Raw genomic sequence first — 42,441 nt, 5'->3', positions numbered from 1 at the left:
TGGCTTCCCGAGTGGCCAAAGGGGACAGACTGTAAATCTGCTGCAAATTGCTTCGGTGGTTCGAATCCACCGCCATCCATTTGAGTAGAGCACTTAATGAGGTAGTTTCTAACTTAGTGCGAACCATGGGTGTCCACTTGACGAGGTAATCTCGAGTCTAGTGGAGCATCCCAAAATTGAATATCGCGGGGTGGAGCAGTCTGGAAGCTCGTCGGGCTCATAACCCGAAGGTCATAGGTTCAAATCCTGTCCCCGCTACTCAAGTTTGCCTAGATAGCTCAGTTGGTAGAGCAGAGGACTGAAAATCCTCGTGTCCTTGGTTCGATTCCGAGTCTAGGCATCTTTTTTTGCTTTAAAAGCCTATACATCACAAATTTTGTTGATGTATAGGCTTTTTTATTTATCTTTTTGTTTAAATTTTATCGTATTTTAATAATTATCTATCACTAAATATCGTATCATTTAAGGTGAGAAGATATATATAAATGAGGAGGATTTCGATTTGAGACATGAATGTTTGATAGGGGCAAGAATAGTTTGCTCGGTACTTGCGGTATCTCTCTTATTGGGAGGATGTGGTAGTGCGCCTAAGACTGAGGAAAAACCTGCTGCGGAGAGTGCCGCAGGAAATACGGATGATGCTTCGCTTAAAATTGCTTTAAATGCTGATATTGTCAGTATGGATGTGCATAGGACCACAAATGATTATCTCGTACCTATGAATGTGTTTGATACACTTTTTGAAGTTGTTCCAAAGAGTGACGGAAGTACAAGTATAGAGAAGAGTCTTGCAGAGGATTATTCGGTGTCTGATGATGGACTCGCCTATAGTATTACGCTTCGTGATGGTGTGGTTTTCTCGGATGGAACGCCGCTTACAGCTGAGGATGTTAAGTTTACTTTCGAGCGCATTCTTACGCTTCCTGATAGTCAGCAGGTGGATTATGCGATTTCAATTGATGGGGCAGAGGCTCTTATGGATGGCTCTGCGAATGAATTGACCGGTATAAAGGTTGAGGATGATACTCACCTTACGATAACGCTATCAGAGCCATTTGCGGGATTTTTGGCACAGCTGGCTACTCCTTCAACGAGTATTCTTTCGAAATCTATCGTAGAAAAAGCAGGTGATGAATTTGGTACAGTTCCTGAGAAAACGCTTGGAACGGGACCTTATGTTGTAACGGCATGGGAGCGCGGTTCAGGACTGACTTTTGACTACAATCCGCTATATTGGGGGAAGGAGCCTTCTGTAAAGCATGTAACGGCAAGGGTAATGGATGCATCCTCGATGGATATGGCTTTTCAGAAGGGTGATCTTGATATCCTCGATTGTCTTATGATTGATTCTGCCATAGTGGAGTCCACATATAAGACTAAGTATAAGGATAACATCGTTTCCACAAATCGTCTCGGACTGAATTATCTGATGTTTAATGAAAAAATCGAGCCTTTAGGGGATGTTAAGGTAAGAAAAGCAATACAGCTTGCAATTGATCGTCAGTCCATTCTTGATTCGATATACAGCGGAGATGGAAAGCTAGAAGATGGTGCATATCCTTCCGGCTGTCTTGGCTATAGCAATGATAATCAGGGATGGCTTAAGTATGATCCGGATGCGGCTAAGAAGCTTTTAGAGGAAGCGGGATATGCTGATGGTTTCGATATGGAGCTTGCTCTTGATTCAGATGCAGCTGATGCCGTAAAGAACATCATACAGATAATTTCACAGAATCTTGGAGATGTAGGAATTAACGCCAATATCAAGAATTATGACCATGCAAGCTGGCTTGATCTTAGAAACAGCGGAAATATGGAAGCTTTTCTTGCTATGTGGATACTCGATTACAATGATCCGGATAATATTATCTATACGTTCTTTGGAAGTAAGGAAAATACAGTGATCAGATCAAATAATTACGCTGATGACGCTACAATCGCGCGGATAGCTGCGGCAAGGGGCATTGTTGATCAGGGTGAGAGAATGGCAGAATATGCTGCACTTGAAAAGAAGCTGATCCAGGATGATGCTGTTTGGGTTCCTATGTTTTCACTTAAGCATCTGTTTGTGAAAAGTGATCGCGTTGAGGAGTTTATACCGCAGTGGGCAGGCTGGAGTGATATTTATTTCAAGGGAGTGACACTTAAGTAAATGAGTGGTTTTATCAGACGATGTGTCGGGGTTGTTCTGGTGCTATTTGGAGTTATGGTGATGATTTTCGTGGTTTTGAGGATCATACCGGGCAATCCTGCTGCAGTACTTCTTAATGAGCATGTAAATAGTGCAACAATCGAAAGGCTGACAGCATCGATGAATCTTGATAAGCCTTTGCCGGAGCAGTTTTTTATGTATCTGGCAGGGGTACTTAGGGGTGATTTGGGCCAGAGCTATTATATGCGGCAGTCAGTGCTGTCTCTGGTTCTCGAGGCCTTCCCATATACCTTGAAGCTTACGATTCTTTCGGCTGTGTTTGCATGGGTACTTGGTATTGGGATTGGAGTAATATCTGCGCTTCATCACGACAGGCTGCCAGATTATCTGTTCAGAGGTGTTTCTCTTCTTGGAGTCTCTGTACCTGTATTTATGGTGGCACTGTTTTTGCAGTATTTATTTTATTTCAGGTTTTCACTGTTGCCGCTTGTATACGATGGAAGCTTTGAGTCAATGATACTTCCTGCGATTGCGCTTGGCTGGAACAGTGCAGGAAGTGTTGCGAGGCTTACGAGGTCAAGTCTTATGGAGCAATTTGGGCAGCCATATCTTGATACCGCAAGGGCGAAGGGATTGACTGCGAGGCAGGCAGTGCTTACACATGGTCTGAAAAATTCAATGGTTCCGGTAATTACCATGATTGCTATGCAGTTTTCAGGGATGTTATCGGGAGCTGTAATAACGGAAAGTGTATTTGGAATTGCGGGGCTTGGTAAGCTTGCGCTAACAGCTGTGCAGACGAGGGATATGCCTCTTCTTCAGGGAACGGTTCTTTTTTCGGCACTTGTAATATCGCTTGGAAATATTATTGCGGATCTTATCAATGTGTGTCTTGATCCAAGGCTTAGAGTGTAGATATGATAAAGACTTTTATTCACAACAAGGTAGCGGTCATATCGGTGGCAATTATTGCAGTCATAATGCTGATGGCGATTTTTGCTCCGATTTTGACGCCATATGATGCTGCGAGGCAGGATCTTTTGGTAAGACTGAAAGCGCCGGGAGCAGAGCATTTGCTTGGAACTGACGAGCTGGGCAGGGATGTATTTGCGAGGATGCTTTACGGGGCGAGGATTTCACTGGTGATTGCTATTATTCCCACAGTAATCGCTGTACTTATCGGAATGATCCTTGGGATTGCGAGCGCTTATTACGGAAAGGTGGCAGATCTTTTGATAATGTGGTTTGCGGATGTGACGCTGGCTTTTCCGGGAATGCTGCTTGCAATGGCAATCATGTATACCTTTGGCGGATCCTTTGTATCGGTTGTGATTTGTATCGTGATAATGGAGTGGGGGAGCATTGCGAGAATTGTTCGCTCGGTAACGTTGTCCATAATTGAAAATGAGTATATTCAGGCCGCGAGATCAATGGGCGTGAGAAAAATAGCTATTGTAATAAAGCACATTATTCCCAATCTTGTGCCCACTTTGATAGTCCTTTTTACGCTGAATGTACCGGCTTCGATTTTATCGGAAAGTGCGCTGAGCTTCTTGGGAATAGGAATTCAGCCGCCACAGGTTTCACTGGGACTCATGGTAAACCAGTCAAAAACGCTGTTGTTTCAGATGCCGTGGCTAGCGCTTGCTCCTTCTGGGATGATAATGCTTTTGGTTTTGACATTTAACTATTTGGGTGATGCACTCCGGGATATTCTCGACCCGAAGTCTAAGTATTAAGACTATGAATGAAGATAAATTGTTAGAGATTAAAAATCTTACCGTGTCCATTAAGCAGGAAAAAGAGATGATGCCTGTGGTTAAGGGCATTAGTCTTGAAATTCCGCGAAGAGGAATCGTTGGACTGGTGGGTGAATCCGGCTGCGGCAAGAGCATGACGGCGAAATCCATCAATCATATTTTGCCGTCTTTTGCGAAGGTCACTGGGGGAAATATGCTCTGGCACGAGGATTCCGGAGAAGTGTGCGATTTTACCCTGCTAAATGAGAAGGAGATTCGCGGACGTTGCGGAACAGATGTGGCGATGATTTTTCAGGAGCCTATGACATCGTTAAATCCGATGATGTGCATCGGTGATCAGATAAAAGAAGTGCTACAGATTCACAAGCTTGAGAAAAATGCTGACAGGGCAAAGGAGAGAGTCATTGAGATGCTTGATGCGGTTGGCATTGCGGAACCTGAACTCCGATATAAGGCATGGCCTCATGAGCTTTCGGGCGGAATGAGACAGAGGGTCATGATTGCTATGGCTATGATCGGGTCACCAAAGCTTCTGATAGCGGATGAGCCTACCACGGCTTTGGATGTGACCACAGAGGCGCAGATTTTGAAGCTGATTCGAAAGATGTGCGATGAATATAAAATGAGTGCGATGGTAATCACCCATAACATGGGAGTTGTATCAACGCTTTGTGACTATGTTTATGTGATGTATCTTGGCAATATCATGGAGCAGGCTCCCACGAAGGAATTGTTCAAAAATCCGATGCATCCCTATACAAAGGGACTCCTTTCATCCATCCCAAGAATAGGGAATAATCCTGAGTATTTGGAGACAATTCCGGGAAGTATTCCTGTTATGAAGAAGCAGTTTAAGGGCTGCGAATTTTGCCTTAGATGTTCTGATGACATACAGAAATGTTTTTTTGAAAAGGCAGAGTTAAAGAAAGTTGGCCCTGATCATTATGTTCGCTGCCATGTGGCAGGAGGGGAGGAGGAATAGATGGAAAGACAGATCATTTTATCCGCTTCCCATGTTAAGAAGAGTTTCCGCGCGGGAATGAAAAACAAGGTTATGGCAGTAAACGATGTTAGTCTGGAGATCCTGAAGGGTGAGACCCTTGCGCTGGTGGGAGAATCGGGATGCGGAAAAAGCACACTGGCAAGACTTCTCATGAGAATGATAAAGGCTGACAGCGGAAGTATATTTTTTGAAGATCAAGAGATTACAGGCATGTCGGAGAGAGAGCTTCGCCCCTTTAGGCGCGAAATGCAGATGGTTTTTCAGGATCCGGCGTCATCACTTGATCCGCGTATGAAAATCCGTGACATCATAGCTGAACCGCTCCTTGCGTGGCATGTCTATGATTCTAAGGAGAAGACCGATGAGCGTATTCTCGAGCTTTTGGATATGGTGGATTTAAAGGAGGATTGCCTTGACCGCTATCCGCATCAGTTTTCGGGTGGGCAGAGGCAGAGAATCGGGATTGCAAGGGCGATTGCTGTAAAGCCAAAGCTTCTTGTCTGCGATGAGTCAGTATCTGCACTTGATGTTTGCGTTCAGGCTCAGATATTGAATCTACTAAAAACACTAAAGAATCAAATGGGACTAACCTGTCTTTTCATAAGTCATGATCTGGCGGTAGTAAGCTTTATTGCCGATAGAGTTTGTGTAATGAAAGATGGGCAGATCTGCGAGATGGCGCCTGCCGAGCAGATCTATAAAAATCCCGGGCATGAATATACCAGATATCTTTTAGCGTCGGTTCCTCAAGTTATAGACTTTTAGGAAGGGTGTTGATCGTATGTATTATTCAAGTTTTGGAATTTTATCACTTGTATTATTTATAGTGTTAAATCATGAGATTATCTTTAAGAAAAAAGGAACAGAATTAAGTACTGCAAAGAATAAGTATCGCTATTTTTTATTTAGCGTAATACTCTATCTTATATCAGATATAGCTTGGGGACTTTTGTATGAAAGGCACTTAATAGCTGCAGTTTACGTAGATACAGTGATATATTTCCTCACAATGGTGTTGTCAGTAATGCTGTGGACCGACTTTGTGGTGGAATATCTGAATAACAAAAATCTTATCAGTCTTATCTTTAAGCATTTCGGTCGCATTATGTTTCTGTCAGTTGCTGTAGGGCTTGCTATTAATCTGTTTGTTCCTGTCTGGTTTGTAATGGATTCTGATGGGAATTATGAACCATTACCATTCAGGTATCTATTTCTTGGTGCTCAGGTGCTGCTTTTTGCGTTTACAGCCATATATACTTTTATTATTGGCCTTAGATCTTCCGAAAAGGTGAGGCAGCATCATTTTACGATTGCGATATCCGGCACGACAATGACTGTTTTCATTGTTCTACAAACCATTGAGCCGCTTTTTCCATTTTATGCGATAGGATGTCTTTTGGCCGGAACTTTTATTCATACATTCCTCTCAGTGGAAATGGAGCATGATAGAAATCGCCTTCTGGAGGATGCGCTTGAGGCTGCAGAAGGCGCAAATGCCGCAAAATCAGTCTTTTTATTAGGAATGAGTCATGAGATACGCACACCCATAAATACAATGCTTGGCATGAATCAGATTATCAGGCGTGATTGCAAGGATAAGGAAATTTTAAGCTGCACAGATAGTATTGAAGATGCAGGAAACAGGTTGCTCAAGATTATTACAGATATTCTGGATTATACAAAAATCGAATCAGGTGAATTGGAAATAATTAATGAGAATTACTTTGTGCCTGATATGATGGGAGAGATTTACAGTCTGATTTATACACACGCAAAAGAAAAGGGACTTAAGCTTACCTTTGAGATCGATCCCAGGATGCCACAGAGATTATATGGGGATACGCTAAAAATCAAGCAGGTTCTCACAAATCTTTTAAATAATGCTGTTAAGTTCACAGATAAAGGAAATGTAGTTTTTCGCGTAACACTTATTGAAGAAGAAGTTGAGCATGCGCGGCTTCGGTTTGTTGTCATAGATACCGGAATAGGAATCAAGAAGGATGATCTTGATAAGCTTTTTCATGCCTTTAATCGCGTAGATACAGAGCATACCTGCTCTATCGAGGGAACAGGACTTGGACTGACCATCGCTTCAAACATTCTGCAGTTGATGGGGACAAAGCTTCTGGTGGATAGTACATATAAAAGCGGCTCCACATTTTACTTTGATATTATCCAGAAGGTTGCAGATCCCACGCCTATTGGTACAGAGTGGGAGAGGGAGTATTTGAGAGATAATTCGAATGAAAAGGGAAACTTATCATTTACTTCGCCTGAAAGCCGGATACTTATCGTTGATGATACGGAACTTAATATAAAGGTTATATGCGGCTTATTAAAGCCGTTACAGATGCAGATAGATACAGCGTCAAGTGGTGAGGAGTGTCTTGAAAAATTCTCTTCGGTTAACTACGATGTGGTATTTCTTGATTATCTGATGCCTGAAATGGATGGAATTCAGACTCTGGAAAAAATGAGAGTGCAGTGCCCTGCCAAAACAGCATCTACTCCGATTATTTCGCTTACCGCAAGTGCAGTAGCCGGTGTAAGGGAAAAAATGATGGAGGCCGGCTTTACGGATTTCATGACAAAACCGGTTATTTTGCAGGACATGTTGAAGCTGCTTCGGAAATATCTGCCTAAGAGTCATATTCATAACGTGCAGCAGGAGACTAAGCAGAGTGATGTTTTGACAGCAATACCCAAGAAGCTATTGGATATTCCATGGATAAATATTGAAGAAGCGGTAGAATATTGTGGCTCGCCGCAGCTGTTCCTGGGAGCCATCAAGATACTTACCGGTGGAATTGATGAAAAAGCAAAGCTCCTTGAGGACTGTCTTTCAAGGGATGATATCGAACTGTTTACAGTAACGATACATGCCATAAAGAGTAGTCTGATGACTATTGGAATAGATGCCCTTTCCGATAAAGCCAGGGAACTTGAGTATTACGGAAAGGAAGAGGACATTGAACATATTAATGAATATTTTTTTGATTTTCTTGCTGAGTACAGGGGCATAAAGGCGGTATTGCTTGAGGCAATTAAGTAAATTATTGTGTCTTCTGCAATAGCGTGAAGCATTGTTTGTTTCGGCAATTAAATAGTTTATTGCATGGGCGTTCTATCTGTCGATGCGATTTATGTCCTCTTTTTCAGCAAAAATCAAAAGGTGGTGTTCCGCACTAAGCGGCTCATTGGGGTCAACGACTTTCCAGTGACCACCTTTTTTTATTGCAACGACGTTCACGGCATATTTTTTTCTGAGATTAAGTTCGATAAGGTTTTTTCCTACCCATTTGCCGAGGGGATTCATCTCAACCATAGACAGGGAGCTGTCCACCTGAAAATAGTCAAGGAATGTATCGGAGGAGAGGATTCTTGCTGACTGTTTTCCTCCGAATTCCTCGGGAACGATAACCTTATCGGCGCCGATTTTCTTTAAAATCGTGCTCATTCTGTCAGTTGAGCTCTTGGCAACGATGAGCGGAACGCCTTCTTCCTTTGCAACAGCCACGGACATGATGCTTGCTGCGAGGTTTCGACCCATTGCTACCACAACGATATCAAGATTTTTGAGACCGAGGTTCTTTACTTCATCTTCGTTTGAGAGGTCTGCGCAGATTGCGGAGGTAGAGAATTCCGCACATTCCTTCACTTTTTCCTCATCAATATCTACTATGAGAACATCGGAGCCCATCTCATACATACTCTGTGCCAGACTGATTCCGTATTTTCCAAGTCCAAGGACTGCTATTGATTTTTTCATGTGTTTCTCCTTTAGTTATTATCCTACGAAAAATTTTCCTTCAATGTAGTTGCGCTGGTTTCTGGGTCTGGGCCTTCCTGCAAAGAAAATCGCCAGGGAAATGGGGCCGATTCTGCCAAGGTACATGCAGACGATTATGATAATGCGGCCTGTGGTGTTGAGGCTTGTGGTGAGATCCCTGCTGAGGCCAACAGTTGCCAGGGCACTTATGACTTCAAACAGCGCATCCTGCAGATTAACTGTATTGGTGGCATTCAGCATTAGTGTGAAGAGGATCACGCTAAAAAGGCTGACATACACGATGACGGATGCTTTTCTCATGGACTCGTCCGTGACCTTGCGCTTGAATACGATGTTGGAATCCTCGGATTTAATATAGGTGATGATTCCCATAAGTGCGAGGAAAAAGGTAACGGTCTTGATTCCGCCTGCCGTGCCGATAGGTGAGCCGCCGATGAACATGAGTATATAAGATACTACGCAGGTAACGTCGGTCATCTCTGATTGCGAAAAGGACGCGAAGCCGGCGGTTCTTAGTGTGACGGATTGGAACAGACTATTTATAAGCTTGTCCACGAGATTCATCCCCTGCAGAGTTTGCGGATTATTGTACTCAGCAAGGAAAATGATGAGCCAGCCGATAACTATTAAGGCAAATGTCATGGTGAGCACAAGCTTTGTATGCTCACTGAATCTCTTGAAAATCTGAACGGGATTGAATCTGCGCTTTGCGCCTTCTCTTATGGTTTTGGACAGGTCAAACCACACTACATAGCCAAGGCCGCCAAGCATTATCAGTGTCATTGTGACGATCAGCACCAGTGGATTTGAGTAGTAGCCTTTCAGGCTGTCCGGACCTATAATGTCGATTCCGGCGTTGCAGAATGCTGAGATGGCATTGAAAAATGAGTACCATATGCCTTTGGGGCCAAACTGCGGGACAAAAACGAAGCAGTATAGCACTGCGCCGATAAGCTCTACTGCAAAGGTGCCTCTGAATATTTTTATGAGTACCTTTAAAATCCCTGAATCAGTATCGAGATTAAGGGAGTCCTGAAGCATTTTTCTCTCGCCCAGCGAAAACTTCTTCTGTGTAAGGAGCATGATCATGGATATAACGGTGATGATACCGAAGCCGCCTATCTGAATCAGGATCAGAATGATAATGTGGCCAAAGGTGCTCCAGTAACTGAACGTGTCCACAACAACCAGTCCGGTAACACACACGGATGTCGTCGATGTGAAAAGTGCTGTGACAAAGTCCGTCCATGTGCCATCGGCGGAGGAGATAGGAAGTGTCAGTAAAAATGCGCCAATCAGAATTGCCCAAAGAAAGCTGAGAGGGATAAGTCTGATGGATGAAATTCTTGGTAGCTTCATTTAGGGTTATCCTTTTAAGTAATGATTTATATAGAAGCGGCGAAGGTTTTCTGTCGCTTACTGTAGATAGCTTAATTGCTGTTTATCATATGATTTTATCATATGCTATCATGAGGAGAGAAAATAATTTAAAAACATTCGATTTTTTAGGGTACAATACAAATAAAAAACCAAAGAGAGACGGATAATATGAAGGATTACAGAGAGCTTGCATGGCAGATGGAACGCATAATCCATAAGTATTCACAGTTTGAAAAGAAGCCTCAGGAATATTGTAAGAATTTGGTACTGACGCAACCCGAGATTCATACAGTTGCAATAATCGGTGACCAGGAAGGAATCAGCGTAACGGGGCTTTCAAAGGTGCGGGGGATTACTAAAGGCGGTGCGTCGCAGATGGTCTATAAGCTGGTGGATAAGGGCCTTGTTGAAAAAAGAGTTTCTCCAAATTCCGATTCTGAGCTGAACCTGTATCTCACAAAGCTTGGCAAAAAGGCGAGAGCGGAGCACAGGAAAAGACATGAAACCATGGGGGAAAAATTCTCGGAAATCATGGATGGTATTCCACAGGAAATGCAGGATGAACTGCTTAAGATGCTAAAAGCTTTTGAAGAAGAGCTCGATAAGCTAAATTTGGGTTGATAGAGAAAATTTGAAAATTTGTGTTGACAGAAAATAGGTAACATATTACATTTAATTAAAACATGTAATATGTTACCTATTTATTTGCAAATAATGAGGAAGAAAAATGAATTATGATGAAGCAATGAACATTAGTAAGGTTGAGTTTGGCCAGATGCCGCCCCAGGCGTTTTTGCTGGGACTTTTAAGTGCATTTGACAACAGATTTCAGGCTGTTGCGGACAATTACTTCAAGGAGATCACCTGGAAACAGTTTTTTGCGATTATCTGTATAAATCTCTGTAAGGAACCACCTACGCTTAATGATTTATCAGATGTAATGGGCAGTTCACATCAGAATGTGAAGCAGATTTTGATAAAGCTTGAGAAAAAGGGCTTTGTCACGATGATTCCGGATGAGAAGGATAAGAGGAAGCAGAGAATTCTTATAACAGACAAATGCCGCGAGTTCTGTAATGAGAATGACAGGCAGAGTCCGAACAGTGCAGATATGATCGGCAGGATGTTTGAAGGAATTGATGAAAAAAACCTTATTACAACAATTGAGACTATCATGCATATGGAAAGGAATTTGAGTAAATTATGAAGACTTTAGTAGTTTATACATCACAGACAGGCTTTACAAAGAGATATGCCAAGTGGCTATCTGAGAGGATGGAAGCAGATCTTTTTGATCTGAAGGATGTTCAGAAGAAAGAAAACAGTTTTTTTGACGGATATGAAGCAATTGTTTATGCCGGATGGTGTATGGCAGGAAAGGTCGTTAAGGCTAACTGGTTTTTTGACAGGGCAAAGAACTGGAAGGGCAAGCATCTTGCGCTTATCGCAGTAGGCGGAAGCCCTAATGATAATCCTGATGTGGAAGTTGCGATGCAGAATATTCTTACTGATGAACAGAGGGACTACATAAAGGCGTTCTATTGTCAGGGCGGATTTAACTATGAAAAGATGAGTCTCCCCTCAAAGCTTGCCATGAAGGCTTTTGTAGGCACTTTAAAAAAGAGCAAGGATGAGAAGGAAAGGGCGGTGGCATCCTTTATTGATCACTCCTATGATATCTCTGACATTAAGTTCATTGAGCCTGTAGTTGCATATCTTCAGGGAGGAAGTGTTGCATGAAAAAAGAAATTGTGCGCTATTGATTTTTATTAGTAAGGTAGTATTATGATATTAACAATTGCACACAATCAAATAGAATAAAATATATAAATATAGGAGGAATCATAGATGATATATGATTATAAGGTAACTACAGGAAACGGAGAGGAACTTAGCCTTTCAGATTTTAAGGGAAAAGTAATTCTCGTAGTTAATACTGCTACCGGTTGTGGTTTCACACCTCAGTACAAGCCTATCGAAGATCTGTATGAAAACTTTCTATGATTGACAGCTTCTATATTAAGCAAGGGATTTTCCAAGCGCATAGTAGCCTTTACTTGCATGCAGATGCAGCTAACGAATGAGATTTTTTATCATTTATAAGAATTAAAATCAGCGAAATATAATTGACTTGGATAAGATAGAATGATTGCTTCTACGAGTTTTGTTTTGCAACACTGGGAAGAATATCCTCATTTGGTTGATCTTCAGGATATATATGAGACTTTATTAAAACATATTTATGATTATGTTTTTGAGTAAAAGCTGCTCTTTGGAGCAGCTAAAATATGAAATGAGAGTTAGCGGCCGCTAACCGATGTTGAGCGCAATAGTTGGGGAAAATATGAAAACAAATAAAAGGGTGGGGATACTGATTAAAGAAAATCTGAGATCTGTAGTGGTTATAACATTAATCACAATAATGTCTTTTTTTTCAAATGCTGCATATATGTATTCTCTGGGACAATTACAGCCACGGAGCTTTTGATCCTATATGTACTAATGAAATCATGGTCAGAGGGGGCTGGCAGAATATTTGGTGCATGGCTTCGAGGAAATAAAGGCTTGTCAGCATTTTTCTTTACTGATGAAATCCTGTGCATGAATCAGGAGAAATAGTAGTTGATGGACATTCGCTTGGCAAAAATAATGTTAAAGCGTTTCAAGACCTTATAACTGTCATATGGCAGGATTGCCATATTTTTCATATGTCATGTTATGACAATATTACAAGAGGCCGAAGCATGTAACTGATATGCTTCGGCCTTTATTTTATGTTGTAATCCTCTAACAAATAGGAAATGGCTTTGGGGTAAGAATTGGCTTCAAAAAGCCTTGGCATCTTATTTTTTCTTTTTCTTCTTGCCAGCCATGAAAACCTTGATGGCATCAAAGGTCTCATCACTGATGTAGTGCTCCACACGACAAGCATCCTCGGAGGCAATCTTATCGTCAACTCCAATATACTTAAGTGCTTCAGTCAGTACTGTATGGCGCTCGTAGATGCGCTTAGCCAGAATCTTACCTGCTTCTGTCAAAACAACAAAGCCATAGTCATCAGTCTTGACCAGCCCCTCATCCTTAAGAAGATGCATGGCGCGGCTAACAGAGGGTCTTGAATAACCAAGCTCCTCGCCGATATCCACAGCACGGACATTGGCGTGGCTTTGTGAAAGAACATAAATTGTCTCCAGATACATCTCTCCAGATTCTTGAAGTGCCATAATTTGGCCGCCTTTCTTAAGCTTTTTCTTACAATTAAGAATACTATAACCCATGAGGAAAAACAAATGGAAATGAAAGTGCCGGCTAAAGAGTTGGCATTTTTGATGCACAAATTTCTGTCAATTAAATTGCGCAAAAGCAGATAAAATCTGGGTTTTTGAAAAATTCTTATTGACAATTATTCTTGATAAGCATATCCTATGAATGAAGTTAGCATAAGCTAATTGATGTAATACATTGCTAACGACACTTGAACAAATAGGAGAGTAAAATGTCAATGTCACTTAATGAAGCAGCACTCGGTACAGAATATACAATCGAAAATGTCGCAACTGGAGGCGATGAGGAGATGGAGAGCTTTCTCTTTTCACTTGGTTGCTATAGTGGAGAGAAGATCACAGTTGTAGACAAAAAGAGAAATTTGGTAGTCGCTATTAAGGATGCAAGATATAATATTGACCCCGAGTTAGCAGATGCTATCAGAATTCAGTAGGATTCGAAGACATATTTAAAATGTGTTTTGAATTATATAGCAACTTTTAGGAGGATGAAAAAATGAGAATCGCTATGGCGGGTAATCCCAACAGCGGCAAAACAACCATGTACAACGCCTTAACCGGTAGATCTGAAAAGATCGGTAACTGGGCCGGCGTTACAGTTGACAAGAAAGAGAGCACTATCAAAAAGAGCTACTATGATGGCGACAAGGAGTTGATCGCAGTAGATCTTCCCGGAGCATATTCAATGTCTCCATTTACATCAGAGGAGAGCATCACAAGCGGATATGTTAAGAACGAGCATCCTGATGCTATCATCAACATCGTAGATGCAACTAATCTTAGCAGAAGTCTTTTTTTCACAACACAGCTCCTTGAACTTGGGGTTCCTGTAGTTGTTGCTCTTAACAAGAATGATGCCAATGATAAGAAGGGCAACTCTATTGATGAAAAGCTCCTTTCAGAGAAGCTTTGTTGTCCTGTTATCAAGACTGTAGCTACTTCTGAGACAGGCCTTAAGGAAGTTGTTAAGGCAGCCGCAGAGCTTGAGGGCAAGGGCCAGAAAGAGCCATATGTTCAGGGGGATATTGATCTTACAAGCAAGGCTGAGGTTGAGGCAGCTGACAGGAAGCGATTCGAGTTTGTTAATAAGATCGTAAGCGAAGTAGAGAACCGTAAGGTGTTCACCAAGGACAAGAACTTTGGCGATACGATTGATAACGTGATTACACATCCTATTCTTGGTATTGCAATCTTTGCGGCCATCATGTGGCTGGTATTCTATATCTCACAGACAACAGTTGGAACATGGCTTGCAGATATCCTTGCAGGCTGGATCGAATCCTTCCAGGGAATGGTTGGAGATGCAATGGCAGATGCCAACCCACTCCTTTATGCTCTGCTTGTTGATGGTATTATCGGTGGTGTAGGTGCCGTTGTTGGTTTCCTTCCACTGGTTATGGTTATGTACTTCCTCATCGCTCTTTTAGAGGACTGCGGATATATGGCAAGAGCAACAGTTGTTCTTGACCCTATTTTTAAGAGGGTTGGTCTTTCAGGTAAGTCAGTTATCCCTATGATTATTGGTACCGGTTGCGGAATTCCGGCTATCATGGCCTGCAGAACCATCAGGAATGAGAGGGAGAGACGTGCAACAGCCATGCTTGCAACCTTCATGCCATGCGGAGCCAAGCTTCCTGTAATAGCTCTTTTCGCCGGAGCATTCTTCCCGGAGTCAAGATGGGTAAGCTTTATCTGCTACATGGGTGGTATCCTTCTGATCCTCCTTGGAGCACTTCTTATCAAGGCTATCACTGGTATGAAGTATAGAAAGAGCTTCTTTATCATTGAGCTTCCTGAGTACAAGGTTCCCAGCCTTTCATTTGCTCTTAAGTCAATGCTTGAAAGAGGTAAGGCTTATATCGTTAAGGCCGGAACTGTTATCCTTGTATGTAACACAGTTGTACAGATCATGCAGACCTTCAACTTTAGCTTCCAGCCGGTTGAAGAGGGAATGGAGAGCACATCAATCCTTGCAGGAGTTGCAGGACCATTTGCATACCTTCTCGTACCTGTAGTTGGTGTTGTCAGCTGGCAGCTTGCAGCGGCAGCTATTACAGGCTTCATCGCAAAAGAGAATGTTGTTGGTACTATCGCAACAGTATTTGCAATTTCTAACCTCATCGATACAGAGGAGCTTGAACTTATCGGTGAAGGAAATGCAGTAGCAGCAGTAATGGGAATTACCAAGGTTGCAGCCCTTGCATATCTTATGTTCAATCTTTACACACCGCCTTGCTTCGCGGCTCTTGGAGCTATGAATTCTGAGATGAAGTCAGCTAAGTGGCTGTGGGGTGCTATTGGACTTCAGCTTGCAACAGGTTTTACTGTTGGATTCCTTGTATATCAGATCGGAACTCTCATTACAACAGGTTCTCTGGGAGCAGGCTTTGTATACGGACTTATCGCGATTGCTGTCTTTGCAGGATTTATTGTATACCTGATTCAGAGAAATCAGAAAGAGATGGCTTTGGAGTACAAGCTCGACTGATCTGTTTCAAAATAGAAAGGGCGTAACTGTTCAGAACAGCCCGACGCACTTGCTGCGGAGGGCGTGAGAAAGTGATACAAGTGTGCAGAAATCCCATCGACGAAGTCGATTTTTATGGATTTCTGCATCGTATCTGTGAAGGTACTGAACAGATGCGAAAGTGTTAGTAAAATGACAGATTTTATTGCAATTGTAATTATCGTAATGATTCTTGGACTTGCGATCAGATATATTTATAAGGAAAAGAAGAAAGGTGTACACTGCATCGGGTGTCCATCAGCAGGAGCTTGCCACAAGGCTGCCTGTTCATGCAAAAACAAATAATGTAATAAAGCCCGTCCAAGAGCGGGCTTTATTGTTGGGGAATGGTTAGCGAAAACTAACGGAGAACAAGATTATGAGCAACGAACAGATCATCACAGCATTGAAAAGCAGTGGAATGCGCATAACAAAACAAAGAAAACTGGTAGCAGATGTAATTGCAGAAAATGATGGGGCCTCATGTAAGGATATTTGCTTCTATGTCAAAAAGAAAGATGATTCAATAGGTACTGCCACAGTCTACCGTATGATCAGGGTTCTGGAGGAAATTGGCGTGATAGACAGGATTGACATAGTCAAACTTAAATGAGATGGATTAAGATATGACAAATGTGATTGTTATTATAATTTTAATGATAGTGGTCGTAATGGCCACAAAAGGTGCAGCAAAGCACTTTATGGGACAGGGAAGCTGCTGTGGAGGAGGATCATCTACAGTTAAGGAGCCAGACAAGAAGCTTTCCGGTCCTGTAGTTAAGACCATGGTCTTTAAGATTGACGGGATGCATTGTGAGAACTGCAGTAACCGTGTGAAAAGAGCTATCAACAGAATCGACGGAGTATCAGCTAAGCTGAATTTACGGAAGAAGGAAGCTGTGGTCGAGTATGACAGGGAAGTGGATGACGCCACGATTACAAGTGCTATAGAGACTTTGGATTACAAAGTCATATCTTTGATAAAGAAATAAATAAAGAAAACCTCGTAGTTGCCAGGACAGCTGCTACGAGGTTTTTATATCATAGGAAATTGATTCCTATGATATAAAAACGCTCCGCTATGGATGCGCACTCGCGCGATATGTATATGATGCTAAAGCATCCGCGCTCGGCGCGAGAATGTCGCAAGCGACATTCTTTCTTATTTGTGTCAATCATCCAATAGATTTGTCATGCTCTTCATGCTTAGAGCAATGGTAGATGCGTTGTGAAGGAACGCTGTAGTAGTTGGAGTGAAGATACCCAACATACCCATGATTATCAGGAAGGAATTAAACCCGATAATGGTATTGTAGTTCAGGTTGATCCTTCGCATCAGCTCTGTGCTGAGTTTTCTAAGTGTTAAAAGAGCCCCAAGATCATCTGAAGATATGGTTATATCTGCAATCTCTCTTGCTATGGAAGCTCCTGTGCTGACGGCTATTCCTGCATCTGCCTCTGAAAGAGCAGGTGAGTCATTTATGCCATCACCGATCATGATAACTTTTCTTCCTGCTTCATGTTCTTTTCTTATGAATTCAGCTTTGTCTTCAGGAAGAACTTCAGAGAAATATCTGGTTACGCCGGTCTTTTCTGCAACTGACCTGGCAGTCCTGTCACTGTCTCCGGTCATCATAACTACATTTTCAAAACCAACCTCTTTCAATCTCTTTATTACTGAAGGGGCTTCATCCCTTAGAGGGTCTTCAATAAGTATTACTGCAGCGAGCTCTTCGCCGATAGCCATATACAGGTGCGAATACTCAGGTGGAAGAGAATCGAACCTGTCAGTGAATCCACTTGGAACAGTACACTTTTCGTCCTCAAAGATGTAGTGATGGCTTCCTATACATACCTTTTTACCATCAATCGTACTGGAAATGCCATGTGCAACGATATAGGCTGCTCTGGTATGCTTCTCTTCATGAGTAAGTCCTTTGACTTCTGCGGCCGTTACTACAGCATTGGCAATGGAGTGAGGGTAGTGTTCCTCAAGACACGCGGCAAGGCGAAGCATCTCATCTTCGTCGTTATCACCAAAAGTAACAATCTTGGCGACTTTAGGAGTAGCATGAGTCAGTGTTCCTGTTTTGTCGAAGACTATTGTTTTTGCTTCAGCCACAGCCTCCATGAATTTGCCGCCTTTTACGGATATCTTGTGATCGCCGGCTTCTCTCATTGCTGAGAGTACTGAAATAGGCATGGCGAGCTTTAATGCGCAGCAGAAGTCTACCATAAGGATTGATGTGGCCTTGGTGGCATTTCTGGTAAATAGCCAGGTGAGGAGAGTAGCACCAAAAGTATAGGGAACAAGTCTGTCAGCCAGGTGAGCGGCCTTTGCCTCTGATTCGGATTTGAGCTTTTCGGATTCCTCTATCATGGCTACAATCCTGTCATATCGTCCCTGACCCTGTGCTTTCTGTACTGTTATAACAAGTTCACCTTCGTCAATAACAGTACCGGCGTATACAAGAGAGCCTTCTGTTTTGTGGACAGGCTCGGATTCACCGGTCATGGCTGCCTGGTTTACGGAAGCATCACCGCTTAGGACTACACCATCAAGGGGAATCATGGTACCGGTTCTGACAACTATCCTGTCATTCTCTTTTATGTCAGAGATATTTGAAAGGACCTCCTGACCGTCAGAAGAAATCATCCAAACCTTGTCTACATTCAGGGACATAGCCCTTGCAAGGTCATCGACGGACTTTTTGTGAGTCCAGTCCTCCATCATCTCACCCATTTCAAGAAGGAACATTACATTGCTTGCTGTTGCATGATCGCCTCTGAGCAGTGATACTGCAATGCTGGTTGCATCAAGAACAGAAACCTCAAGCTTTCCGGAGAGCAGGCATTTAAGCCCCTTAATTATGTAAGGGATAGCCTTTAGATATATGATCACCCTTCTTATTTGCAATGGAATGATGAATCTGCGGACAAGCTTGCCTGCAATATGGAAGAACATTCTGTCTTCGTACTCGATACGGAGTTCCCTGCCGGTATGTTCGGGCACAGTAATCTCTGTTCTCTCACTGTATTCAGAAAACGCCTGTATCAGATCATTCCTGCAGGAAGAGTCATAGAAAACTATGGCATTTGAAGTTCGTTCATTTACATCAGCTTTTTTTACAAAAGGAAGTGAGGAAAGATAATACTGGATCTTATCAGCTTCAAAAGAAGACATATGGTGTACAGCAATGTGTACACGCATACGTCCCCCATTTTCGTGCAATATTTTACATTTCATAGTATGCCTTTCATCTGAGCTTACTTATATGTTATGCATTAGCAGTTTCTGCCTCGGCATTAGCGAGAACAGCCTTTGCATCCTCTATTTCTTTGGCTCTCTCATCAGCATATCTTTTCTCGTTGATTTCTTTTGCATCAGCACTGATGTCCTGACAGTTCTCCTTGATGTTAGTGTAGGTCTCAAGGCATGTATCCTTGCATCTGTATGCTGCAGCAGTTAAATGTGTGTAGCATTTCTTGGCATCCTTGCTGGAGAGGAGCTTAACTCCTGCTGTACCAAGCGCGAAACCGCATGCTACTTTTCCTATTGTGCTCCAATTAATCATAAATAGTCCTTTCTGTACTTGGAAATGTACGTCAATAGATTTGCTAACTAATTATAGAACAGCAAAGGGAGTGTAGTGGCAGCTAACATATGAGAATTTTTATCAACAAGGTAGTGGAATGTATATGCATATAAACTGCAATTATGTCTTTGTTTTAGGGTTAGCAGGTGCTAACATATCGATGTATGGTGATTCTTCATCATTGATTAGTGTTGATAAAATGTCTCAAAAATAAAGGAGGTCTTTATGAAATATCATAAGTTTTTTGCATGGGCGGCAGTAATATGCATGATTTTAGCAATTATTACCGGCTATAAAAAGGAATAACCTATGACCTACCATGAATACGGAAAAGAAAATGAAAAAGTAATAATGTTAATCCACCCTGAAGTGGTGATGTGGGATTGGTTTTCTATAAGATCCTTAAGTCGGAATAGACTCCCCAATGGGTGGCAATTTATACATGATAAAACTTATCATATGTGGAGCTTATACATTATTGAAACAACAACATTGATATGTTAAGCTTTTCTATGTTAGCGATTGCTAACTTGAGTAAATCATGTGAAAGCCCCGGAGCAGATCAAATAATGTTCCGGGGCATATCTCTCAGAAGTATCACACTAAAAGCGAATCAGCAGAAAGGCGTAAAAATGAATTATCTAGAGATTGGGAAAGTTATAGGAAGAGAAATCCTTGATTCAAGAGGAAATCCAACAGTAGAAGCAGAGATTACTCTTGTCGATGGGACAGTTGCAAGAGGTACTGCTCCATCAGGAGCATCCACAGGTGAGTTCGAAGCACTTGAACTCAGGGATGGGGACAAGTCCAGATACCTTGGAAAGGGTGTTTCAAAGGCAGTAGATAATATAAATGGTCCTATTGCGGAAGCAATTGTTGGAATGGATGCATCAGATATTTATGCGATAGATGCAGCGATGATAAAGGCAGATGGTACAAAGGATAAGTCCAAGCTTGGCGCAAATGCTATTCTTGCTGTTTCAATTGCAGCAGCAAGGGCTGCATCTGTCTCACTTGATATTCCTCTTTATAGATTCCTTGGAGGCATTCAGGCAACAGATCTTCCTGTTCCAATGATGAACATCTTAAATGGTGGAGCCCATGCAACCAACACAGTAGATACTCAGGAGTTTATGATCATGCCTGTCGGGGCACCTTCTTTCAAAGAAGCACTCAGATGGTGTGCTGAGGTTTTCCATGAACTTGCAAAGATCCTTAAGAGTAAAGGCCTTGCCACATCTGTTGGTGACGAGGGTGGTTTTGCGCCCAACCTCACAAGTGATGAGGAGACAATTGAGACAATCCTTGCTGCAGTCAAGGATGCAGGATATGAGCCCGGAAAAGATTTCATGATAGCCATGGATGCTGCGTCATCAGAATGGAAGAGTGAAAAAGGAAAAGGCTTCTACAAGCAGCCCAAGTCAGGAAAAGAGTTTACATCAGATGAACTTATTGCTCACTGGGAGTCTCTTGTTGACAAGTATCCTATCATTTCCATCGAGGATGGCCTTGATGAAGAGGACTGGGATGGATGGAAGCGCATGACAGAGAAGATCGGTCATAAGGTTCAGCTTGTTGGCGATGACCTTTTTGTTACAAACACTGAGCGTCTTGCAAAGGGAATCGAGAATGGGGCAGCCAATTCGATCCTAATTAAGCTTAATCAAATAGGTTCTGTATCAGAGACCCTTGAAGCTATAAAGCTTGCAAATAAAAATGGGTATACTGCAATTTCATCTCACAGATCCGGTGAGACAGCAGATACAACGATTGCAGATCTTGCAGTGGCACTTAATACAAGGCAGATAAAGACAGGAGCACCATCACGTTCAGAGCGTGTGGCTAAATACAATCAGCTTCTTCGTATCGAAGAAGAGCTTGGGGAAGCAGCAAGATATCCCGGTATGAAGGCATTTAATGTTTAGTAACGTGTAAGACCGGCATACCTCAGATACTGTGAGGTATGTCGGTTTTTGCAATATGTAAAAATACAATCATGTAGTGGTGTTAGCATGAGCTAACTTGAATACAGAAGCCCGACGGGCGAAAGGAGAAAGTGGGTGGAGAAGAAAAAAAGTGTTATAGCACAGCTGTTTGATTACGCAGGTAATCACAAGTATTTTACTATCAGTTCATGGATATTGGCCGCCATAAGTGCTCTGGTGGCATTGGTGCCATTTTATTACATCTGGCGCATTATCAAAGAGGTGGTGGAGGTCAGACCTGATTTTTCCAAGGCTACTCATATTGTGAGCTATGGATGGTGTGCTGTGGGGATGAGCCTTCTTGCAATGTTCATCTATATTGCGGCTCTTATGTGTTCTCATGTTGCGGCCTTCAGGGTTCAGGTAAATATGAGAAAAGCCATGATGGAGCATGTTATGAAGCTCCCTATGGGATACATTGAATCTGAGGGAAGCGGCAAGATCAGAAAGATTGTGGCTGAGTCCAGCGCGGCTACAGAGACTTTCCTTGCTCACAGTCTACCGGACAAGTCGGTAAGCTATGCCACACCGGTGGGACTTATAGCAATGCTGCTTCTATTTGACTGGAAAATCGGCCTTATCTGTCTTGTGCCTGCGGTTTTAGCCTTCCTTATGATGGGAGGCATGATGGGGGAAAAGATGCAGAATGACATGAAGGAGTATCAGAACGCCCTTGATGAGATGTCTGCAGAAGCGGTTGAATATGTCAGGGGAATTCCCGTTGTAAAGACCTTTGGTCAGTCAGTTTTTTCATTTAAAAGATTCAAGGAAGCCATAGATAAATATGAAAAGTGGACAATTACCTACACCATCGGCATGAGAATGCCAATGATTGGTTTTACTACAGCGGCAAATGCAGTGTTTGCGGCGCTGGTGGCATGTAGCTTTATTTTTGCGAGAAACGTTGTGACAGATACATTCCTGTACAACATTCTCTTTTACATAATCATCACACCAATACTGACGGTTACGCTCATGAAGGTGGCTTATGCAGGTGAGAGCCAGATGATTGTAAAGGATGCCCTGAACAGAATGTATTCGCTTCTTGATGTGGAGCCGCTAAAGGAAGCATCAAATCCGCAAAATCCTAAGGATAGCAGTATAAAAATTGAAAATATCATATTTACCTACGATGAGAAAAAGGCCAACGCCATAGATGGCATAAGTCTTGATATTAAGCCCGGCGAACATGTTGCATTTGTAGGACCTTCCGGCGGCGGCAAGACAACCCTTGCTTCTCTCATTGCCAGATTCTGGGATGTAAAGCAGGGCAGTATAAAGATTGGCGGAGTGGATGTAAGAGATATTTCCTCTGCAGATCTGATGAAAAATGTATCTTATGTTTTTCAGGACAGCAAGCTCCTTAAAATGTCTATTCTTGATAATGTTCGAATGGGAAAACCTGATGCCACAGAGGCGGAGGTTATTCAGGCACTTAAAGATGCCATGTGCTGGGATATTATTGAGAAGCTTCCTGACGGAATTAACACCATGATTGGAAGCAAGGGAACCTATGTCTCAGGCGGAGAGGCTCAGCGAATTTCAATTGCAAGAGCTTTTCTGAAAAATGCACCAATACTAATTCTTGATGAGGCCACAGCCTTTGCGGATCCTGACAATGAGATCATGGTGCAGAAGGCCTTTGCCAATCTGTCCAAGGACAAGACTGTAATCATGATTGCTCACCGTCTTTCTACTGTTGTGAATGCGGACATGATCTGCGTGCTTTCTGCAGGCAGGATTGTAGAGAGTGGAAAACACGATACGCTTCTGGCAAAGGGCGGTATCTATGACCATATGTGGAAGGAATATAAGAAATCAGTTAACTGGAAAGTCGGGGTGACTTCACCAAATGAAGCACGTACTTATGCATGATCAGAGAGTGAGGTAAAAACATGATAAAAAAATTACAACATAAATACGCGCTCTCTGAGCAGGGAGCAAAAGATATGGTAAAGGCTTTTGGAGCCTGCACCTTAGCAAATCTGGCGCAGATGATGCCTGTGGGAATTCTTTTCATGATGACGGGGGACCTTTTAAGCGGAGCGCTTCCGAGAAACCATGTGGCCATATTCATAGTGGGTTCTGTCATCTGCCTTTTACTCATAGCATTCACAGAGTATCTTCAGTACAACGCCACATTCTTTTCCACCTACGTTGAAAGTGGCGTAAGAAGGCGTTCTCTTGCTGAGAAACTCAGAAAGATTCCGCTTTCATTCTTTGGAAAAAAAGATCTCGCGGACCTGACGAATACTATCATGGCGGATTGCGCAATGCTTGAAACAGCATCTTCACACTGGCTGCCGGAGCTAGTGGGAGCATTTATTTCAACTACCATAGTGGTCATCAGTCTTTTCTTTTTCGATGCCAGGATGGCTATAGCTGCAGTGTGGGTGCTGCCTGTGGCCTTCGTAATAGTGTTCACATCAAGATATGTCATGCATACGGTGAACAGGAGAGGTAGCAGATATAAGGTTGCATGCCTCGATGGGATTCAGGAAGCTCTGGAAACAGTAAGAGACTTAAAGGCTTATAACGCTCAGGACGCATATATGGTGGGGCTTAATAAGAAGATCAAGGCGGTCGAATCTCACAACATTTTCTCGGAGTTTTTGAATGCGGCGTTCGTATGTAGTGCTCAGATGATCCTCAAGTTTGGAATAGGAACCGTGGCTATCGTGGGATCATCACTACTTTTGAAGAACGAGATAAATGTAATTACCTTCTTCATGTACCTTTTGGTTGTATCAAGGATGTACGAGCCTTTGCAGATAGCACTTCAGAACTTCTCTGCTCTTATAGCGACAGATACCCAGTGCGAGAGAATGGACGAGATCCTGTCTCACTATGAGCAGAGCGGAAGCGATGAGCTGACAAATCAGAATTATGACATTGAATTTAAGAATGTGCGGTTTTCTTATGAGGATGGCGAGACAGTTTTAAAGGATGTGAGCTTTGTGGCAAAACAGGGGGAAGTCACAGCTCTCATCGGTCCTTCCGGCGGTGGAAAGACAACGGTTTCAAGACTTGCAGCAAGATTCTGGGATATTGAAAAGGGTCTTATCACTGTGGGTGGCATGGACATCTCAAAGATCGATCCCGAGAAGCTTCTTTCCATGTATTCCATAGTTTTTCAGGATGTGACGCTGTTCAACAATACAGTTTTTGAGAATATCAGAATCGGCAGAAAAGAGGCTACTGATGAGGAAGTTAAGGCCGCTGCGAAGCTTGCGCACTGTGATGAATTCATTGATAAGCTTCCTGATGGCTATAACACGCTGATAGGCGAGAATGGTTCTGAACTCTCCGGTGGTGAGCGTCAGAGAATCTCCATTGCCAGAGCTTTCCTTAAGAATGCACCTATCATCCTTATGGATGAGGCTACAGCATCTCTTGATGTAGATAATGAATCAGTAATTCAGGAAGCCATCAGCGATCTTATAAAGGACAAGACAGTCCTTATCATTGCTCATCGCATGCGTACAGTAGACGGGGCTGATAAGATAGTGGTTCTTAAAAATGGTAAGGTTGCGGAGTCGGATACTCCTGCAAAGCTCAAGGAGGCAAACGGAATCTATAGCCATATGCTTTCAGTACAGATGCAGACAGAAAACTGGAAGATGGCATGATGTGTCTAAGGACATAAAAAAGAGAGGAGAAGCGTTATGAGTTTAAGTGAAGTAAGGGAAAACAAAGATGCAGTGATCACAGCTATTCAAGGTGATACGAGGTTTATGAGCCGTATCACATCGATAGGACTTACACCGGGGTGTAAGGTCAGTGTTATCAAAAATGATAAGAACAGACCTATGCTGGTTTATTCAAGAGATACCATGATTGCACTGAACCGTAAGGAGTGCAGCGGTATCACAGTTGAGGAGGTGACAGCATGAGTGCAGCTGCAACTATAGCCCTCCTTGGACAGCCTAACTCGGGCAAGTCAACTCTTTTTAATGCTCTGACAGGTCTTCGCCAGCATGTTGGAAACTGGCCGGGCAAGACAGCCTTCAACATGCCTTGCGTTGTTGCTCTTGCGGCTACATATCAGGAGACACATTCTGCGAAATGGACAGGAAGGATTGTGCTGTATTACACAGCAGTTTCTCTTTTGCTGGCGTTTATCGCATATCATATTGGAATGCTTATCTGGTGATGAGATAAGACGAGGATAAAAATGGAGCAATTACTTGAACTGTTAAAAGATGGCCATGCCAGAACTACAAAACTATTGGCCATGGAACTTCATACCAGTGAGGAAGATGTTTCCAGACAGATGGAATATCTCGAGAACATGGGAATCATAAAAAGAGTTATCTTTTCATCGAAAGGATGCTCAGGGTGTACTGGATGCTCATCCGGAAATAATTCAGATGGTCATACCTGCAAAGGATGCCTTCCTCAGGATGGATTTCAAAATATGGGACAAATGTGGGAAGTGGTGAAATAATTTAAAAGCGGGCCGGAAAATACAGACCAGATGTGGTCTGCAACTGTTTTTGATATGATTTAGGTGTCAAACTCCCGATAAGAGGTCTTTTTTAAGACCTTCATTCATGCAACAGCAGCGGTTAATAAGGCACTTGATGGAAGATGATAATTTTATCCTGTGATAAAGCACAAATGCTGGTTTTCCTTCGGGAAGACCGGCTTTTTTTATACTTATTTAAGAATATTACATAGAGGAATATTGTAGAATTAATAGTGCTTAGATGCGGATATTAACATGGTTTTTCAATTTTCGGATGCCTTTTATCATGGATTAAGAGGTGCACTATGACATTTTCTGAGACACTATACAAAATACTTATCCAGGGCGGATCATGGAAGACCATCCTGAACGGTCTGTTGGTGACGGCACAGATTTCTTTCTTTGCACTTTTGCTTGGAACTGTGATTGGTGCACTAATTTGCTTTTTACGAATTCGAAAAAATCCGGTTGTTAGAAATATCGCTGCTATATATATTGCAGTTTTGCGTGGGACTCCGGTACTTATGCTGCTCCTGCTTTTATATTATGGCGTGTTTGCCGGGTCAGATCTAAATCCTGTCAGCGTGGCGATTATTACCTTTGCACTGAATGTGTCTGCTCATGTTGCGGAGCTTTTGCGATCAGCACTTTTGGCCGTCGATAGGGGGCAGGCTGAGGCTGCCAGGACCCTTGGATTCTCCGCTGCATCAACTTTCAGACTGATAACGATGCCGCAGATGCTACGTACTGCAAAGCCTGTCTATCAGTCCACAATAGTGAATCTGATACAGTGGACCAGTGTCGTAGGCTATGTGACAATCACCGATCTGACACGTGTTATAAATAACACTGCATCGCGTACCATGCGGCCGTTTCCTACTATCATTATGGGGATGATTATTTATCTGACACTCAGCTACATTGTGTTTGGCCTATTTTCGTTATCAGATAGGATCAAGTACAGAAAGCGGGGTGAAACGATATGAGTCTGATCGAAGTAAAAAACCTGAAAAAGTCCTTCGGCCCGTTGGAAGTACTGAAAGGAATTGATCTTAGTGTGGAACAGGGGGAGCGCATTGCAATCATAGGAGGTTCCGGCTGTGGGAAGAGCGTTTTCCTAAGATCATTGTGCCTGCTTGAAAAGCCGGATGCAGGACAGATAGTGATTGACGGACAGGAGATTACCGCAAACCGCGCGAAGGTAGATGAAATCCGCCGAAGTATGGGTATGGTATTCCAGAAGTTTCACCTCTTTTCAGAGATGGATGTGATGGACAATCTGTGTCTTGCGCCGGTTCGGTTAAAAGGCATGAAAAGAGAAGAGGCTGAAGCAAAAGCCATGGAGCTGCTAAGACAAGTGGGACTTGCCTCGCGCGCACATGCCTGGCCCACAGTTCTCTCAGGCGGGCAGCAGCAGCGTATAGCAATCTGCCGATGCCTTATGATGGAGCCGAAGGTTCTGCTATTTGACGAACCGACAAGTGCGCTTGATCCGACCATGGTAGGTGAAGTGCTTGCCGTGATTCGAATGCTTGCCAAGCGCGACATGAGCATGCTGATCGTTACACATGAGATGAACTTCGCACGCGAGGTGTCTGACAGGGTGCTGTTCTTTGCTGACGGCGGTATTTATGAGCAGGGGACCCCGGAAGAGATTTTTGATAATCCCAAGAGAGAGAAGACAATAGCTTTCATCCAGAAGATCAAATTTTTTAGCTTTGAGATTGAAAATCGCGGCTTTGACCTGATGGCACTCCACGGCGGCATTCAGACCTTTGGAGAGAAGTATGGCCTGGATCAGAAACGAACCTATAGGCTGCAGCTTTGCTGTGAGGAACTAATCTATGATTTGCTTGAGCACTGTTACCAAAATCTTGAGGATGTGAACTTGAATTTGTCGGTTTCCTACGCTGAAGCGGATGGAACGACGCAGATTTCCATCGACTGCGGCGGTGTGGGATACAACCCCTTCGAGCAGGAAGAAGACGGACTTGGGGTGACTATTGTGAGAAATGTTTCCAGGAAGTTGGATTATAGCTATACAAACAACAGAAATAACCTAAGCATTATACTTTGATGATCATGAAGGAGGAACTTCCATGAAGAAACTTATTTCATTGACTATGGCGCTTATGATTGCATTTTCTGTTTGCCTTTCCGGGTGCGGTGCGAATGGTTCAAAAACCGGAAAATTTCAGAAGTATGGTGATATCGGCCGATTGTCAAAACTCAACATCACAGAAGATAAATTGAATGAAGTACTTAAGGATATCATGGTCGACAGTATCTGCAACAAATATGTATTTTACGATACGTTGACTGATATGCTTATGGCGCTGAACAGAGGGGATATCGTTGTACTCGAAACTGATCAGAATACTGTGCGGTACATTGTATCAAGAAATGAAGGAATCGTGGATCGGCCGCCATACCTCAACCCTAATACACTGATGTTCAGTATGCTCCTGCGAGAAGAGGACACAGAGCTGCGGGATCAGATTTCTACCTGCATTACCGAAATGAATGAAGACGGTACCATAAAAGATCTGAGAGAGCGCTATATCGAGAATGTCATCAAAGGTGATGAGCCGGACGCTATTGTATCTCAGGAATTTTCGGGTGCCAGAACAATTAAGGTTGCTGTGACGGGAGACCGCCCGCCCATGGACTACGTTTCAGCCGGAGGAGAACCTCTGGGATTTAACACTGCGCTCATTGCTGAAATCGCAAGGCGGCTGGGAATTAATGTTGAATTCATAAACGTGAACTGTGGAGCCAGAGGAATATCGCTTGCAACCGGTGTCTGTGACATCGTCTTTTGGATGGAAATCGGGGATTTTGAAAACTGGGAAGGTGCCGATTTTGAGGATCAGCCCGAAAATACTATCGTGACAGAGCCCTATATGTCCGCGCAGCTGTGGTGGGCAGTTCGCTCAGATTCCCCGGTAGTTAATTTATATCTGGATCAATGACCGTAAAACTGGGGAGAGATTATTTCTCAAGTAAGGCTTTTTATGTGCATATCGTATTCTGGTCATAAATGATGGCCAGATTGTGGAAAGCGGGGACCACACTCAGCTCATGGAGCTTGGCGGAATGTATGCTCATATGGTCGCACTCCAGGGATAAATAGGAGTGTGACAATGCGGTGTAAAATACACCCAAATCAGTGTGACTATTGCCATGTGTACGTTTTACTGATAGACTCGGAGTGTAATAAATCTTAAAGAAAGCGAGGTAATCATATTTATGTTTGAAATGAGAATAAGCAGTGTAGAGATTGTAACTGAATATAGTATGAGACCCTCGGCTTATGAGTATCAGCAGAAAGAGGCATAATTTACTTTGCCGTCTTTCATCATATGAAAATTGGAATTTAGCGATTTGAGCCGTGGCATTTTTGTCGCGGCTTTTTCTATGCATATTCAAGCGATATTTCCATAAACAGGGTCTCCAGAAAAATGTAATAAGCAACTATAACAAGAAGAAAAATGGAGACAAAACAATGAAAAATGAAAATGAACAAAACACTTTACCTGTAGAGAACAAAGGAAGAATTTCTGAGATTCAAAAAAATACCTATACTATCAGTTTTCAGGGAAAAGAGATCTATGCAAAACTAAAGGGACGTTTCAGGGAGGCAGAGGCCAGTCAGCTTCCGGTTGTGGGAGACTATGTGACATTTAAATTCAATCCAATCGGAGATTCTGTAATAGAGTCAGTCTGCGAAAGAAAGAGTTTTTTACAAAGACCCGATCAGGCCAAGACTGCGACCATGCAGTATATGGTTGCAAACGTGGACTATACCTTTATTGTCACATCACTGAATGAAGACTACAGCTATAACCGAATTGCCAGATACGTCAGTGTTGTCCTTCAGGGGAATTCAATCCCTGTGGTAGTTCTTACAAAATCTGACTTGTGCAATAATACAGGAAGATATATAAGAGAAGTGGAATCAATTTCAGATAAAGTAAGAGTTCATGCCATCTCAGCCATTTGTGGAATCGGGCTTGAGGAGCTTGATGAATACATGACTCCCGGAACAAGCATCTGCCTCATGGGTTCTTCAGGTGCGGGAAAATCAACACTACTAAATGCCCTCTGTGGCAAGGAGATAATGAAGACTTCAGAAGTCAGGTCTTATGATTCTACAGGAAGACACACGACGACTCACAGACAGCTGATAATGCTGGATAACGGAGTTTCTATCATTGACACTCCCGGTATGAGAGAGCTTGGAATGGCTCAGGTTGAAGAGGGACTGGACAACACATTTTCAGATATAATAGAGCTTGAAAGTCATTGCAGGTTCAGTGATTGCCAGCATGATACTGAGCCCGGATGTGCTATCAAGGCAGCTATTGAAAGTGGGGAACTTGACTCCGGCAGGTACATGCTATACAAATCCCTGGGGCAGGAGAACAGAAACAACTACGCCAAGAAAAAGGCTATCTCCAAGTGGGCCAAGGCTGCCAAGAAATTCAAATATAATAAATAATGAATTAAGTGTAAAACAGACCCGAATGAGTGAAAAGGGTCTGTTTTTTTATGGGAAGTGTATAGTAACTATACAGTTAATGAGTAAACAGTTATACAAATATAGTAGGAGGTTACAGCATGACAGTATTGTACTTTAGTTCTACAGGCAACTGCCTGTATATCGCCAAGCGTATCGGGGGCAAGCTTTTCCCGATAGCGGAATGCATTCATGAAGAAAATTTCGATATAGAAGATACAGAAGTAGGGATTGTTTTTCCTGTTTATGGACTTTGTGTTCCACCGTTTATTGTAGATTTTATTGAGAAAACATCCATTCAGACATCATATTTGTTCGCGGTGGCAACCTATGGCTTTTTCCCGGGAGCGGTGTGTGGACAGCTCTCTGAGATAAAGACGAAAAACGACAGAAGCTTCGATTATATCAATCGCCTTAAGATGGCTGAAAATTGCATAACCTTTTCAGATATGGCAAAGCAAAAGGGCGACAGCAAAAAGCAGCAATCGCAGATAGATGAGCTGCTTGCGGATATTACTGAGCACAAGAAGTTTATCAGGGAAGATTCTCCATTTAAAAAGCTTATGACTAAAAATCATATTAAGAATTATGAGTTTGAGACAGGTGTGGGGATTACGGATATGATCAGCGTTTCGGCGGACTGCAGGGGCTGCGGAACCTGCGCATCTCTATGTCCTATGAAGAATATCAGCATTAGTGACGGGAAGCCTGTATTTGGAAATACTTGTATCAGCTGCGGGGCCTGTCTCCAGAACTGCCCGCGGAACGCAATTCATCATAAAAAGGAAAAAAGTTCAGCCAGATACAGGAATCCTCACATTAGTCTTGAAGAATTAAAAATCAGCTAATAGGATCGTCAATTTAGTGTAAAGCAGAGCATCATCCGTGCAAAAGAGAGCCCTGATTTTCAAAAGTATTACATTACATACTGTAAAATGACTGTTTCAGCAGAGAAAGGAAGGAGCAAAATGAATAGCTATTTGGAAACAAAAGACCTGACAAAAAGATATGGTTCCTTTGAGGCTGTAAAGGATATGAATATTCACATAAACAGAGGGGATATTTATGGTCTCATCGGACCAAACGGAGCAGGCAAAACAACACTTATGAAAATGCTTGTAGGGTTCGCGACTCCAACTGAGGGCGAAATTGAAACAGCAGATGGGGAGCATTACCTTGCAAAGGTCGGATGCCTTATTGAGAGCCCCGGAATATACGGGTATCTTAATGCTTTTGACAACATGAAGCTTAAGGCGCTTTCAATGGGATTGTACGACGAGGAGGAAATTAGAGCCATTCTTGATTTTGTAGGATTATCACGAGAGCCTAAAAAGAAAGCAGGAAAGTTTTCTCTTGGAATGAAGCAGAGACTTGGAATCGGCATGGCGCTGATAGGAAAACCGGAATTTCTCATTCTTGATGAGCCCATAAACGGACTTGATCCGCAGGGAATCATTGAGATGAGAGAGCTTATTAAGGCGCTCAATGAGGAGAAGAAAATGACTATCATGATCTCAAGTCATCTCCTTGGTGAGCTTCAGAAGGTTGCAACGGTATTTGGCATCATTTCGGAAGGAAAGCTTGTGACAGAAGTAACTGCTGACGAATTAAGGGACAGCTATGTTGGTGAGGCTGATTCTCTCGAGGAATTCTATTTAGACATAATCAGGAAAGGACAGAAGGCATGTTAAATTTTATAAAAATGAATTTTTACAGATTTTTTAAAACAAGAGTTTTTTATATAACGCTTTTAATCACTGTACTTACATTTGGACTTCTGGCCAGACTTGAGACAGACCCCTCCTCTCAGGATCGCGGTGAGCAGGTAGTGCAGGAAAATCAGGAGGAAGAACATGTAGGGATAGTAGCTAACGAAGAGATAACTGAGCAAACAAGCTTCGAGGACCTCTATGCCAGCCTTACTTCTTCGGGATATATCCTGATCATGGTGGGAGTATTCGCAATCGTATATACCGAGGAGGAGAGAAAGAGCGGCTTTTTGAAAAATCTTCTGACAACACACAAGAAAAAGAAGAATATTTTTATTTCAAAAATTCCGGTGGTATTTTTATACACACTTATCATGTTCGTGGGTTCACTTTTGGCTATAAGACTCGGAAGCCTTGGAAGGGGACCGGGTATGTATGCTATACAGAGTTTTTGCTCTCTTATGAGGTTCATGTTGTTTGAAGTGATTCTTCATACAGTATTCGGAATTGCCATGATGGCTCTCTATGAGATTACCAGAAATACCATCATTCCTATCATGATCACAATTTTCGGATCCGCTAATCTTCATGGAATGCTCCTTAACATGGTTGAAGTAAAGCTTGTTTCCATGAGACCCGCACTGAGAGGCTTCATGGAGAAGTATGCTCTTTCAAGGAATCTCATTGTGACTAAGGTAAACATGCTTGGAGAGGCCCCTGTAGATTTTCCCTATATGAATGTTATTATTGTTATTATGATTGGACTGGTTTTATACTCAGTCATGGGAATGCTCATATTTACCAAGAGAGACACAATTTAAGGGCACTGGAACATAAGGGGAGTTGAACATGGAACTTAGAGCGTATACAAAAAACGATGCCGAAACGGTTATATCCTGGTGCGAAAATGAAGATATTTTTTATAAATGGACTGCGGGAATATTGGGGGATTATCCACTCACCCCTGACAGGCTGAAGTTTGGAGATAATGTGAAGCCTTATATTGCTGTAGATGATGGGAAAGATGTTGGATTTTTCATATTAAGAAAACCGGAAGGAACGGAAGGCGTCCTGAGAGTTGGCTTTGTAATCAACAATCCTGAGCTTAGAGGCAAGGGATACGGTAAGAAAATGCTAAAGCTCGCCGTAGAGGAAGCACGGAAAAGGCCTGATGTAGAGCAGGTTACGCTTGGTGTTTTCACAAATAATCTCCCTGCATATCATTGCTATAAAGCGGCAGGCTTTGAAGAAATCGAAGGCGCTCCGCTTGAAACTTATGAGATAAAAGGCGAGGAGTGGACGGATCAGGAAATGTGCGCGATGTAAATGGAGGAGAGGGTTATGGAAATAAGGATTGCAGAAAAGACAGATATAGAACTCATGATGAGCAGCAGACTTGAGATGTTAAAGGAAGTAAATTCTCTTGCGGCTGATTATCAGTATTCAGAGGATTTCGTGGAAAACAACAGGAGATATTTCCTTGAGGGAGACCAGACTACGGTTCTTGCGATTGATGGGGAGAGAGTCATCGGCTGCGCGTCTATGTGTTATTTCACCGTAATGCCAACATTTGATCATCCGACCGGAAAACGTGCACACCTTATGAATGTGTACACAGCCAAGGATTACCGCAGACAGGGCCTCGGAGAAAAGATGGTTAACATGCTTATCGATGAAGCCAGAAAAAGACGCGCAACAGAGGTCAGCCTTGATGCAACTGATGCGGGGAGATTTCTCTATAGGAAATGTGGGTTTAAAGATTCGGAGGAGGGCATGGTTTTGGCGTTGTAAAGCGAAATGACCACGAATTAGAGTAGAGGAAATTCATGATTGGATCAGGCACTCTTTGTGTTATGCTGATCATAATGGGGAAAGCTAATGAAAACAAACGCAAAGCTGATTACACTTGAAAACGTCACAAAAAAATACGGCGGCAAAACCGTAATTGACGGTATTTCGCACACCTTTTACAAGGGGGAATCCATCGCGTTTTACGGGCATAATGGATGCGGGAAGAGCACGATGCTTAAGCTCATCTCAGGCATTATTCCGATAAGCGGCGGTGATCTGCAGTATCATGAAAAGCTGCGGTTTTCATATGTTCCGGAGAAATTCGTGGGCATGGAGATTGAGATGATCGACTATCTTCGCGGTGTGGCACGGATGGAGGGTGTGGACCATGCCGTGACGGACTGGCTGATTAAGGATTTCTTTTTGGAGTCCATGATTCATACGAGAATGGATAAGCTTTCCAAGGGGAGTCTTCAAAAAGTTGGCGTAATTCAGGCGCTCATGGCGCCGCATCAGGTCATCCTGCTTGATGAGCCACTTTCCGGGCAGGATGCAGAATCCCAAAAAGTTTTCTTAGATAAGATGAACGAGCTGCGAGACCAGGGGATCACGATTTTTATGTCCTGTCATGAGGAGAAGCTGATAGATGCGCTCTCAGACAGGGTTTACACGATTGAACAGGGCAAGCTGTTGGAGACAGACGTCTCGGGAGAAGCAGTCTACTCAATTTATGTGAAGAAAAATCCGGCGCTGACGGTGCGACCTGATATGAGAAGTAAAGGTGGTAACTACGAGCTTACGGCAGAGGAGACGGCGCTTAAGGCGACTGTGCTTGGACTATATGAAGATGGATGGGAGATTGTAGGAATTGAAAAACACGCTTGAACTATACAAACTACGACGAAAACTCTTGAAAAAAGGTCAGGTGCTGATCGTACCGGTAGTTGCCACGGCACTTTTTATAGGAATCATGTATTCCATGGCGCCTATCGGTGTTACCAGTAGTTTCCTGCTGTCAGCGGCTTTTCTGTATTTAGTATGCGTGTTCATTTCCATGACTTTGAATGGGAAAGAGAATGACGTGTTCGAAGAAACGCTGATGATGCACTGCGAGAGGCCTCTTAATTACTACGTTTCCAGGGAAATGCTGCTGATCACGCAGTGTTTTGGCTATGCGCTTATATTGACGGTATTTCCGGCGGTGCTGTTTTTGCTTAGAGGCTCCATGTTCATCAGACCCATGGGAATAGCAGATGTTATATTGGGCGGCCTGTATATTTTCTTTAGCGGGCTATGCGGCATGGCGACTGGGGATTTCTTTCACCCGCGATTTTTACAGAGAAGAAAAGACGGGATACTGGGCGCAATCATGGTTTCAGTGCTTGCGATATGTAAAGAAGGGCTGACCACCTACTTAATGCCCTTGGCGATTTTGAATTTTGTGCTTCCACCTTTTCTTGACGGGTTTAAATTGGTTGGAAGCTCAGATATATTCGAGCTACGGGGGATGGTGCTGATTTTTCTGCACATGGCAGTGTATGCTGTGGTTGTGGTGTGCCTGAAGGTCTGGGTTCTTGAGAAGAGAAGGTTCAGGTATTGATGGAATGTAACAATAGTAATCCGGAGCATCCCATGAAGGCTCCGAATGGTGTAGCTTACATTTTTGCTACAAAATAATAAAAATAATGAAGTGAAAAACAGACCTTTATCCGTGTAAGATGAGGTCTGTTTTTTTTTTGCGTGTTATGGTATGAATGTAGATTTAGTATTTGGATACGATAACGGCATTGTACTTTTGTGAGTGGAAAAATGGATATTGAACGAATAAGTGATAAACTAACAGTGTACTTCGATGATCCGTTTTGGGTGGGAGTTTTTGAACGTATCGACAATGGAAAATTGTCTGTGGCAAAAGTGGTTTTTGGCGCAGAACCCAAGGATTATGAAGTTCAGGAATATATAATCAGGAACTATTATCGATTGAAATTCAGTCCTGCTGTAGATACTGTGGTCAGGGATATCAAGAAGAATCCGAAGAGATTACAGCGTGATGCTAAGAAAACGGTTCAGGAAAAAGGTATCGGAACAAAGTCCCAGCAGGCGTTAAAGCTTCAGCAGGAGCAGAACAAGCTTGAACGCAAGGTCAAAAGCCGGGAGCAGAAAGAAGCAGAGGAGTTAAGGCTTTTTGAATTAAAGCAACAGAAAAAGAAGGAAAGGCATAAAGGACATTGAGGGATATGGCTAGGGTAACTAAACAGGAATTGAAGTCGGAATTACAGAAGCTCGGAATTGAAAAAGGAATGACTTTGGAAGTGCATTCTTCCCTTAGCAGTTTTGGAGAACTTGAGGGTGGAGCGGAAACCGTCATAGATACATTGAAGGAACTGGTTACTGAAGAGGGCAGCATCTTCATGCCTGCACTCAGACTGAGTAAAGAGATGGATCTCACGGAGGAGGACAAGAAGCTTGGAATTACCGTGAAAATCAAGATTTTACCATCTGATGCTGAAAAAACGGCCATGGGCGTTGTGGCTGATACTTTTAGAAAGCTTCCTGACACTTACACGGGAACCGACACAATCAGCACATCCGGCTGGGGCAAGCATGGAAAGGACGCCCTGACCGGCGGCTTGGATTATCCGATTCATAATGGCGGGAAGGCTCTTTTGCTGGGAGTCGATATATACAAGTTTACGGCGATGCACTATGTGGAAGGTGTAACCCCGGACGATATAAATGAGATTTATGCTCCATCAGAGGAAATCAATAAAGTCTATCCGCCGGATGAATGGATGATGGAGGCCGGACATCCTCCGGTTAAGGCATGGTACAAGATACAGGAGATGGCCTATAATAAGAACCTGATAAAAGAAGCTTATATCGGGAATTGCAAGGCAATGTTTTTTGATATATGGTTAGTAGTTTCTCTGTATGAAAATGAATTAAAGCATGATCCCTATGGGCTGTGGGGATTGACGCATTAATGGTCATGGGAGACGAGGGTAGTATTCCTTTTTTTGGGCCCTATGACCCCGTTTATGGGATTCATTTAAGTGTAAAACAGATCATTATCAGTGTGATGATGGTCTGTTTTTTTGCGTTGACTTAATATATCAAATAGATATATTGTTAATGTATGATTCTTATGTTTATGGAGGCATAATTATGAGGCAAAAAATAAGGAAAACACTGTTACTTTTTTCATTCCTTCTATTTCCGATCACCATATGGTATTTTTCGCCATATCTGATAATTCAGGCTGCTGCGGAGCATATAATTAATGGCAGTTTTATCGTGTTTGTATTGATGCTGATTCTGTCCATGGTTTTGGGGAGAGCATGGTGCGGGTATTTGTGTCCTGCCGGCGGGCTGCAGGAATGCGCAGCCATGATAAAGGATAAACCTGTGAAACAGGGGAAGTTTAATCTGATAAAATATGTGATATGGACAGTGTGGATTATAGCGGTTATTACGACTTTTATTTTGGGAAAAAATGATGTAACTATAAATCCCTTCTATATGACAGATCATGGGATATCCGTTTCTCAGATTTACAGCTATATAATCTACTACGGTGTAATTCTGTTACTTGTGCTTCCGGCGCTGATACATGGAAAACGGGCAGCCTGTCACTATATTTGCTGGATGGCTCCGTTCATGGTAATAGGAAGCAGCGTGGGCAGATTTTTACACATACCGCAGCTTCATATTGAGGCGGATAAAGACAAATGCATAAACTGCGGAAGATGCAGCAAGGCTTGCCCTATGGGACTTGATGTTAAAAAGATGGTGGCAGAAGGCGTTAACTCAAAATGCACGGAGTGCACATTGTGCGGAGCGTGCGTTGATGAATGCGCTAAGGATGTTTTGAAGTACAGATTTGTTTGGAGATGAATATGGGAAAAGACAGGAAAATTAACCTGGTGATTTTGGGACTTCTTTCGCATGAAGATCTCACAGGATATGACATAAAAAAGCGACTGGACGGGGCTATCGGCTTTTTCTGGAAGGGAAGCTTTGGCAATATCTATCCTGCGCTTAGCGATATGGAGAAGCAGGGGCTTGTAATAAAAGGTAAAGCAGATAAGACGACGGGCAGAGAGAAGATAACCTATCATATTACAGATGATGGGATGAGCCTTCTAAAAAGCTGGATAGAGGAGGAGCAGTCCTCCAATGAATTGAAATATGAGACGCTTCTTAAGCTGTATTTTGGAGGCGTGGCGGATAGGAAGATAACCATAAAAAATATTCAGCTTTTCGAGGATCAATGCAGACAAAATCTGGCGATTCTCAGTGTATATAAGGATAACCTTGAAAAAGTTCTGGATGAGGAGGATCACATCTTTTTCTATCTCACGGTTACTTTTGGAATTGATACATATAATGCTTACATCAAGTGGTGCAGTAAGGCTAAAAAAATGCTGAAATGATCCACCAACCCGTCCCTCAGGGTTCATTTTTTTATTTAAAGGATTTAATAAAGTATTTATATATGCATGTTATATTGATTATATAGCTTGTTCTACAAGGCAGGTTGGTTTTAGCGAATTATCAGCCCAGGGGGTACGATTATGTTTATGGTATCATTTGCAGAAATAATCAATATCATAATAATCTCCATCGGAATTGGCATATGCGGAATGAATTTTCTGCAGGTCAGTTTTGGAGCCAGGCTAAAGAAACAGGTGACCGTGTATTTTCAGCTGTTTTTCACAACGCTGTTCCTATATATAGGGAATCATCTGTTAAGATTGCTTCTTGAGGGCAATCCTCTGGAGGCCGCCGGTATTGCGATACGGACCGTGACATTTCTTGAGTTTATTTTTTCGGGAGTTATGGCATGGTTGTTTTCGCTGCTTACTCTTTACGTATCAAAAAGTGAGAACGCAAGGACTCTGAATTTGGTTCTGCTTGTAGTGCTCATTACTCACATTTTGATAATGACCATTTCGCAATTTACAGGTCTGTGCTATACCTTCGATAGCAATAACGTTTATCACAGGTCAGGTGGATATCTTCTGTCAAATCTGTCGATTTTCGTGATGCTTGCAATGGACATTTATCTGCTTATACGCTACAGGAATAACTTTAATCCTAATATCAGGCCGGCTTTTTGGATTTATATCATTGCTCCGATAGTAGCTATGGTCATTCAGACAATTTCGGGAAAAATCCAGTTTATCATTCTGGCTACGGTTGTGGCTGCAGTTTTCATGTCCAGAGTAATCATGCGGGATCTGATAAACAAGTATGAGGATCAGGAAAAAACCTCAGCAAGGATCGGTGCGGAGCTCAACATGGCAACTGCCATTCAGGCGAGCCAGTTGCCGCGTTTGTTCCCGGCATTTCCAAACAGGCCTGAGTTTGATCTGTTTGCATCCATGACTCCGGCCAAAGAAGTAGGCGGAGATTTTTACGACTTTTTCCTGGTTGATGACAATCATATCGGCCTTGTTATGGCGGATGTTTCGGGAAAAGGTGTCCCCGCAGCGCTTTTCATGATGATCTCACGAGTGCTGATAAAATCAAGGCTCCAAAACGGAGAAAGCCCCGGAGAAGCTTTGGAAAATGTGAATAATCAGCTCTGTGAAAACAATGATACCGGACTTTTTGTTACTGTTTGGGTTGCAGTACTTGAGATCAGCACAGGTAAGGGCGTAGCCGCAAACGCAGGACACGAGCATCCTGTGATCAGAAGAGCAGGCGGACAATATGAGCTTATTACCTACAGGCATTCTCCTGCGGTAGCCTGCATGGAGGGTATTCCCTTTAAGGAGCATGAATTTGTGTTAAAGCCGGGCGACAGCTTGTTTGTTTATACAGATGGTGTTGCAGAAGCTACCAATGCAAATGATGAATTGTTTGGTACCGACAGAATGTTAGAGGCACTTAACAGGAACCCTGATGCGCTTCCCGAGCAGGTTCTGGCGGGTGTGATGGATGGAATAAATGAATTTGTGGCAGGTGCAGAGCAGTTTGACGATATTACGATGCTTTGTTTAAGATATAATGGTATTTGATTCAAGATAGGAAGTATTCAATTGTTTTGCTGAGAAGGCAGGTTTATGGGGGATTTTGAGAAAGTCAATCGGTAGGAAATCTAGAGAAAATCGTTGATATGGGGAGCGTTAGAGTATGAAAAAAAGATTATTGTTTTTGCTAGCGGCAAGTGTGCTGATCATTGGATGCGGGAAAACTGCAGAAAATCAGAGCAATGGAGCAAGTTCTGTAGATAGTGCCGTAGAGAGTACAGTAGACAGCACATCAAAAGATGCGGAGGAGAATTCTTCCGATACGAAGGATAAAGAGAACACTTCTGATGCAGAGGCTAAAGAGAATTCTTCTGATGCGAAGGCTAAAGAGAATTCTTCCGATGCGAAGGATAAAGAGAATGCTTCCGATGCCAAGGATAAAGGGACAGAAGAGAATACAAGTGAATTAACTGGCGGATCCGATGGTTTGAAGGGTTCTGATGATGAAGCGAAATCGGCAGAGGGGAATGAGAATTCTTCCGATACTGAGGGTGTACAAGGTCAGGCAGACGCTGCAGAACAGGGTGGCGCCGCAAATCAGGATCAGACAGGAGCGCAGAATCAAGCTGAGAATCAGGCGAACGCGCAGGGTCAGGCTGATAATCAAAACCCAGCAAGCGGTCAGGATCAGGCTGGGGCACAGAATCAAGCTAATGATCAACAGCATGCAGGCGCAGATTCCGCCGCACAGCAGGATGAAAGTGCGCAGTCGGGCGCAGGCTATGGCAGGATTTTTTTCATAGGTGATTCTCGCACAGTTGATATGTTCTCCGGAGATGCTGAGGAAATCTACGATTATGATGCCGGTGGAATCCGTGTATTTGCAAAGGATGGCTGCCACTGCGCATACATGCAGGACATCATCGGCAATTATTCTGATCAGTTTGATACGATTGTCTCATGGCTTGGCTGTAACGATAACAACGATGCAGCTTTGTACTCTCAGGTGTACGAGAGCCTCTTAAATCAGGGCAAGACCGTGGTTATCTGCACGGTAGGTCCCACAGCCGATGAATCCTTAAGTGGTGATTTTGATGTGTTCAATTATCCAAACGAGAAGATGATCGCTTTTAACCAGAGCATAACTTCCTGGGCCGCCTCCCACGGCGTCAAGGTGATCGACACATACTCATATGTCAGCAGCAATATTGAGATCTCAGGTGATGGCATTCACTATAATCCCAAGCCTACAACAGCAATCTGGAGCTACATAGTCGGAGCGCTTCAATGAGGATGAATTGCACTGATTATTTTTACTACCTAAAATTATCATGATTTTAGGTAGTATTATTTTGTTTTATCCCTTTTTACATTTGTGTGTCTGTGAAAACAATCGAAGTTTGTCAGCTGGTTATTTGAAAGAAGAGCAGCGCGTTAAATTCAAAGTATATTGAGTTTTCATATGACATCTGCGGTGCCTTTTGTTTTTTGAACAAAGATGTCTGCTATAATGAGCAAACTGGTAAAATAGGCAGACATAAAATGCCTTATATGTCTGCCGCAAACACTCAAATCGCAGAAATAGGCAGAGAAATAGTTCTAAAAGTGTCTGCTAAAATTAAGCAAACTGCAGAAACAGGCAGATGAATCATCCAAAATGTGTCTGCTATAAACAACCAAACTGCAAAAACAGGCAGAGAAATAGTTCTAAAAGTACCTGCCATAAATAACAAAACTACTGAAACAGGCAGACCCCTTATACATCCCAACAAATTAGAATTTCGGGTAGAATCATTTTTGTAAAAAGGGAGTTTGTTTTTTAAAGTCGTACTTATTTGCGGTAAGCGGTGTTTACTAGTATTCTGATAGTTTTAGGGAACAGTATAAACCGTTCCCTGGACTGACTAATAATGCATCATAAATCGAGTAATCTTATTTCTTCATTTGGATATGTAAGTATACGAGGTTCATCTGCATAAGTTTTTTCAATATATTGTTTGATTCTGGGATAGTTTCTCCCCATCATTTCAACAAAGGGCTTTCTTAGACATTTAGGCAGCTTGGAGGCTTTCATTGCCACCATTCTATCATCATCAATAATAGCTGAAAGGCGTTCAATGTATTGAAACATGGATTCGTTCTTCTCAATAGCCGGAAACCCTAAAATATTATAAGCACGCATCCCATCATTAAAGGTAATAGTATAATGTATACTCCTATTATGGATTGATACTATGCCATATTTTTCAAGAAACGCTTTTTCATAAAAATACTTTTCTTTTTTGGCTTCATCACAGTGAACTTGTTTTACTTTTGCCCTTATTTCTGGAGCACCGATGAGCATAGCTGTTAAAGTGCGGTGATTGCCTTCTTGTATATAATACGCATCATCGTCGACATAATGCACGGCTACAATTGGGTCCCAAAGATTATCAACAGACGCATATGATTTTTTTAGTTCCGCTAAGGGCATTTTTTCTAAGAAGCCTAAGTCATTAGTAAAGCGGGTAGGTTCTCTTTGGC

43 protein-coding genes, 3 tRNA genes and 2 pseudogenes (1 of these 48 cut by a window edge) are annotated in these 42,441 nt (G+C 42.6%); 41 read left to right on the top strand and 7 right to left on the bottom strand.

The window, feature by feature from the left end:
- From G586_RS26090 to G586_RS22605, 9 genes are all read left to right on the top strand, one after another.
- Positions 1-79 (top strand) — tRNA-Tyr (locus G586_RS26090).
- A gap of 105 nt (positions 80-184) precedes the next feature.
- Positions 185-258, top strand: a tRNA-Met gene (locus G586_RS0110680).
- 9 nt (positions 259-267) lie between these two features.
- Positions 268-340 (top strand) — tRNA-Phe (locus G586_RS0110675).
- A gap of 162 nt (positions 341-502) precedes the next feature.
- Positions 503-2,152: an ABC transporter substrate-binding protein gene (locus G586_RS0110670; RefSeq protein ID WP_051204723.1), complete on the top strand. Its 1,650-nt coding sequence runs from the start codon at positions 503-505 to the stop codon at positions 2,150-2,152.
- Entirely contained in the window at positions 2,153-3,067 is a 915-nt protein-coding gene (locus G586_RS0110665) for an ABC transporter permease (RefSeq protein ID WP_026527755.1), read from the top strand.
- A 2-nt stretch (positions 3,068-3,069) separates the two neighbouring features.
- On the top strand, positions 3,070-3,891 hold the full coding sequence (locus G586_RS22615) for an ABC transporter permease (RefSeq protein ID WP_051204722.1): 822 nt from the start codon (positions 3,070-3,072) through the stop codon (positions 3,889-3,891).
- A gap of 4 nt (positions 3,892-3,895) precedes the next feature.
- Positions 3,896-4,894 (top strand): ABC transporter ATP-binding protein, encoded by a 999-nt coding sequence (locus tag G586_RS0110655; protein ID WP_026527754.1) that lies wholly within the window; start codon positions 3,896-3,898, stop codon positions 4,892-4,894.
- Complete coding sequence (locus G586_RS22610) at positions 4,895-5,680, top strand: ATP-binding cassette domain-containing protein (protein ID WP_051204721.1); 786 nt, start codon at positions 4,895-4,897, stop codon at positions 5,678-5,680.
- Positions 5,681-5,696: 16 nt separating this feature from the next.
- Positions 5,697-7,967: a response regulator gene (locus G586_RS22605; protein ID WP_051204720.1), complete on the top strand. Its 2,271-nt coding sequence runs from the start codon at positions 5,697-5,699 to the stop codon at positions 7,965-7,967.
- Between the two features lie 72 nt (positions 7,968-8,039).
- Here G586_RS22605 and G586_RS0110640 read toward each other — a convergent pair whose 3' ends face one another.
- Positions 8,040-8,684, bottom strand: a complete 645-nt coding sequence (locus G586_RS0110640; RefSeq protein WP_026527753.1) for a potassium channel family protein — start codon at positions 8,682-8,684, stop codon at positions 8,040-8,042.
- A gap of 18 nt (positions 8,685-8,702) precedes the next feature.
- The gene (locus G586_RS0110635; protein ID WP_026527752.1) at positions 8,703-10,064 is read right to left on the bottom strand and encodes a TrkH family potassium uptake protein; all 1,362 of its coding nucleotides are present in this window, start codon (positions 10,062-10,064) and stop codon (positions 8,703-8,705) included.
- A 189-nt stretch (positions 10,065-10,253) separates the two neighbouring features.
- Here G586_RS0110635 and G586_RS0110630 point away from each other — a divergent pair, with 189 nt between their 5' ends.
- The 4 genes from G586_RS0110630 to G586_RS25615 all read left to right on the top strand — a co-directional run bounded on the left by G586_RS0110630 (position 10,254) and on the right by G586_RS25615 (position 12,089).
- The gene (locus G586_RS0110630) at positions 10,254-10,706 is read left to right on the top strand and encodes a MarR family winged helix-turn-helix transcriptional regulator (RefSeq protein WP_026527751.1); all 453 of its coding nucleotides are present in this window, start codon (positions 10,254-10,256) and stop codon (positions 10,704-10,706) included.
- A 106-nt stretch (positions 10,707-10,812) separates the two neighbouring features.
- Positions 10,813-11,292 carry a MarR family winged helix-turn-helix transcriptional regulator gene (locus G586_RS0110625; RefSeq protein WP_026527750.1) on the top strand — a complete coding sequence of 160 codons (480 nt, stop codon included), beginning with the start codon at positions 10,813-10,815 and terminating at the stop codon, positions 11,290-11,292.
- Positions 11,289-11,825, top strand: coding sequence for a flavodoxin family protein (locus tag G586_RS0110620; RefSeq protein ID WP_026527749.1), 537 nt, complete (start codon positions 11,289-11,291; stop codon positions 11,823-11,825). Before G586_RS0110625 ends, G586_RS0110620 begins: the two co-directional genes overlap by 4 nt.
- Before the next feature lie 108 nt (positions 11,826-11,933).
- Positions 11,934-12,089 (top strand): hypothetical protein, encoded by a 156-nt coding sequence (locus tag G586_RS25615; RefSeq protein ID WP_081674320.1) that lies wholly within the window; start codon positions 11,934-11,936, stop codon positions 12,087-12,089.
- A gap of 839 nt (positions 12,090-12,928) precedes the next feature.
- On the opposite strand, the gene G586_RS0110605 is transcribed toward G586_RS25615, so the two are convergent.
- Entirely contained in the window at positions 12,929-13,309 is a 381-nt protein-coding gene (locus tag G586_RS0110605; RefSeq protein ID WP_026527748.1) for a metal-dependent transcriptional regulator, read from the bottom strand.
- 272 nt (positions 13,310-13,581) lie between these two features.
- Between G586_RS0110605 and G586_RS0110595 the strand changes: the two genes are divergently transcribed.
- The 5 genes from G586_RS0110595 (at position 13,582) to G586_RS0110575 (ending at position 16,867) form a co-directional block, all read left to right on the top strand.
- The gene (locus G586_RS0110595) at positions 13,582-13,803 is read left to right on the top strand and encodes a FeoA family protein (RefSeq protein WP_330363269.1); all 222 of its coding nucleotides are present in this window, start codon (positions 13,582-13,584) and stop codon (positions 13,801-13,803) included.
- Positions 13,804-13,865: 62 nt separating this feature from the next.
- Positions 13,866-15,857: a ferrous iron transporter B gene (gene feoB / locus G586_RS0110590; protein ID WP_026527747.1), complete on the top strand. Its 1,992-nt coding sequence runs from the start codon at positions 13,866-13,868 to the stop codon at positions 15,855-15,857.
- Positions 15,858-15,971: 114 nt separating this feature from the next.
- Positions 15,972-16,181: a FeoB-associated Cys-rich membrane protein gene (locus G586_RS22600; RefSeq protein WP_035773024.1), complete on the top strand. Its 210-nt coding sequence runs from the start codon at positions 15,972-15,974 to the stop codon at positions 16,179-16,181.
- A gap of 73 nt (positions 16,182-16,254) precedes the next feature.
- Positions 16,255-16,488 (top strand): Fur family transcriptional regulator, encoded by a 234-nt coding sequence (locus tag G586_RS0110580; protein WP_026527746.1) that lies wholly within the window; start codon positions 16,255-16,257, stop codon positions 16,486-16,488.
- Positions 16,489-16,501: 13 nt separating this feature from the next.
- Positions 16,502-16,867, top strand: coding sequence for a heavy-metal-associated domain-containing protein (locus G586_RS0110575; protein WP_026527745.1), 366 nt, complete (start codon positions 16,502-16,504; stop codon positions 16,865-16,867).
- Positions 16,868-17,046: 179 nt separating this feature from the next.
- On the opposite strand, the gene G586_RS0110570 is transcribed toward G586_RS0110575, so the two are convergent.
- Positions 17,047-19,122 (bottom strand): heavy metal translocating P-type ATPase, encoded by a 2,076-nt coding sequence (locus G586_RS0110570; protein ID WP_026527744.1) that lies wholly within the window; start codon positions 19,120-19,122, stop codon positions 17,047-17,049.
- Positions 19,123-19,153: 31 nt separating this feature from the next.
- Positions 19,154-19,450 carry a DUF6110 family protein gene (locus G586_RS22595; RefSeq protein WP_035773022.1) on the bottom strand — a complete coding sequence of 99 codons (297 nt, stop codon included), beginning with the start codon at positions 19,448-19,450 and terminating at the stop codon, positions 19,154-19,156.
- A gap of 653 nt (positions 19,451-20,103) precedes the next feature.
- Here G586_RS22595 and eno point away from each other — a divergent pair.
- From eno to G586_RS0110435, 23 genes and pseudogenes are all read left to right on the top strand, one after another.
- Entirely contained in the window at positions 20,104-21,396 is a 1,293-nt protein-coding gene (eno, locus tag G586_RS0110555) for a phosphopyruvate hydratase (RefSeq protein ID WP_026527743.1), read from the top strand.
- Positions 21,397-21,531: 135 nt separating this feature from the next.
- On the top strand, positions 21,532-23,331 hold the full coding sequence (locus G586_RS0110550) for an ABC transporter ATP-binding protein (RefSeq protein WP_026527742.1): 1,800 nt from the start codon (positions 21,532-21,534) through the stop codon (positions 23,329-23,331).
- 20 nt (positions 23,332-23,351) lie between these two features.
- Complete coding sequence (locus G586_RS0110545; RefSeq protein WP_026527741.1) at positions 23,352-25,085, top strand: ABC transporter ATP-binding protein; 1,734 nt, start codon at positions 23,352-23,354, stop codon at positions 25,083-25,085.
- A 36-nt stretch (positions 25,086-25,121) separates the two neighbouring features.
- Positions 25,122-25,349 (top strand): FeoA family protein, encoded by a 228-nt coding sequence (locus G586_RS0110540; protein ID WP_022769883.1) that lies wholly within the window; start codon positions 25,122-25,124, stop codon positions 25,347-25,349.
- Positions 25,346-25,468 (top strand): annotated as a pseudogene (locus G586_RS27625) (FeoB small GTPase domain-containing protein); the annotation flags it as partial. The gene G586_RS0110540 and the pseudogene G586_RS27625, both read left to right, overlap by 4 nt.
- Positions 25,469-25,630: 162 nt before the next feature.
- Entirely contained in the window at positions 25,631-25,903 is a 273-nt protein-coding gene (locus G586_RS22590; RefSeq protein WP_035773020.1) for an Lrp/AsnC family transcriptional regulator, read from the top strand.
- Positions 25,904-26,229: 326 nt separating this feature from the next.
- A complete protein-coding gene (locus tag G586_RS0110525) occupies positions 26,230-26,910 on the top strand; it encodes an amino acid ABC transporter permease (protein WP_026527739.1) in 681 nt (226 codons plus the stop codon).
- A pseudogene (locus G586_RS0110520) lies at positions 26,907-27,629 on the top strand (amino acid ABC transporter ATP-binding protein); the annotation flags it as partial. The gene G586_RS0110525 and the pseudogene G586_RS0110520, both read left to right, overlap by 4 nt.
- A 394-nt stretch (positions 27,630-28,023) precedes the next feature.
- Complete coding sequence (locus G586_RS0110515) at positions 28,024-28,896, top strand: transporter substrate-binding domain-containing protein (protein WP_026527737.1); 873 nt, start codon at positions 28,024-28,026, stop codon at positions 28,894-28,896.
- Positions 28,897-29,429: 533 nt separating this feature from the next.
- A complete protein-coding gene (gene rsgA, locus G586_RS22585) occupies positions 29,430-30,425 on the top strand; it encodes a ribosome small subunit-dependent GTPase A (protein WP_051204718.1) in 996 nt (331 codons plus the stop codon).
- A 119-nt stretch (positions 30,426-30,544) separates the two neighbouring features.
- Positions 30,545-31,291, top strand: coding sequence for an EFR1 family ferrodoxin (locus G586_RS0110500; protein WP_026527736.1), 747 nt, complete (start codon positions 30,545-30,547; stop codon positions 31,289-31,291).
- Between the two features lie 120 nt (positions 31,292-31,411).
- A complete protein-coding gene (locus G586_RS22580; protein WP_051204717.1) occupies positions 31,412-32,134 on the top strand; it encodes an ATP-binding cassette domain-containing protein in 723 nt (240 codons plus the stop codon).
- An 11-nt stretch (positions 32,135-32,145) separates the two neighbouring features.
- Positions 32,146-32,973 (top strand): ABC transporter permease, encoded by an 828-nt coding sequence (locus G586_RS0110490; protein ID WP_196811583.1) that lies wholly within the window; start codon positions 32,146-32,148, stop codon positions 32,971-32,973.
- A gap of 28 nt (positions 32,974-33,001) precedes the next feature.
- Positions 33,002-33,478, top strand: coding sequence for a GNAT family N-acetyltransferase (locus tag G586_RS0110485; RefSeq protein WP_035773018.1), 477 nt, complete (start codon positions 33,002-33,004; stop codon positions 33,476-33,478).
- A 15-nt stretch (positions 33,479-33,493) separates the two neighbouring features.
- Complete coding sequence (locus tag G586_RS0110480) at positions 33,494-33,943, top strand: GNAT family N-acetyltransferase (protein WP_026527733.1); 450 nt, start codon at positions 33,494-33,496, stop codon at positions 33,941-33,943.
- An 87-nt stretch (positions 33,944-34,030) separates the two neighbouring features.
- Positions 34,031-34,828: an ATP-binding cassette domain-containing protein gene (locus tag G586_RS22575; RefSeq protein WP_051204716.1), complete on the top strand. Its 798-nt coding sequence runs from the start codon at positions 34,031-34,033 to the stop codon at positions 34,826-34,828.
- Positions 34,812-35,543 (top strand): hypothetical protein, encoded by a 732-nt coding sequence (locus G586_RS0110470; RefSeq protein WP_026527732.1) that lies wholly within the window; start codon positions 34,812-34,814, stop codon positions 35,541-35,543. The genes G586_RS22575 and G586_RS0110470 overlap by 17 nt, the downstream gene beginning before the upstream one ends.
- Before the next feature lie 209 nt (positions 35,544-35,752).
- Positions 35,753-36,175 (top strand): YjdF family protein, encoded by a 423-nt coding sequence (locus G586_RS0110465; RefSeq protein WP_442852456.1) that lies wholly within the window; start codon positions 35,753-35,755, stop codon positions 36,173-36,175.
- A 5-nt stretch (positions 36,176-36,180) separates the two neighbouring features.
- Entirely contained in the window at positions 36,181-36,927 is a 747-nt protein-coding gene (locus G586_RS0110460) for an AAC(3) family N-acetyltransferase (protein ID WP_026527730.1), read from the top strand.
- Between the two features lie 181 nt (positions 36,928-37,108).
- The gene (locus G586_RS0110450) at positions 37,109-37,837 is read left to right on the top strand and encodes a 4Fe-4S binding protein (RefSeq protein WP_035773017.1); all 729 of its coding nucleotides are present in this window, start codon (positions 37,109-37,111) and stop codon (positions 37,835-37,837) included.
- A gap of 2 nt (positions 37,838-37,839) precedes the next feature.
- The gene (locus tag G586_RS0110445; RefSeq protein ID WP_026527728.1) at positions 37,840-38,376 is read left to right on the top strand and encodes a PadR family transcriptional regulator; all 537 of its coding nucleotides are present in this window, start codon (positions 37,840-37,842) and stop codon (positions 38,374-38,376) included.
- Positions 38,377-38,517: 141 nt separating this feature from the next.
- The gene (locus tag G586_RS24920) at positions 38,518-39,966 is read left to right on the top strand and encodes a PP2C family protein-serine/threonine phosphatase (RefSeq protein ID WP_051204715.1); all 1,449 of its coding nucleotides are present in this window, start codon (positions 38,518-38,520) and stop codon (positions 39,964-39,966) included.
- Positions 39,967-40,081: 115 nt separating this feature from the next.
- Positions 40,082-41,209 (top strand): SGNH/GDSL hydrolase family protein, encoded by a 1,128-nt coding sequence (locus tag G586_RS0110435; RefSeq protein WP_026527727.1) that lies wholly within the window; start codon positions 40,082-40,084, stop codon positions 41,207-41,209.
- Positions 41,210-41,486: 277 nt separating this feature from the next.
- On the opposite strand, the gene G586_RS26790 is transcribed toward G586_RS0110435, so the two are convergent.
- A complete protein-coding gene (locus G586_RS26790; protein ID WP_207640723.1) occupies positions 41,487-41,642 on the bottom strand; it encodes a hypothetical protein in 156 nt (51 codons plus the stop codon).
- 191 nt (positions 41,643-41,833) lie between these two features.
- On the bottom strand, positions 41,834-42,441 hold the 3' portion of the coding sequence (locus tag G586_RS0110430) for a ParB N-terminal domain-containing protein (RefSeq protein ID WP_026527726.1). It continues 268 nt past the right edge of the window; the window shows 608 of its 876 coding nt (coding positions 269-876); its start codon lies beyond the right edge, outside the window — the gene reads right to left on this strand; it ends in the stop codon at positions 41,834-41,836.

This window comes from Butyrivibrio sp. VCD2006 (assembly GCF_000423925.1).
Lineage (GTDB): Bacteria > Bacillota > Clostridia > Lachnospirales > Lachnospiraceae > Butyrivibrio.
The sequence above is the reverse complement of the archived record's forward strand: the minus strand, read 5'-3'. Positions and strand labels throughout refer to the sequence as shown.

What these genes read in the sequence shown, in the direction of transcription:
- rsgA (WP_051204718.1), top strand. Translation starts at nt 29,430, where the DNA reads ATGAAAAATGAAAATGAACAAAACACTTTACCTGTAGAGAACAAAGGA.
- G586_RS22595 (WP_035773022.1), bottom strand. Translation starts at nt 19,450, where the DNA reads ATGATTAATTGGAGCACAATAGGAAAAGTAGCATGCGGTTTCGCGCTT.
- G586_RS24920 (WP_051204715.1), top strand. Translation starts at nt 38,518, where the DNA reads ATGTTTATGGTATCATTTGCAGAAATAATCAATATCATAATAATCTCC.
- G586_RS0110570 (WP_026527744.1), bottom strand. Translation starts at nt 19,122, where the DNA reads ATGAAATGTAAAATATTGCACGAAAATGGGGGACGTATGCGTGTACAC.
- G586_RS0110435 (WP_026527727.1), top strand. Translation starts at nt 40,082, where the DNA reads ATGAAAAAAAGATTATTGTTTTTGCTAGCGGCAAGTGTGCTGATCATT.
- G586_RS0110625 (WP_026527750.1), top strand. Translation starts at nt 10,813, where the DNA reads ATGAATTATGATGAAGCAATGAACATTAGTAAGGTTGAGTTTGGCCAG.
- G586_RS0110665 (WP_026527755.1), top strand. Translation starts at nt 2,153, where the DNA reads ATGAGTGGTTTTATCAGACGATGTGTCGGGGTTGTTCTGGTGCTATTT.
- G586_RS0110480 (WP_026527733.1), top strand. Translation starts at nt 33,494, where the DNA reads ATGGAAATAAGGATTGCAGAAAAGACAGATATAGAACTCATGATGAGC.
- G586_RS0110640 (WP_026527753.1), bottom strand. Translation starts at nt 8,684, where the DNA reads ATGAAAAAATCAATAGCAGTCCTTGGACTTGGAAAATACGGAATCAGT.
- G586_RS22615 (WP_051204722.1), top strand. Translation starts at nt 3,070, where the DNA reads ATGATAAAGACTTTTATTCACAACAAGGTAGCGGTCATATCGGTGGCA.
- G586_RS0110545 (WP_026527741.1), top strand. Translation starts at nt 23,352, where the DNA reads ATGATAAAAAAATTACAACATAAATACGCGCTCTCTGAGCAGGGAGCA.
- G586_RS0110655 (WP_026527754.1), top strand. Translation starts at nt 3,896, where the DNA reads ATGAATGAAGATAAATTGTTAGAGATTAAAAATCTTACCGTGTCCATT.
- G586_RS22610 (WP_051204721.1), top strand. Translation starts at nt 4,895, where the DNA reads ATGGAAAGACAGATCATTTTATCCGCTTCCCATGTTAAGAAGAGTTTC.
- G586_RS0110515 (WP_026527737.1), top strand. Translation starts at nt 28,024, where the DNA reads ATGAAGAAACTTATTTCATTGACTATGGCGCTTATGATTGCATTTTCT.
- G586_RS0110525 (WP_026527739.1), top strand. Translation starts at nt 26,230, where the DNA reads ATGACATTTTCTGAGACACTATACAAAATACTTATCCAGGGCGGATCA.
- G586_RS0110630 (WP_026527751.1), top strand. Translation starts at nt 10,254, where the DNA reads ATGAAGGATTACAGAGAGCTTGCATGGCAGATGGAACGCATAATCCAT.
- G586_RS22580 (WP_051204717.1), top strand. Translation starts at nt 31,412, where the DNA reads ATGAATAGCTATTTGGAAACAAAAGACCTGACAAAAAGATATGGTTCC.
- eno (WP_026527743.1), top strand. Translation starts at nt 20,104, where the DNA reads ATGAATTATCTAGAGATTGGGAAAGTTATAGGAAGAGAAATCCTTGAT.
- G586_RS0110605 (WP_026527748.1), bottom strand. Translation starts at nt 13,309, where the DNA reads ATGGCACTTCAAGAATCTGGAGAGATGTATCTGGAGACAATTTATGTT.
- G586_RS22575 (WP_051204716.1), top strand. Translation starts at nt 34,031, where the DNA reads ATGAAAACAAACGCAAAGCTGATTACACTTGAAAACGTCACAAAAAAA.
- G586_RS0110635 (WP_026527752.1), bottom strand. Translation starts at nt 10,064, where the DNA reads ATGAAGCTACCAAGAATTTCATCCATCAGACTTATCCCTCTCAGCTTT.
- feoB (WP_026527747.1), top strand. Translation starts at nt 13,866, where the DNA reads ATGAGAATCGCTATGGCGGGTAATCCCAACAGCGGCAAAACAACCATG.
- G586_RS0110465 (WP_442852456.1), top strand. Translation starts at nt 35,753, where the DNA reads ATGGATATTGAACGAATAAGTGATAAACTAACAGTGTACTTCGATGAT.
- G586_RS0110450 (WP_035773017.1), top strand. Translation starts at nt 37,109, where the DNA reads ATGAGGCAAAAAATAAGGAAAACACTGTTACTTTTTTCATTCCTTCTA.
- G586_RS22590 (WP_035773020.1), top strand. Translation starts at nt 25,631, where the DNA reads ATGGAGCAATTACTTGAACTGTTAAAAGATGGCCATGCCAGAACTACA.
- G586_RS0110575 (WP_026527745.1), top strand. Translation starts at nt 16,502, where the DNA reads ATGACAAATGTGATTGTTATTATAATTTTAATGATAGTGGTCGTAATG.
- G586_RS0110620 (WP_026527749.1), top strand. Translation starts at nt 11,289, where the DNA reads ATGAAGACTTTAGTAGTTTATACATCACAGACAGGCTTTACAAAGAGA.
- G586_RS22605 (WP_051204720.1), top strand. Translation starts at nt 5,697, where the DNA reads ATGTATTATTCAAGTTTTGGAATTTTATCACTTGTATTATTTATAGTG.
- G586_RS0110540 (WP_022769883.1), top strand. Translation starts at nt 25,122, where the DNA reads ATGAGTTTAAGTGAAGTAAGGGAAAACAAAGATGCAGTGATCACAGCT.
- G586_RS0110500 (WP_026527736.1), top strand. Translation starts at nt 30,545, where the DNA reads ATGACAGTATTGTACTTTAGTTCTACAGGCAACTGCCTGTATATCGCC.
- G586_RS0110485 (WP_035773018.1), top strand. Translation starts at nt 33,002, where the DNA reads ATGGAACTTAGAGCGTATACAAAAAACGATGCCGAAACGGTTATATCC.
- G586_RS22600 (WP_035773024.1), top strand. Translation starts at nt 15,972, where the DNA reads ATGGATTTCTGCATCGTATCTGTGAAGGTACTGAACAGATGCGAAAGT.
- G586_RS0110445 (WP_026527728.1), top strand. Translation starts at nt 37,840, where the DNA reads ATGGGAAAAGACAGGAAAATTAACCTGGTGATTTTGGGACTTCTTTCG.
- G586_RS0110490 (WP_196811583.1), top strand. Translation starts at nt 32,146, where the DNA reads ATGAATTTTTACAGATTTTTTAAAACAAGAGTTTTTTATATAACGCTT.
- G586_RS26790 (WP_207640723.1), bottom strand. Translation starts at nt 41,642, where the DNA reads ATGGCAGGTACTTTTAGAACTATTTCTCTGCCTGTTTTTGCAGTTTGG.
- G586_RS0110595 (WP_330363269.1), top strand. Translation starts at nt 13,582, where the DNA reads ATGTCAATGTCACTTAATGAAGCAGCACTCGGTACAGAATATACAATC.
- G586_RS0110580 (WP_026527746.1), top strand. Translation starts at nt 16,255, where the DNA reads ATGAGCAACGAACAGATCATCACAGCATTGAAAAGCAGTGGAATGCGC.
- G586_RS0110460 (WP_026527730.1), top strand. Translation starts at nt 36,181, where the DNA reads ATGGCTAGGGTAACTAAACAGGAATTGAAGTCGGAATTACAGAAGCTC.
- G586_RS25615 (WP_081674320.1), top strand. Translation starts at nt 11,934, where the DNA reads ATGATATATGATTATAAGGTAACTACAGGAAACGGAGAGGAACTTAGC.